Annotated in this window: 52 protein-coding genes (2 of these 52 only partly in view); 14 read left to right on the top strand and 38 right to left on the bottom strand. The window is 69.1% G+C overall.

The genetic code is table 11. The features are described from left to right. The 3 genes in view from AC1Q6V_RS18880 to AC1Q6V_RS18870 are tightly spaced (at most 42 nt apart) and all read left to right on the top strand, a layout consistent with a single transcriptional unit that may run on beyond the window. A protein-coding gene (locus AC1Q6V_RS18880) for an MmgE/PrpD family protein (protein ID WP_454750730.1) crosses the window boundary here: on the top strand, nt 1-1,010 show its 3' portion. Its footprint begins 373 nt before the window's first position; only the last 1,010 of its 1,383 coding nucleotides appear in the window; its start codon lies off the left edge, out of view; its stop codon occupies nt 1,008-1,010. Between the two features lie 10 nt (nt 1,011-1,020). Continuing rightward, nucleotides 1,021-1,845 (top strand): HpcH/HpaI aldolase/citrate lyase family protein, encoded by an 825-nt coding sequence (locus tag AC1Q6V_RS18875; RefSeq protein WP_058697838.1) that lies wholly within the window; start codon nt 1,021-1,023, stop codon nt 1,843-1,845. A gap of 42 nt (nt 1,846-1,887) precedes the next feature. After that, a complete protein-coding gene (locus tag AC1Q6V_RS18870; protein ID WP_010813956.1) occupies nt 1,888-2,754 on the top strand; it encodes an HTD2 family dehydratase in 867 nt (288 codons plus the stop codon). 908 nt (nt 2,755-3,662) lie between these two features. Here the strand turns inward: AC1Q6V_RS18870 and AC1Q6V_RS18865 are convergent. Further along, nucleotides 3,663-4,634: a Bug family tripartite tricarboxylate transporter substrate binding protein gene (locus AC1Q6V_RS18865; RefSeq protein ID WP_454750731.1), complete on the bottom strand. Its 972-nt coding sequence runs from the start codon at nt 4,632-4,634 to the stop codon at nt 3,663-3,665. A 57-nt stretch (nt 4,635-4,691) separates the two neighbouring features. Then, nucleotides 4,692-6,212 (bottom strand): class I adenylate-forming enzyme family protein, encoded by a 1,521-nt coding sequence (locus AC1Q6V_RS18860; RefSeq protein ID WP_454750732.1) that lies wholly within the window; start codon nt 6,210-6,212, stop codon nt 4,692-4,694. A 344-nt stretch (nt 6,213-6,556) separates the two neighbouring features. Between AC1Q6V_RS18860 and AC1Q6V_RS18855 the strand changes: the two genes are divergently transcribed. From AC1Q6V_RS18855 to AC1Q6V_RS18840, 4 genes are all read left to right on the top strand, one after another. Further along, nucleotides 6,557-7,750: an acyl-CoA dehydrogenase family protein gene (locus AC1Q6V_RS18855; RefSeq protein WP_010813959.1), complete on the top strand. Its 1,194-nt coding sequence runs from the start codon at nt 6,557-6,559 to the stop codon at nt 7,748-7,750. Nucleotides 7,751-7,763: 13 nt separating this feature from the next. Then, nucleotides 7,764-8,891, top strand: a complete 1,128-nt coding sequence (locus AC1Q6V_RS18850) for an acyl-CoA dehydrogenase family protein (RefSeq protein WP_010813960.1) — start codon at nt 7,764-7,766, stop codon at nt 8,889-8,891. A 301-nt stretch (nt 8,892-9,192) separates the two neighbouring features. Beyond that, nucleotides 9,193-10,572 (top strand): DUF1329 domain-containing protein, encoded by a 1,380-nt coding sequence (locus tag AC1Q6V_RS18845; protein WP_010813961.1) that lies wholly within the window; start codon nt 9,193-9,195, stop codon nt 10,570-10,572. A 106-nt stretch (nt 10,573-10,678) separates the two neighbouring features. Next, a complete protein-coding gene (locus AC1Q6V_RS18840) occupies nt 10,679-10,801 on the top strand; it encodes a hypothetical protein (protein WP_439672495.1) in 123 nt (40 codons plus the stop codon). A 71-nt stretch (nt 10,802-10,872) separates the two neighbouring features. On the opposite strand, the gene AC1Q6V_RS18835 is transcribed toward AC1Q6V_RS18840, so the two are convergent. From AC1Q6V_RS18835 to AC1Q6V_RS18730, 22 genes are all read right to left on the bottom strand, one after another. After that, nucleotides 10,873-11,664, bottom strand: a complete 792-nt coding sequence (locus AC1Q6V_RS18835; RefSeq protein ID WP_454750733.1) for an SDR family oxidoreductase — start codon at nt 11,662-11,664, stop codon at nt 10,873-10,875. Nucleotides 11,665-11,690: 26 nt separating this feature from the next. Continuing rightward, nucleotides 11,691-12,791, bottom strand: a complete 1,101-nt coding sequence (locus AC1Q6V_RS18830) for a 3-ketosteroid-9-alpha-monooxygenase, oxygenase component (RefSeq protein ID WP_010813964.1) — start codon at nt 12,789-12,791, stop codon at nt 11,691-11,693. 75 nt (nt 12,792-12,866) lie between these two features. Beyond that, nucleotides 12,867-14,045 (bottom strand): NADH:flavin oxidoreductase, encoded by a 1,179-nt coding sequence (locus AC1Q6V_RS18825; RefSeq protein ID WP_412459411.1) that lies wholly within the window; start codon nt 14,043-14,045, stop codon nt 12,867-12,869. Between the two features lie 86 nt (nt 14,046-14,131). Beyond that, nucleotides 14,132-16,573 carry an efflux RND transporter permease subunit gene (locus AC1Q6V_RS18820; RefSeq protein WP_058697833.1) on the bottom strand — a complete coding sequence of 814 codons (2,442 nt, stop codon included), beginning with the start codon at nt 16,571-16,573 and terminating at the stop codon, nt 14,132-14,134. 28 nt (nt 16,574-16,601) lie between these two features. After that, nucleotides 16,602-17,567, bottom strand: a complete 966-nt coding sequence (locus AC1Q6V_RS18815) for a WD40/YVTN/BNR-like repeat-containing protein (RefSeq protein ID WP_454750734.1) — start codon at nt 17,565-17,567, stop codon at nt 16,602-16,604. 70 nt (nt 17,568-17,637) lie between these two features. Next, on the bottom strand, nt 17,638-18,840 hold the full coding sequence (locus AC1Q6V_RS18810) for an acetyl-CoA C-acyltransferase (protein WP_454750735.1): 1,203 nt from the start codon (nt 18,838-18,840) through the stop codon (nt 17,638-17,640). Nucleotides 18,841-18,853: 13 nt separating this feature from the next. After that, on the bottom strand, nt 18,854-19,309 hold the full coding sequence (locus AC1Q6V_RS18805) for a MaoC family dehydratase (RefSeq protein WP_454750736.1): 456 nt from the start codon (nt 19,307-19,309) through the stop codon (nt 18,854-18,856). Nucleotides 19,310-19,349: 40 nt separating this feature from the next. Then, a complete protein-coding gene (locus tag AC1Q6V_RS18800) occupies nt 19,350-20,153 on the bottom strand; it encodes an SDR family oxidoreductase (RefSeq protein WP_010813970.1) in 804 nt (267 codons plus the stop codon). Then, the gene (locus AC1Q6V_RS18795; RefSeq protein ID WP_454750737.1) at nt 20,150-21,352 is read right to left on the bottom strand and encodes an acyl-CoA dehydrogenase family protein; all 1,203 of its coding nucleotides are present in this window, start codon (nt 21,350-21,352) and stop codon (nt 20,150-20,152) included. Before AC1Q6V_RS18795 ends, AC1Q6V_RS18800 begins: the two co-directional genes overlap by 4 nt. Next, nucleotides 21,349-22,512, bottom strand: a complete 1,164-nt coding sequence (locus AC1Q6V_RS18790) for an acyl-CoA dehydrogenase family protein (protein ID WP_454750738.1) — start codon at nt 22,510-22,512, stop codon at nt 21,349-21,351. Before AC1Q6V_RS18790 ends, AC1Q6V_RS18795 begins: the two co-directional genes overlap by 4 nt. Before the next feature lie 11 nt (nt 22,513-22,523). Next, nucleotides 22,524-23,408: an SDR family oxidoreductase gene (locus AC1Q6V_RS18785; RefSeq protein ID WP_058697827.1), complete on the bottom strand. Its 885-nt coding sequence runs from the start codon at nt 23,406-23,408 to the stop codon at nt 22,524-22,526. Between the two features lie 10 nt (nt 23,409-23,418). Continuing rightward, nucleotides 23,419-24,570, bottom strand: coding sequence for an acetyl-CoA C-acetyltransferase (locus AC1Q6V_RS18780; RefSeq protein ID WP_454750739.1), 1,152 nt, complete (start codon nt 24,568-24,570; stop codon nt 23,419-23,421). Between the two features lie 20 nt (nt 24,571-24,590). After that, nucleotides 24,591-25,658 carry an acyl-CoA dehydrogenase family protein gene (locus AC1Q6V_RS18775; protein ID WP_010813975.1) on the bottom strand — a complete coding sequence of 356 codons (1,068 nt, stop codon included), beginning with the start codon at nt 25,656-25,658 and terminating at the stop codon, nt 24,591-24,593. Nucleotides 25,659-25,678: 20 nt separating this feature from the next. Next, a complete protein-coding gene (locus AC1Q6V_RS18770; protein WP_439672492.1) occupies nt 25,679-26,845 on the bottom strand; it encodes an acyl-CoA dehydrogenase family protein in 1,167 nt (388 codons plus the stop codon). After that, entirely contained in the window at nt 26,835-27,626 is a 792-nt protein-coding gene (locus tag AC1Q6V_RS18765; protein ID WP_010813977.1) for an enoyl-CoA hydratase family protein, read from the bottom strand. The genes AC1Q6V_RS18770 and AC1Q6V_RS18765 overlap by 11 nt, the downstream gene beginning before the upstream one ends. 19 nt (nt 27,627-27,645) lie before the next feature. Further along, complete coding sequence (locus AC1Q6V_RS18760) at nt 27,646-28,728, bottom strand: NAD(P)H-dependent flavin oxidoreductase (RefSeq protein WP_011616733.1); 1,083 nt, start codon at nt 28,726-28,728, stop codon at nt 27,646-27,648. Beyond that, nucleotides 28,725-29,612 carry an enoyl-CoA hydratase gene (locus AC1Q6V_RS18755; RefSeq protein WP_010813979.1) on the bottom strand — a complete coding sequence of 296 codons (888 nt, stop codon included), beginning with the start codon at nt 29,610-29,612 and terminating at the stop codon, nt 28,725-28,727. The genes AC1Q6V_RS18760 and AC1Q6V_RS18755 overlap by 4 nt, the downstream gene beginning before the upstream one ends. 7 nt (nt 29,613-29,619) lie before the next feature. Continuing rightward, on the bottom strand, nt 29,620-30,420 hold the full coding sequence (locus AC1Q6V_RS18750) for a CoA-transferase subunit beta (RefSeq protein WP_454750740.1): 801 nt from the start codon (nt 30,418-30,420) through the stop codon (nt 29,620-29,622). A 23-nt stretch (nt 30,421-30,443) separates the two neighbouring features. Then, complete coding sequence (locus AC1Q6V_RS18745; RefSeq protein WP_439672489.1) at nt 30,444-31,334, bottom strand: CoA transferase subunit A; 891 nt, start codon at nt 31,332-31,334, stop codon at nt 30,444-30,446. 7 nt (nt 31,335-31,341) lie between these two features. Next, a complete protein-coding gene (locus AC1Q6V_RS18740; RefSeq protein ID WP_439672488.1) occupies nt 31,342-32,238 on the bottom strand; it encodes a VOC family protein in 897 nt (298 codons plus the stop codon). A gap of 105 nt (nt 32,239-32,343) precedes the next feature. After that, nucleotides 32,344-33,060, bottom strand: coding sequence for an EthD domain-containing protein (locus AC1Q6V_RS18735; RefSeq protein WP_010813983.1), 717 nt, complete (start codon nt 33,058-33,060; stop codon nt 32,344-32,346). Nucleotides 33,061-33,316: 256 nt separating this feature from the next. Beyond that, a complete protein-coding gene (locus tag AC1Q6V_RS18730) occupies nt 33,317-34,504 on the bottom strand; it encodes a helix-turn-helix transcriptional regulator (protein ID WP_010813984.1) in 1,188 nt (395 codons plus the stop codon). Between the two features lie 232 nt (nt 34,505-34,736). On the opposite strand from AC1Q6V_RS18730, the gene AC1Q6V_RS18725 reads away from it, so the two are divergent. Both AC1Q6V_RS18725 and AC1Q6V_RS18720 read left to right on the top strand, forming a co-directional pair. Further along, nucleotides 34,737-35,567 (top strand): SDR family NAD(P)-dependent oxidoreductase, encoded by an 831-nt coding sequence (locus AC1Q6V_RS18725; RefSeq protein WP_454750741.1) that lies wholly within the window; start codon nt 34,737-34,739, stop codon nt 35,565-35,567. 43 nt (nt 35,568-35,610) lie between these two features. Then, nucleotides 35,611-36,510 carry an NAD-dependent epimerase/dehydratase family protein gene (locus AC1Q6V_RS18720; protein WP_439669749.1) on the top strand — a complete coding sequence of 300 codons (900 nt, stop codon included), beginning with the start codon at nt 35,611-35,613 and terminating at the stop codon, nt 36,508-36,510. A 54-nt stretch (nt 36,511-36,564) separates the two neighbouring features. Here AC1Q6V_RS18720 and AC1Q6V_RS18715 read toward each other — a convergent pair whose 3' ends face one another. The 3 genes from AC1Q6V_RS18715 to AC1Q6V_RS18705 are packed head-to-tail and all read right to left on the bottom strand — an operon-like array spanning nt 36,565 to nt 38,622. After that, nucleotides 36,565-37,323 (bottom strand): glucose 1-dehydrogenase, encoded by a 759-nt coding sequence (locus AC1Q6V_RS18715; RefSeq protein WP_010813987.1) that lies wholly within the window; start codon nt 37,321-37,323, stop codon nt 36,565-36,567. A gap of 25 nt (nt 37,324-37,348) precedes the next feature. Further along, on the bottom strand, nt 37,349-38,206 hold the full coding sequence (locus tag AC1Q6V_RS18710) for an SDR family NAD(P)-dependent oxidoreductase (RefSeq protein WP_454750742.1): 858 nt from the start codon (nt 38,204-38,206) through the stop codon (nt 37,349-37,351). Continuing rightward, a complete protein-coding gene (locus AC1Q6V_RS18705) occupies nt 38,203-38,622 on the bottom strand; it encodes a nuclear transport factor 2 family protein (protein ID WP_454750743.1) in 420 nt (139 codons plus the stop codon). The genes AC1Q6V_RS18710 and AC1Q6V_RS18705 overlap by 4 nt, the downstream gene beginning before the upstream one ends. 205 nt (nt 38,623-38,827) lie before the next feature. Here AC1Q6V_RS18705 and AC1Q6V_RS18700 point away from each other — a divergent pair, with 205 nt between their 5' ends. Further along, complete coding sequence (locus tag AC1Q6V_RS18700; protein ID WP_454750744.1) at nt 38,828-39,694, top strand: SDR family NAD(P)-dependent oxidoreductase; 867 nt, start codon at nt 38,828-38,830, stop codon at nt 39,692-39,694. A 96-nt stretch (nt 39,695-39,790) separates the two neighbouring features. Here the strand turns inward: AC1Q6V_RS18700 and AC1Q6V_RS18695 are convergent, their stop codons facing one another. The 9 genes from AC1Q6V_RS18695 to AC1Q6V_RS18655 all read right to left on the bottom strand — a co-directional run bounded on the left by AC1Q6V_RS18695 (nt 39,791) and on the right by AC1Q6V_RS18655 (nt 50,306). Further along, entirely contained in the window at nt 39,791-40,255 is a 465-nt protein-coding gene (locus AC1Q6V_RS18695) for a nuclear transport factor 2 family protein (RefSeq protein WP_010813991.1), read from the bottom strand. After that, nucleotides 40,255-41,895 carry a FadD3 family acyl-CoA ligase gene (locus tag AC1Q6V_RS18690; RefSeq protein ID WP_454750745.1) on the bottom strand — a complete coding sequence of 547 codons (1,641 nt, stop codon included), beginning with the start codon at nt 41,893-41,895 and terminating at the stop codon, nt 40,255-40,257. Before AC1Q6V_RS18690 ends, AC1Q6V_RS18695 begins: the two co-directional genes overlap by 1 nt. A 1-nt stretch (nt 41,896) precedes the next feature. Beyond that, entirely contained in the window at nt 41,897-42,964 is a 1,068-nt protein-coding gene (locus tag AC1Q6V_RS18685) for a 2Fe-2S iron-sulfur cluster-binding protein (protein WP_454750746.1), read from the bottom strand. Nucleotides 42,965-42,992: 28 nt separating this feature from the next. Further along, nucleotides 42,993-43,757, bottom strand: a complete 765-nt coding sequence (locus tag AC1Q6V_RS18680) for an SDR family oxidoreductase (protein WP_010813994.1) — start codon at nt 43,755-43,757, stop codon at nt 42,993-42,995. After that, nucleotides 43,741-45,447 carry an FAD-binding protein gene (locus AC1Q6V_RS18675; RefSeq protein WP_454750747.1) on the bottom strand — a complete coding sequence of 569 codons (1,707 nt, stop codon included), beginning with the start codon at nt 45,445-45,447 and terminating at the stop codon, nt 43,741-43,743. Before AC1Q6V_RS18675 ends, AC1Q6V_RS18680 begins: the two co-directional genes overlap by 17 nt. Nucleotides 45,448-45,466: 19 nt before the next feature. Beyond that, nucleotides 45,467-45,991 carry a flavin reductase family protein gene (locus tag AC1Q6V_RS18670; protein ID WP_010813996.1) on the bottom strand — a complete coding sequence of 175 codons (525 nt, stop codon included), beginning with the start codon at nt 45,989-45,991 and terminating at the stop codon, nt 45,467-45,469. Beyond that, nucleotides 45,988-47,742 carry an FAD-dependent oxidoreductase gene (locus AC1Q6V_RS18665; RefSeq protein WP_011616719.1) on the bottom strand — a complete coding sequence of 585 codons (1,755 nt, stop codon included), beginning with the start codon at nt 47,740-47,742 and terminating at the stop codon, nt 45,988-45,990. The genes AC1Q6V_RS18670 and AC1Q6V_RS18665 overlap by 4 nt, the downstream gene beginning before the upstream one ends. A gap of 25 nt (nt 47,743-47,767) precedes the next feature. Next, nucleotides 47,768-48,961, bottom strand: a complete 1,194-nt coding sequence (locus tag AC1Q6V_RS18660) for an acyl-CoA dehydrogenase family protein (RefSeq protein ID WP_010813998.1) — start codon at nt 48,959-48,961, stop codon at nt 47,768-47,770. A 193-nt stretch (nt 48,962-49,154) separates the two neighbouring features. Beyond that, nucleotides 49,155-50,306 (bottom strand): LLM class flavin-dependent oxidoreductase, encoded by a 1,152-nt coding sequence (locus AC1Q6V_RS18655; protein WP_010813999.1) that lies wholly within the window; start codon nt 50,304-50,306, stop codon nt 49,155-49,157. A gap of 211 nt (nt 50,307-50,517) precedes the next feature. Between AC1Q6V_RS18655 and AC1Q6V_RS18650 the strand changes: the two genes are divergently transcribed. Then, nucleotides 50,518-50,862, top strand: coding sequence for a VOC family protein (locus tag AC1Q6V_RS18650; protein WP_010814000.1), 345 nt, complete (start codon nt 50,518-50,520; stop codon nt 50,860-50,862). Nucleotides 50,863-50,877: 15 nt separating this feature from the next. On the opposite strand, the gene AC1Q6V_RS18645 is transcribed toward AC1Q6V_RS18650, so the two are convergent. Continuing rightward, nucleotides 50,878-52,062 carry a helix-turn-helix transcriptional regulator gene (locus AC1Q6V_RS18645; RefSeq protein ID WP_010814001.1) on the bottom strand — a complete coding sequence of 395 codons (1,185 nt, stop codon included), beginning with the start codon at nt 52,060-52,062 and terminating at the stop codon, nt 50,878-50,880. A gap of 402 nt (nt 52,063-52,464) precedes the next feature. Between AC1Q6V_RS18645 and AC1Q6V_RS18640 the strand changes: the two genes are divergently transcribed. From AC1Q6V_RS18640 to AC1Q6V_RS18630, 3 genes are read left to right on the top strand one after another with little or no spacing between them, the layout of a single operon-like run. Beyond that, nucleotides 52,465-53,274 (top strand): SDR family NAD(P)-dependent oxidoreductase, encoded by an 810-nt coding sequence (locus AC1Q6V_RS18640; protein WP_454750678.1) that lies wholly within the window; start codon nt 52,465-52,467, stop codon nt 53,272-53,274. A 33-nt stretch (nt 53,275-53,307) separates the two neighbouring features. Next, nucleotides 53,308-54,264: a LipP1 family hormone-sensitive lipase gene (gene lipP1 / locus AC1Q6V_RS18635; protein WP_454750672.1), complete on the top strand. Its 957-nt coding sequence runs from the start codon at nt 53,308-53,310 to the stop codon at nt 54,262-54,264. Next, entirely contained in the window at nt 54,261-55,358 is a 1,098-nt protein-coding gene (locus AC1Q6V_RS18630; protein WP_058697818.1) for a 3,4-dihydroxy-2-butanone-4-phosphate synthase, read from the top strand. Before lipP1 ends, AC1Q6V_RS18630 begins: the two co-directional genes overlap by 4 nt. A gap of 4 nt (nt 55,359-55,362) precedes the next feature. On the opposite strand, the gene AC1Q6V_RS18625 is transcribed toward AC1Q6V_RS18630, so the two are convergent. Further along, nucleotides 55,363-55,650: the 3' end of a hypothetical protein gene (locus tag AC1Q6V_RS18625; RefSeq protein ID WP_010814005.1), read on the bottom strand. The gene runs 678 nt beyond the window's last position; only the last 288 of its 966 coding nucleotides appear in the window; its start codon lies off the right edge, out of view; the stop codon is at nt 55,363-55,365.

Below are 55,650 nucleotides of genomic sequence, written 5' to 3'. Positions count from 1 at the left end.
GCAAGACCGGCGCCGAAGTGCTGCTGGCCTCGATCGCCGGCTATGAGGCCGGCATCCGCATCGGCGAATTCATGGGCCGTTCGCACTACCGCGTGTTCCACACCACCGGCACGGTGGGCACGCTGGCCGCCGCCGCGGCCGTGGCCAAGCTCTACGGCCTCGATGCCGAAGGCATCAACCAGGCACTGGGCTCGGCCGGCACGCAGGCCGCGGGCCTGTGGGAATTCCTGCGCGACGCCGCCGACTCCAAGCAGCTGCATACCGCCAAGGCCGCAGCCGATGGCCTGCAGTCAGCCTGGCTCGCGCGCGCCGGCTTCACCGGCGCGAAGCAGATCCTGGAAGGCGCGCAGGGCATGGCCGCCGGCATGTCCAGCGATGCCAACCCCGCCTGCCTGACCGACGGCCTGGGCACGCGCTGGGCCACCGCCGAGACCTCGTTCAAGTTCTTCGCCTCATGCCGCCACACGCACCCGGCCGCCGATGCGCTCAAGGCTCTGATGCAGCGCGAAGGCATCGGCGCCGACCAGGTCGCCAGCGTCACCACGCACGTGCACCAGGGCGCCATCGACGTGCTCGGCCCGGTGGTCAACCCCACCACCATCCACCAGGCCAAGTTCTCGATGGGCACGGTGCTGGGGCTGGTGGCCGTGCACGGCCATGCGGGTCTGGGCGAGTTCGAGCAGCATGCGCTGCAGGACCCGAAGGTGACCGCCTTCCGCGGCAAGGTCGGCATGGAACTGGATGCCGAGATCAACGCCGCCTACCCTCGCCAGTGGATCGGCCGCGTTACCGTCACGACCACCGACGGCCGCACACTGGCGGCGCGGGTCGACGTGCCCAAGGGCGATCCCGACAACACCCTGTCGCGCCCGGAACTGGAAGCGAAGGCGCTGCAGCTGGGCGCGTTCCGCCACGGCGCGAGCGAGGCCGAGATGCGCGCCATCATCCAGCGCGTGTGGGCGCTGGAGCAGGCCCCGAACGTCAACGACTGGCTGCCCGCCGCAGGCTGAGGACCAAGACATGTCCACTGCAGTCACCTACCTGTTCGTGCCGGGCGACCGGCCGGAACGCTTCGACAAGGCCGCTGCCGCCGGCCCCGATGTGATGATCCTGGACCTCGAGGACGCGGTCCATCCGGACGCCAAGCCCGCCGCGCGCGCAGCCATCGCCGCGTGGCTGGCCGGACTGCCCGCGGCCAATGCCTTTGTCCGCATCAACGACAGCGCCTCGCCGTCCTTTGCCGCCGACCTGGCCTGGCTGCGCGCGCTGCCCCCGGGTACCGCGCTGGCAGGCCTGCTGGTGCCCAAGGCAGAAGATGCCGCCGCGCTGGCCACCATCGCGCAGGCCCTGCACGCGATCAACCCGCAGGGCGAACTGGTCGCGATCATCGAAACCGCGCTGGGCCTGCATCAGATCGACGCCGTGGCCACCGCCACCGGCGTGGCACGTCTTGCCTTCGGCTCGCTCGACTATGCGGTCGACCTGGGCTGCAGCCATACGCGCGACGCGCTCGCCTTTGCACGCGCGCGCATCGTGCTGGCCTCACGCGTGGCCGGGCTGCCGCCGCCGGTCGACGGCGTGACCACCGCACTGAAAGACGAAGCCGTGCTGGCCAGCGACGTTGCCTATGCGCGCGAACTCGGCTTTGCCGGCAAGCTCTGCATCCACCCGGCCCAGCTGGGCGCGGCGCGCGCAGGCTTCCTGCCCAGCCCCGAGCAGCTCGACTGGGCCCGCCGCGTGCTGGAAGCTACCGCCAGCGGCAGCCATGCGGTGCAGGTCGATGGCAAGATGGTGGACCGGCCCGTGATCGAGCAGGCCCGCCGGCTGCTGGCACTGGCGCAATAACCCGCCTTCCGGCCACTTTCACGCATTACAAGGCTTACTGTCATGACTGACGCCACTCCTGAACTCGAACGCCTGCGCGGCTGGATCGGCCGCAGCGAATCGCGCACCGAAACGCTGTCGCCGGAACCGGTGATCGGCCTCGCCGCCACCTTCGACCTCGACCCCGAGGCCGTCGCCGCCGGCCCGCTGCCGCCGCTGTGGCACTGGCTCTACTTCCTGCCGCGCGCGCCGCAGCGTGAACTGGGACGCGACGGCCATCCCACCCTCGGCGGCTTCATGCCGCCGGTGCCGCTGCCGCGCCGCATGTGGGCCGGCAGCGAACTGAGCTTCAGCCATCCGCTGCATATCGGCGATACCGTCACGCGCACCTCCACCATCAAGGACGTGCAGTACAAGACCGGGCGCACCGGTGAACTGTGGTTTGTCGCCGTCGATCACGAGCTGACCGTCAACGGCAAGACCGCGGTCAACGAGCGCCACGATATCGTCTACCGCGCCATGCCCGACCCGTCCAGGCCGCAGCCGCCGCGCCCGCGCCTGGAGCAGGCCGCGCAGTGGCAGCGCACGCTGCAGGCAGATCCGGTGATGCTGTTCCGCTACTCGGCACTGACCTTCAACGGCCACCGCATCCACTATGACCGCCAGTACACGCGCGAGGTCGAGGGCTACCCCGGCCTGGTGGTGCACGGGCCGATGCAGGCCATGCTGATGCTGGACCTGGTGGCGCGCGAGCAACCGCAGGCGCGCGTGCGCCGCTTTGGCTTCCGCGGCCTGGCGCCGCTGTTCGACCAGGACACCATCATCGTTGGCGGCGCGGCTGATCCGGCGCAGGCTGGGCGGCTGGTGCTGTGGACGGGGGACGATGCCGGCGGGCAGGCGATGCAGGGGTGGGCGGAAGTGGAAAGTTAAGAGCCTGAAGCCTTATCTGCTCCGCTGGTTTGCTCCCCTCTCCCGCTTGCGGGAGAGGGGGCACACAAACGGTCGGTCAAGTCCTGCGGTGCCCACAATTGACACCAGCGGGACCTGCCATCTCAGTGAATCAGCGACCGACCGCGATTGGTTACCCGACCATCGCCTCCTCAATTCCCTCCGCGACTTCTTCTACCCTGTCGGCCAGCAATCCAAGGGAGGCCCGGCAGAGCGCTCGCAAGGCTCCAACGTAGCCGGCTGCAAGGCTACGCTCCCCTCTTCCTGTGCGTCACATTCGCTGTGCGTAACCAACGTCAGTACGCAGGCCGTGCCTCGCGCAACCGCATCGGCTTGATCCAAGAGATTCAATAGCAAGAGTTGCCGAGGAACAGGCAGCGCGTCCTCACGCGCTGCGCGGCGGGTTTCGGGACTGAACCGCGAAAGGGAATCATCGAGTCGGGGCGGGGTGAAGGCGTCGGGTTCAATGCCGGATTGGGACATTGCTGACCTCCATAGCGTAGAAGAGGAGGTAACGTTGATCGGGTTCTCACTCCCGGCTCCTGCTGTATTAGCAGCCCATCCAGTCTAGAGAACCCTGCCGTTCACAATCAAGGCGCAGATTGTGAAGGATCGATACGCTAAGTTGAGCGTCAGTTGCCGACGTCCACAGAGCGGAGAACTCCACGCCTTGGCGAAGGCACGCATCACGGTTTACAGGCGATGCCTTGATGGCATTCAAGAAGGTACTTCGGCAGATTTGTGGTGGTGGCTCTTGGAGAGGCCCCGGTTTCGCCCATAAAGGGGCGAGTCACTTTCTGTCGCTCGGACAGAAAGTGACCCGCCCAGCAGGGCGGAACAGGGCCGTCGACCTACGACAACATCGAACCAGCCCCCAAGCCCCTCCCCCCTCAATCCGCCTGAATCTTCGCCGCCTTCACCACCCCACCCCAAAGCGCCAGCTCCCGCTGAATCCGATCTCCCAGCGCCTTCGGCGTGCTGATATTCACGTCATACCCCCCAGCCGTCATCCGTTGCCGGAAAGCAGCATCCTCCCCAACCGCCTTCTGCGCCTTGACCAGCTTGTCCACCACATCGGCCGGCAGCTTCTGCGGCCCCACCAGCGCATACCAGCCGGTCAGGTCATAGTCCTTCTGCCCCGACTCGATCATGGTCGGCACGTTCGGCAGCGCCGGGTTGCGGGTCCTCGACGTGACCGCCAGCGCCCGCACCTTGCCGCCATTGATATGCCCGATGGCCGTGCCGGTAATATCGAACATGAAGGTGACCTTGCCGCTCATCACGTCAGCCATGGCCGGCGCATTGCCCTTGTACGGCACATGCAGCATCTTCACGCTGTTCATCTGAGCCAGCAATTCCGCCGACAGGTGGTTCGATGCCCCAATGCCGGCCGAGCCGAACGAGACCCCCTCAGGATGCTTGCGCGCATAGTCGACCAGCTCGCCCACGTTCTTCGCCGGGAAGTCCTTGTTCACCAGCAGCACGTTGGTGTAATCGGTGATCAGGCCGATATAGGTAAAGTCCTTGACCGGATTGAAATTGACCGAGTGCTGGATCAGCGGCGTCATGGTCATGGTCGGGCTGGCGACGAAATACAGCGTGTAGCCGTCCGGCGCCGCCTTGGCGGTCATGTCGGCGGCGATCGCGCCGCTGGCGCCCGCGCGGTTATCCACCACCACCGGCTGCTTGAGCACGCGCCCGAGTTGCTCGGCATAGATGCGCGCGGCTGTGTCGACCGGGCCGCCGGGCGCGTAACCCACCAGCAGCTTGATCGGCCGCGACGGGTAGGCGTCGGCGGCCCACGCCGCGCCCTGCAGCAGCAGCGTGGCGGTCAGGGCTGCCAGTGTCGTCCATGTCTTCATTATTGTCTCCTCCAGGTATGGCTGATATTGCCCGGGGCCGGCGGGCCCGGCGGGCGCTTAATCGAGCATGGCGCGCAGCGGCTGCTTGAGCAGCTTGCCGCTCGCCGTGGTCGGAATCACGTCGACGGTGCGGAGCTCGGCCGGGCGCTTGTACGGGGCCAGGCTCTCGCGCAGGTAGGTGTCCAGCGCCTTGCGGTCAAGCTCGGCGCCGTCCTGCATTTCAATGAAGGCCACCACTTCCTCGTTGCCGTCGCCGGTGGTGCGTCCGACCACGGCCGACTGGCGCACGCCCGGGAAGGCATTGATCACAGACTCGACCTCGATCGGGTAGACGTTGAAGCCGGAGCGGATGATCAGGTCCTTGGAGCGGCCGGAGATAAACAGCGCGCCGTCGGCATCCAGGTAGCCCAGGTCGCCGGTATTGAGCCAGCCGCCGGGCAGCAGCGCCTCGGCGGTCTGCTCGGGGTTGCGGTAGTAGCCCAGCATCACGCCCGGGCCGCGCACGCGGATCTGGCCGCGCTCGCCGGCGGGAAGCAGCTTGCCTTCGGCATCGGTGATCTCGATCTCGACGCCTTCGACGATATAGCCGGCCGAGCAGTCGGCGCGCGGGGCTTCCATGCGCGTGATGAAGAGCGAGCCGGCGTATTCGGTGATGCCGTAGCCATGGTGCAGCGCCTGGCCGAACAGGGTTTCGACCTCGCGCTTGAGCGTGGGGTCCAGCGGCGCGCCGCCGGTATAGAGGTAGCGCAGGCGCGGATAGGCGCCGGGCTTCGCGCCGACGGTGGGCGCCACCGCCATGATGCGCGTGAACATGGTCGGCACGCCCTGCAGGATGGTGACGCCGGGCGATGCCAGCGACTCGAACACTTCATTGGCGTCGAAGCGCGGGCGCAGGAACAGGCTGGCGCCCGCATACAGCGTGGCCATCAGCACCGTGGCAATGCCGAAGATATGCGACATCGGCAAGGCGCCGTAGGCCACGTCGGCCGGGCCCATGTCGCGCGAGGTGGCAGAGATGCGCGCAAACTGGGTCAGGCCCGCATGCGGCACCATCACGCCCTTGGGCGCGCCAGTGGTGCCGGAGGTATAGATCAGCGTGGCGACGCTGCGGGCCAGCCCGGCCGGCTCGCGCTGCGGCGCGGTGGCCGCGCGCACCACCCGCATGCCAGCGTCGAACACCGGGCAGCCGGTGGCCTGTGCGCCCAGCCGCTCGCCGTGCGCCGCGGCCACGTCGGAGACATGGCCGGTGAACAGCACCAGCGCCGGCTGCGCATGATCGCGGATATTGTCGATCTCGCGCGCGGACAGGCGCGCATTGACCTGGATCGGCCAGGCATGCAGCAGGCTGCTGGCGAACAGCGTGACCACCATCTCGTTGCAGTTCTCGCCGACCACCATCACGCGGTCGCCCTCGCCCACGCCCCGCGCCGCCAGCCAGTCGCGGGCGGCCTCGATGCGCCGCCACAGCTCGCCGTAGCTGATGACGGCGCCGTTCTCGTGCAGGCACGGCGCGTCGGGCGTCTGCGCGGCCCAGTAGCGGGGGATGTCGTGGATGTATTCGGGGCGGAAGGAAGACATGGTGCTGGTGGGTCTCTCGATGCAGGCTGACTCGGATATGCGGCGGAATACACCCGGCCACATGAAACTGGCTGCATCAGTTTGCTGCAAGCCCCGTGCCGCAGCCATTTGGAATTCACTAAGGCCGTGTTCGTCAACGCCACTGGCCAGCCGCAGTTCGCCCCGCCACCACCCGGCGCAGGTGGTTCCGCCTCCACGAAGGACGGCTTTATCATTGATGAAGCAAAGAATCGCGCCCGGCCCCTACAATCGGCCGGCACAGTGAGGGCCGCCGCTTTGACGCACTGCACAACCAGACAGGGCAAGAAGCGCCGCGCGGCCCGCGTACCACAGGGGACATTCAGATGGATTTGCGTTTCACCGCCGAGGAACAGGCCTTCCGCGAGGAGGTCCGCGCATTCGCGCAGGCCAGCCTGCCGGAAGACATCCGCAACAAGGTTCTCAACCACCAGCGCGTGGAAAAGGACGACTACATCCGCTGGCACCGCATCCTGCAGGCGCGCGGCTGGGGTGCGCCGACCTGGCCCAGGCAATGGGGCGGCACCGGCTGGACCGCGCTGCAGCGCCTGATCTTCGAGATCGAGACCTTCCGCGCCGGCGCGCCGCGCCTGCTGCCGTTCGGCCTGACCATGATCGGGCCGGTGCTGATGAAGTACGCCAGCCCCGAGATGCAGCAGCGCTTCCTGCCGCGCATCCCCAATATCGACGACTTCTGGTGCCAGGGCTACTCCGAGCCGGGCTCGGGTTCCGACCTGGCCTCGCTGAAGACGCGCGCGGTGCGCAAGGGCGACAAGTACATCGTCAACGGCCAGAAGACCTGGACCACCATGGCCCACTTTGCCGACTGGATCTTCTGCCTGGTGCGCACCGACCCGGAGGCCAAGGCCCAGGAAGGCATCTCGATGCTGCTGATCGACATGAAGTCGCCCGGCGTGACGGTGCGCCCGATCAAGACGCTCGACGGCGGCCATGACGTCAACGAGACCTGGTTCGAAGACGTGGAAGTGCCGGTCGGGAACCTGGTCGGCGAAGAGAACCGCGCCTGGACCTATGCCAAGTACCTGCTCGGCCATGAGCGCACCGGCATTGCCGGCATCGGCCACTGCCACCGCGAGCTGCGCCTGCTCAAGCACTACGCCAGCCAGGCCACCGACGGCGCCGGCCGCCCGCTGATCGAAGACGTGCGCATGCGCGACAAGATCGCCCGCGTCGAGATGGACATCATGGCGCTGGAAATGCTGCTGCTTCGCGTCGCCACGCAGGCCGCCGGCACCCCCGGCCCCGAGGCCTCGATCGTCAAGATCCGCGGCTCCGAGGTGCAGCAGGACCTGGGCATGCTGATGATGGAAGTGGCCGGCCCCAACGCCTGGCCGTATTCGCCGGACTGGCTTGAGCCGGGCGCGACGCAGCCGGTGGCGGGCCCCGACTGGGCCGCCCCTGCCGCCTCCACCTACTACGACATGCGCAAGACCTCGATCTACGGCGGCGCGACCGAAGTGCAGAAGAACATCATCTCCAAGATGATCCTGGGTTTCTGAAGGGATAGCTGACATGGACTTCACCTACAGCGAAGAGCAACAGATGCTGGCGGACAGCCTGCGTCGCTTCATCGATACCGAATACACCTTCGAGGCCCGCCGCAAGAGCGCGCGCGCAGGCGAGAGCCTGGATCGCGGCGTGTGGAACAAGCTCGCTGAAATGGGCGTGCTGGGCCTGACCGTGCCGGCCGACTTCGGCGGCTTCGGCGAAGGCCCAGCCAGCCAGCTGGTGGTGCAGCGCGAACTGGGCCGCGGCCTGGTGCTGGAGCCGGTCACGCCCAGCGGCGTGATGGCCGCGGCCATCCTGGCCGCCCACGGCAGCGCCGCGCAGAAGGAACAATGGCTGCCCGCGATCGCCTCGGGCGAGCGCATCGTCACGCTGGCCTACCTGGAGCCGACCACCCGCTACCGCCCGGAATCGGCCCGCGCCAGCGCCGAGCGCAGCGGCGACGGCTACGTGCTCAACGGCATCAAGAGCGTGGTCTGGCACGGCGCCGCCGCCGACGCCTACCTGCTGACCGCGCGCGTGGCCGGCAGCAATGAGATTGCGTTGTTCCTGGTGCCGCGCGACAGCAAGGGCCTGGGCGTCACCGCCTACCCGACCGTCGACGGCCTGCGCGCCGCCGACCTGTCGCTGCAGGACGTGACGGTGCCGGCCGACGCGCTGGTGGGCCAGCCCGCCGACGGCCTGGCCGCGCTGGGCGTGGGCCTTGAGCACGGCGTTGCCGCGCTGTGCGCCGAGGGCGCCGGCGCCATGGAAAAGCTGATCGAGATCACCGCCGAGTACCTGGGCACGCGCCAGCAGTTCGGCAAGCCGCTGGCCAGCTTCCAGGCACTGCAGCACCGCATGGCCGACATGCTGGTGCAGAAGGAGCTGGCACTGTCGATGGCCTACGTCGCAGTCCAGGCGCTGGACGAGGCCGATCCCGCCGCGCGCCGCCGCATGCTGTCCGCGGCCAAGGTGACGCTGGCCCGCGCCGGGCGCTTCGTCGGCCAGCAGGCCGTGCAGCTGCATGGCGGCATGGGCATGACCGATGAGCTGTCCGTGGGCGACTACTTCAAGCGCCTGACCATGCTGGACCAGTTGCTGGGCGACAGCGACTACCACCTGCAGCGCTTCGGCGAAGTGATGGAAGCCTGACCCTGGCTGCGGCCGCTGGCCGCATGCTGGCGCGCGAGGCCGGGCACTTGCCCGGCCTCGCGCCGTTTAAGTCCCCCTACCCCCGCCCCCCTTCCCGTACCACCCCGGTACGCTCCCGCAATCCTCGCGGGATGCTGGCACGCCACCCGGATTGTCCCCGCCCCCTCCGCCACGCCGGGCGCTAGGGAAATCCACTAGTCCGTTCCAACGATTCCCCGCCGCCGCGCCATCACTACGCTGTCACCACAGGCACAGGCACAGCCGGCGCCGGCAATTCCTCTTTACAAGGAGCGAGACTTCAATGAAATCCAGCACAAGACAACTGATACGCGGTGGCCTGCTGCTCACCAGCATGGCCCTGGCGGCGGCATCGTGGGCGAAGGCCACCCCGGAGGAGCTCAAGCAACTGGATGGCCCCCTCACGCCGATGGGCGCCGAGCGTGCCGCCAGCAAGGACGGCGAGGTCCCGGCATGGTCCGGCAAGTGGCTGGGCACGCCGGCGCATGTCAAATACCAGCGCGGCGAACGCTACCCGGACCCGTATGCCGATGAGAAGCCGCTGTTCGTCATCACGGCGCAGAACATGGCGCAGTATGCCGAGCGGCTTAGCGACGGGCAGAAGGCGCTGTTCAAGAAGTATCCCGACACCTTCAAGATGCCGGTGTACCCAAGCCATCGCGATTTCCGCTACGAGGACGCGGTCTACAAGGACATCCGCACCTACGCCACCACCGTCAGCATGACGAGCGATGCCAACGGCCTGAAGGAAGCGGGTCCGCAGGTTCCCTACCCGATTCCGAAAACCGCGATGGAGCTGTTGTGGAACCAGCGTTTCTCGTCGGCCATCGGCACCGAGAAGGCTCAGTTCGACCAGGCCGTGGTGTATCCGAACGGCTCGATCGCGTGGGGGCGCGTCTCGTACAGCATCCTGTCGCCGCGCAACAATGGCAAGTTCGACCCGCGCAGCGCCCTCAACGAGCGCTCCTTCTTCCGCACCGCCACCGACCTGCCGTTGCGTGACCGCGGCCAGGTGATCGTTGGCTACGCGGTCTGGGACCAGGAGGGTTCCGACACCAACCGCACGTGGATCTACAACCCGGGCACGCGGCGGGTGCGCCAGGCGCCGGAATTCGGCTTTGACCAGCCCCAGGGTCCCGGCGGCTTCCGCACCGTGGACGACGACCGCCTCTTCAACGGCTCGGGCGAACGCTACAACTGGAAGATCGTCGGCAAGAAAGAGATCTTCGTCCCGTACCACAATTACAAGCTGCAGAGCACTTCCGTCAAGTACAAGGAGCTGCTCACGAATGGCCATGCCAATCCGGACGCGATGCGCTATGAACCGCATCGGGTATGGGTACTGGAAGCCACGCTCAAGTCCGGTTTCCGGCACCAGTATGCGAAACGCGTGCTGTATCTCGACGAAGACAGCTGGCTGGCCCTGGCGGCCGACAACTACGATGGCCGGGGCCAGTTGTGGCGCACCAATCTCCAGGCCTCGGTGTACGCCTATGATGCACGCCGCTACTATCCGACCACGGTGTTCTACCATGACCTGATTTCGGGTGCCTACATGGCCGACCGCCTGACCAACGAAGGCCCGATGGCAACGCTGAACAACAGCCCGGAATTCAACGAGGCGTTCTTCTCCCCGGACGCCGCGCGCGGGTCGGGTACCTGATCCCATCGTGATATCCGGCCGGGCGCAGCCTTTGGCGCCCGGTCGCGCTCCCCTCCCCGCCCTGAACTGCCCCCAGAAGTCGGAGACGACTTTTGGGGGTTTTTACATGGCAAAGCCCAGCCGCTCCGATTGCAACCCGGGCTGCGCCGAGTGCTTCTACCTCGAAAAGAAGGCCCTGTATCCCGGCGAACGCGAGCGCCGGATGCAGGACGATGTCATGGTCACGTAAGTCCGGAGCGCCATCGAACAAAAATGGGGCATCCGCCGCGGCTCGCGGCGGATGCCCCATTGGCCAGGAGATCAGAAGTTCAGCGGTCGCTGCGCGGCACCCAGGCCGCCGTCGATGAACACCACGTTGCCATGGATGTAGGCAGCGTGCGGCCCGCACAGGAACGCGATCAGCGCGGCCACCTCTTCAGGCTGGGCGCGGCGCCCAAGCGGCGGCAGGAAATCGCGAATGGCATCGCCATAGCGCGGATCCTTCAGCCCGGCCTGCAGCAGCGGCGTTTCCACCGCCCCCGGCGCGACCACGTTGAGGCGCACGCCGGCCTGTCCCCACGCGGCCGCACGTTGCCGCGCGGCCGCCGCCACCGCATGCTTGGAACTGGCATAGGCGATATAGCCAGCCTGGTCCCGGGTGGCTTCCGCCGCCGCGGCGGCCGCCACCATCGTGCACACGCCTGGCTCATCGCCGGCAAGGTAGGCATCACGCAGCGGGCTGCCCTCCCAGGACTGGAGCGTGGCCGAGTTGGACGACACCACCACGGCGCACGGATCCGAGCCCTGGCGCAGCGCCTCGAACAGGCCGTCCAGCAGTGCTACCAAGCCGAAGTAGTTGACCGATGCCACCAGCGTTGCGGGTTCGACATGCGGGCCCAGGCCGGCGCAGCAGACCAGCCGGTCGATGCGGCCGCCTGACCGCGACAGTACGGCGTCGATCGCGGCAGCGCGGCCCTGCGGGCTGGACAGGTCGGCAACGATGTCGGCATCGCGCAGGTCGATGCCGATGACCCGGCAGCCGTCGGCGAGCATGCGCTGGCGCACGGCCGCGCCCATACCGGACGCGGCTCCGGTAATGACGACGGTTTTCATGGTGCGAGGTTCCGTGGAGGTTGCCATCAGGCCTCGAACACATGCCGCAGCGCCGGCGGTTCGATATTGCCCGGGTTCAGCTCAAAGATGCGCCGTGCCACGCTGGACGGCCGCACCTGCTCCACGTCGGTGTAGAACTGCTGGTACCAGTCACGCATCTGGTAGAGGGGCCCGTCGCCTTCGCACAGCAACGGGTTGTCGATGCGGATCTTGCTGTCCCAGATCGCCACGTCCTCGTAGAAGGCCTGTTTGGCCTGCTCCACATAGGCTTGCGCCATGGCACGGTTCTGTTCCTCGGACAGCCCCGGGATCTTCTTCACCAACACGCCGTAGCGCAGCGCGAAGCTGTTGAGGTCGATCGGCACATGGCAGTTGAGCAGGATCGAGTGGATCTGCTGGTCGCCCATCTGTCCGATCATCTCGGTGATGTGGTATGCGGGCCCGAAGTACGTGGACAGCGCCGTCAGCTGCGCATCGCCCGAGAGCCGGGCACTGCGCCCGATCATCAGCTGCGTGGCCTTGTGGTCTTCGAACAGGTTGGCAAAATAGTCCACCGGCGCGCCATGGACCGTGCCGAAATGCGCCATGTCGGAGATATTGTCGACCAGCTCGCGGCAATTGGTGCGGATCAGCATCTCGTCGATGGCCCAGTCCGACCAATCCGAAGAGAAGCAGGCATCGATGCGCGGAATCGCCACCTCGGGGGGTGCCGGGCGGCCTTCGGGATCGTGCCAGATGAAGAGCAGGTGGTTCTGCTCGCAGGTCTCCCAGGCGCCGACGCGGGCCTTGGGCGGCACCCGCTTGCAGTAGGGAATGGACTTGCAGCCGCCGTCGCCGCCCCACTGCCAGCCGTGGAACGGGCAGACCAGGTTGTCGCCCTGCACGGTGCCGGTGCTCAGGTCTGCGCCCATGTGCGGACAGTAGCCGTCGATCACGCGAATCGCGCCGGTCGAGTCGGCAAACGCCGCCAGGCGCCGGCCGAAGATATTCAGCGTGTGCGGCACGCCGTCGCGGTAGCCATCGGCCAGGCCGAGGCAATGCCAGCCGCGCGCGTAGCGGGCCTCGAGCGGGCGTGATTCGATCTTGTAGCCGGTCTTGTAGCCAGTCTGGTTGCCGTCAGCGGTCATGGCGTCTGTCTCCTTGAATTCCCGTGGGACCTTCAAGATAAGAGCGTCTGGCCGGCGGCTCATCGTCCCATCGGACTACTGCAGCGCGGCAATCTTCGTCAGCGCCGGGTCATTGCCCGGGCCATGCACGCAACTGACACCGGCCGGATCGTAGATCCGCGCCACGCAGCCATTGCAGCTGTCACAGGCCGAATGCGCCACCGCGCCGCTGCGCCAGTTGGCGACCAGTGCGGGATCGTGGATCAGCGCGCGCGCCAGCGCGATGCAGTCGAAGCCCTCTTCCATCAGCTGCGCGACATTGCCGATCGACTTGACGCCGCCGATATAGGCCAGCGGCATGCGCACCGCCCGCCGCACCACGCGCGACGCCTCCAGGAAGTACAGCTCGCGAAAGGCCAGCGCGCGCGGCGTGCGCTTCTCCAGCATGGTGATGCCGAAGCGCGCCACCGCGGTCGGTGCGGCGGCCTTCATCTGCGCCGTGGGCATGGGGCTGCCGAACAGCGCCCACGGGCTCTCGACGTTGCGCCCGCCGCTGAGGGTCAGCAGGTCGGCGCCTTCCGCCTCCAGCAGGCGCGCGGTCACGGCGGAATCCGCGGGTTCGTTGCCGCCCGGCACGCCGTCGCTGACGCTCAGCTTGCAGCAGACCGCCAGCTCGGCGCCGACCGCGTCCTTCACCTGGCGCAGTACCGCGGCCGGAAAGCGGGTGCGGTTCTCCACGCTGCCGCCGAACGCATCGCGCCGACGGTTGCTCAGCGGCGACAGGAACTGGTTGAGCAGGTAGCCGTGCCCCATGTGGATTTCCACCGCGTCGAAGCCGGCTTCGCGCGCCAGCCGCGCCGCGGCGGCAAACTGGCCGGCAACGCGCGCCATGTCCGCCTCGCGCATGGCACGCTGGAAATACACGCCATGCAGCATGCCAAAGGCATTGAGTCCGGATGAAGCACTGCCCGGCGCGCGGCTGCCGCCATGGCGCATGGTGGTGAACGAGCCCGCATGGGTGATCTGCAGGCAGGCCGCCGCGCCTTCGCGATGCACGGCATCGGTCAGCACGCGCAGGTGCGCAACCTGCTCCGGGCGCATGCTGAGCTGGTGCGAAAAAGTCAGGCCGTCGTCGGCCACCGCCGCATACGCCACCGTGGTCATGCCCACGCCGCCCGCGGCAAGCTCGCGGTGGTGCCTGACCAGCGCCTCGGTCGGCAGGCCCTGCGGCGTCATGCCCTCGTTGGCGCCGGCCTTGATAATGCGATTGCGCAGCGTGAGCGGGCCGATGCGGACCGGCGTGAATGCCGCCGCCGCGTAAGCCTGGTGATCGTGCATGCTGTCTCTCCGGGTCATCGGCCTTACACCGCGTCGGATTTCAGGGCGTGCGCCGGCGGCACCGTCTCGCCGCGCGCGGCGCCACCGGCACCACCGGCGGCCACGCGCGCACGCTCTTCTTCCTCCACCCCCAGCCAAGCAGCCAGCGCCGGCAGCAGCGACACTGCGCCGAACAGGTTCACCAGGAACATGAAGGCCAGCAGGATACCCATGTCGGCCTGGAACTTGAGCGCGGCAAAGGCCCAGGTGCCCACCCCGATGCACATCGTCAGCGCCGTGAACAGCGCCGCCGAACCGCGCTGGCGCATGGCCTCGGCAAAGGCCTGCGGCAGGGCCTGCCCTTCCTCGCGGATCTGGTGCTGGATGCGCTCATACAGGTAGATGCCGTAGTCCACGCCGACGCCCACGCCCAGCGTGATGACCGGCAGCGTCGACACCTTCAGCCCGATGCCAAGCCGCGCCATCAGCGCATTGCACAGCACCGACACCAGCGTCAGCGGCACGATGATGCACAGCACCGCGCGCCACGAGCGGAACGTCAGCAGGCATAGCAGCGTGATCGCACCGAAGATCGACAGCAGCATGGTCACTTCGGCTTCTTCCACGGCCTCATTGGTGGCCGCCATCACGCCGATATTGCCCCCGCCCAGGCGGAACGCCACGTTGGGGGTCTTGTCGGCGGCGGTGAAGCGGCGGATCTCGCGGATGATGTGGGCGATGGTGGCGCCCTCATGGTTGGCGGTGTAGATCAGCACCTGGATGGCCTGGCAGTTCGAGGTATTCATGCCGTTGTCCGGGTCGAAGGCCTTGGCGCCCTGGCTCAGGCCCTCGCTGCTGCGCGGCAGCGCCTCCCAGCGCGGGTTGCCCTCGTTGTAGGCGCCGATCACCACCTTGGCCAGCGACGACACGCTCACCACCGACTGCACGCCGGACACGCCGCGCATATGCATCTCGAAGCGTTCCACCGCACTCATCACCGGGTAGTGCAGGCAGCCGTCGTCGAAGCCGGTGGGTTCCACCACCACGGTCAGCGCATCCGAGCCGATGTTGTACTGGCTCACGATGCTGGCGCTGTCGCGGTTGTAGCGCGAATCCGCGCGCAGTTCCGGTGCGCCGCTGCCGACATCGCCAATCTTGAGGCCGCGCGAATCGATGGCGCCGGCCGCCAGCAACGCGAGCGCGGCAACGAACACGCCCAGCGCCGGGCCCGGACGCGCCAGCGCGCCGAACTTCTGCCACAGCCCGCCGGTTCCGTGCGCGCGCCGGGCCTGCGCCGATGCCAGCGCCGACGGCTCCAGCCGCGTGTACGACAGCAGGATCGGCAGGAACACCTTGTTGGTCACGATCATCAGCAGCACGCCCAGGCAGGCGGTGATGCCAAGCTCGCGCACGATGTCGATCTCGATGCGCATGATGACCATGAACCCGAGCGCGTTGGTCAGCAGCGCGACCGTGCCGGGGATGAACAGCTTGCGGAAGGCCGCGCTGGCGCTGTCCAGCGCACCATGTCCCTGCACCACCTCTTGCTTCCAGGCATTGGTCATCTGCACCGCGTGCGAGACCCCGATCGAAAAGATCAGGAACGGCACCAGGATCGACATCGGATCGATGCCGTAGCCCAGCAGCGGCAGCAGGCCCAGCAGCCAGGCCACGGGCAGCAGCGCCACCACCAGCGACAGCAGCGTGATACGCAGCGAGCGCGTGTACAGCCACAGCAGCAGCGCGGTCACGGCGAAGGCCAGCGCGAAGAAGCCCATCACGCCGGCGATGCCCTCTTCCACATCGCCCACCAGCTTGGCAAAGCCGACGATATTGACCTCGACGTCGGTGCCGCTGAAGTCCCCGCGGATCTTCTCCAGCTGGCGCGCGACCGAACCGTAGTCGATGGTCTTGCCGGTGGCCGGATCGGTCTCGCGCAATTCCGCGCGGATCAGCGCGGACCTCAGGTCGTTGCTGACCAGGCGGCCGATCTGGCCGGAGCGCGCCACGTTGCGGCGCACCTTGTCGAGCTCGGCCGGCGTGCCGGAGAAGCGCCCCGGCACCACCACGTCGCCGCGAAAGCCCGCCTCCGTCACCTCGGTGTAGCGCACATTGGGCGTGAACAGCGAGAACACGCGCGAGCGGTCCACGCCGGGGATGAAGAACACGTCATCGGTGGCGCGGCGCAGCTTGTCCATGAAGGCCGCGTTGTAGATATCGCCGTCGCCCTTCCAGCGCAGGCTCAGCAGCACCGTATTGGCACCGGAAAAGGTGCTCGCGTACTTGGTGAACACCTGCATGAACGGGTGCTGCAGCGGGATCATCTTGTTGAAGCCGGGATCGAGCCGCAGCCGCGTGGCCGAGGCGCCCAGCGCCACGGTCACGGCCAGGCACAGCACCAGCAGCAGGCGGCGCCGGTGCATCAGCAGGCTGGCGCAGGCATCGACAAGGCGGCCCAGGCGGCCGGAGGAATGGGGGCGGGTCATGATCGTTCTCGCATTCGGTAAGCCAGGGTCAGCGGGGGTTGGCGGCGAGCGTGGCGCCGGCAAGGCCGCCATTGCCGCCCAGCGCCAGCTTGTCCTTGCCGGCAGGGGCCAGCGCGGCCAGGGTCTGCGGGCTGCCGGCGGGCAGGGCGGTGAAGTGGCGCCCGCCGTCGGCGGACATCACCATCGTGCCACCCTGCCCGGCCAGCACGATGCGCCCATCGGGCAGCTCGACGCCGCCGAAGAACGAGGTCTTGAGGCCAGTGTCCGCGGCCTGCCAGGTGGCGCCGAAGTCCTCGCTGCGCAAGGCGTTGCCGCGCATGCCGAAGGCCAGCCAGGCGCCATCGCGCAGCGGCTGCACGCCGTACAGCGATCCCTCGTAGGGGGACTTCACCACCTCCCAGCGGCTGCCGCCGTCGGGCGAGCGCAGCACCAGGCCGGTTTCGCCGACCAGCATCAGGCGCCCCTGCCCGTCGCCGGCAATGCCGTTGAGGTGGCGGTCCTGCATGGCCTTGTCTGCGGCCGGCTCCCAGTGCCTGCCCTGGTCGCGCGAGACCAGGAAGCGGCCAAAGCTGCCGACCGCGAACCACGGGCCGCCCGCCTGGGCCCAGGCGCCGAGCAGCGGATCGGATGAGCTCGCGTCGAACGCCACCTGCTGCCAGTGCGCACCGCCGTCTTCCGTGCGCAAGATCCAGCCGCTGTGCCCGACCGCCATGCCATGGCGGCTGTCGGCAAAGGCCACCTGGGTCAACGCGGCGCCTTGCGGTTGATCCACGGCGGCCGAGCGCCAGTTGCGGCCCTGGTCATCGCTGAACAGGATCTGGCCACGCTCGCCCACTGCCACCAGGCGCTCGCCGGCGCGCGCGATGCCGTTGACCTGCAGGCCGTCCGGGCGCAGCGTCGTGGCCGCGAACGGCGGCAGCGGGCGCGGCGCGAAGGCCCATACCGCGGTGGCCAGCACGGCCAGTGACATGGCGACGCCGATCAGTCGTTTCATGATGTCTCCTCCGGTTGGAGTGATGGCAGGCGGCCTCGTTGCGGGCCGTCCCTGCAGGGGCTGCTTGTGATTACAGAACGTCGAACAGCGCGGCGGCACCCATGCCGCCACCGATGCACATGGTCACCACTGCCTGCTGCACGCCGCGGCGCCGGCCTTCAATCATTGCATGCGCGGTCATGCGCGCACCCGACATGCCGAACGGATGGCCGATCGAGATCGCGCCGCCGTTGACATTCAGGCGCGCATCCGGGATGCCCAGCTTCTGCTGGCAGTACAGCACCTGGCAGGCAAAGGCCTCGTTCAGCTCCCACAGGCCCACGTCGGCCACCGTCATGCCATGGCGCGCGAGCAGCCTGGGTACGGCGAATACCGGGCCGATCCCCATCTCGTCCGGCGCGCAGCCCGCCACCGCCATGCCGCGGTAGCGGCCCAGCGGGCGCAGGCCGCGCCGGCGGGCCTCGTCGGCGCTCATCATCAGCACCGCGGCGGCGCCGTCCGACAACTGCGAGGCATTGCCGGCAGTGATGTGCTCGCCGGCGGCCACCGCCTGGCCGCCGCTCCAGACCGGCTTCAGCGCCTCCAGGCTGCTGGCCGTGGTATCGGGCCGGTTGCACTCGTCGTGCGCAAGCCGAACGGTCTCGTGGCCGGTCAGCGTGCCGGCCTTGTCGAACAGCGCGCGGCGCGTTTCCAGCGGCACGATCTCGTCATCGAAGGCACCGCGCCGCTGCGCCTCGGCGGTGCGCTGCTGGCTGCGCCAGGCGTAGGCGTCCTGCTCGGCGCGGCTGATGCCATAGCGGCGCGCCACCACCTCGGCGGTCTCGATCATTGCCATATAGGCTGCCGGCTGCCGCGCCAGCACCGCTTCGGACTGGGCGCGGTAGCTGTTCTTGTGCCTGGTCTGCGTCAGCGAGATAGATTCCGCGCCGCCGGCGACGATGATGTCGGCCTCGCCGCACTGGATCGCGCGGGCGCCCGCAGCGATCGTCATCAGGCCCGAGCCGCACATACGGTCCATGGTCATGCCGGGCACGCTGTCCGGCAGGCCGGCCGCCACCGCGCACAGGCGGCCCAGGTTGTAGCCCTGGGTGCCCTGCTGCGCGGCCGCGCCGATCAGCACATCTTCCACCTCGGACGGATCCACGCCGGCGCGCTCCACCACCGCGCGCACCACGTGGCCGCCCAGCACCGGGGCCTCGGTGTCGTTGAAGGCACCGCGGAAGGCCTTGCCGATCGGTGTGCGCGCGACGGCGACAATGACTGCTTCTTTCATTCTGGATTCCTGTTCAGAAGTAATAGCGGCTGATGGTCTCGGCCACGCAGGCCGGCTTGTCTCCGCCTTCGATTTCCACGGTCATGCGCACCACCGACTGCACGCCGCCCTGCAAGGTCTCGGCCCGCACCAGTTCCCCCGCCCCGCGCACGCGCGCGCCCACGCGCACCGGCGCCGGGAAGCGCACCTTGTCGCAGCCGTAGTTGACGCCCCACTTCATGCCTTCGACCGTGACCAGCTCCGGCAGGAACTGGTTGACCAGCGCCAGCGTCAGGTAGCCGTGCGCGATGCAGGCGCCGTATGGGCCCTGCGCGGCGCGCTCCGGGTCCACGTGCAGCCACTGGTGGTCGCCGGTGGCATTGGCGAACTGGTTGACCTGTTCCTGGGTGATCTGGGTCCAGGCGCTCTCGCCGAGGCGCTGGCCGACGGCGGCGTGGATGTCTTCGGCAGAACGGAAGATTCTTGGCATGTCTGGTTCCTGCGTTGTTCCCGGTCCCAACTGTTTCCCTTCAAGCCCGCTGGCTGCTCACCGGCAGCACCTCGCCCGTCATGTACGAGGCATAGTCGCTGGCCAGGAATACCATCACATTGGCCACCTCCCACACCTCGGCCGCGCGCCCGAACGCTTCGCGCTCGCTGAGCTGGCGCAGCAGGTCGGCCGGCGCCGACTTCTTCAGGAAGTCATGCAGCGCGATGCTGGGCGCCACCGCATTGATGCGCACGCCAAATTCGGCGGCTTCCATCGCGCTGCAGCGCGTCAGCGCCATCACCCCGGCCTTGGCCGCGGCGTAGTGCGACTGCTCCTTCTGCGCACGCCAGCCCAGCACCGAGGCGTTGTTGACGATGGCGCCGCGCCGGCGCGCCTGCATGTGCGGCAACATCGCTCGCGTCATGCGGAAGGTGCCCGTGAGGGAAATATCGATCACGCGCGACCACTCGGCATCGTCCATATCAACTAGGCGGCGCGAGCCGCCCAGGCCGGCGTTGTTGATCAGCACGTCGGTTCCGCCCAAGGCTTCTTCGGCGGCGGCCACAAGTGCGCGCACCTGCGCTTCATCCGATACATCGCAAAGCTGGCCATGGATCGCCTGCAGGCCGGTTTCCGCGCGCAAGCGCTCGACCGCGTCTGCCAGCCGCTTCTCATGGACGTCGGAGATCATCAGCGCGCGGCAGCCCTCCTCGGCGCAGCGGCGCGCGGCGGCAAAGCCGATGCCGGCGCCCGCCGCGGCGGTGATGAGCACACTCTTGCCGGCGAGCAACTGATGGCCAGGCACATAGGCCGGGGCGCTGGGGATTTCGGTGTTCAGGGTCATGACTGTCCTCGTGCTTCGCGCGGCAAGCCGAGGCCGCGTTCGGCGATGATGTTGAGCTGGATTTCGTTGGTGCCGGCGTAGATGGTGTCGGCGCGCGAGAACAGCGCCATCTGCTGCAGCCGCGTGCGGCGCGTGTCGCCGGCGTCCAGCACATTGGCCAGCGGACCCAGCACGTCCAGCGCCAGCTGGCCCAGGTCTCGGTGCCAGTTGGACCAGTAGTACTTGTAGATCAGCGCGTCGCGCTGCAGCGCGGTGCCGCCGTCCTGGCCCGCCTGCGCCGCGCCCGCCAGCATGCGCAGCGCATTGGCGCGCATCACGCGCAGGCCGGCCCAGGCGCGCGCGATGCGCTGGCGCACCAGCGCGTCGCGGCTGCTGCCGTTGTCGCGCGCGGCCTGCGCCACCCATTCCAGTTCATGCGTGAACTGCATCTGCTGGCCCAGCGTGGAGATGCCGCGCTCGAAGCCCAGCAGCGCCATGGCGATGCGCCAGCCATCGCCGGGCGCGCCCAGCACATCGGCGGCGGCGGCACGTGCGCCGTCGAAGAACACCTCGTTGAATTCGGCGCCGCCGCCCATCTGGCGAATCGGCCGGATCTCGATGCCGGGCTGGTCCAGCGGCAGCATCAGGAAGACCAGGCCCTTGCTGCCGCGCGAGCCGGGCTCGCAGCGCGCCAGCACGAAGATCCAGTCCGAATCGTGCGCGAGCGAGGTCCACACCTTCTGGCCGCTCACCAGCCAGTCGCCGGTGGCCGCATCGCGCTCCGCCCGCGTGCGCACATTGGCCAGGTCCGAGCCCGCGCCAGGCTCCGAATACCCCTGGCACCAGAACGTGGTGCCGTTCAGGATGCCGGGCAGCAAGCGCGCCTTCTGGTCGTCGGTGCCGAAGGCGACCAGGGTCGGGCCGATCAGCCCCTCGCCGATATGGCCCATGCGGCCCGGCCCCCCTGCCCGCGCGTATTCCTCATGGAAGATCACCTGCTGCATGACCGGCAGCTCGCGCCCGCCATGCGCGCGCGGCCAGCCCAGGCCGGTCCAGCCGCCTTCGGCCAGCCGGCGCTCCCACGCCTTGCGCAGTTCGGGATAGGCCTCTTCGTCGCCGGGGCCGCCGCGGTGCTTCAGGCAGGCGAACTCGCCGGCCAGGTTGGCGGCCATCCACTGCGCGACTTCGGCGCGGAATGCCGCCTCTTGATTCGCTGTCATGCTGTCCTCCACGCGTGCGGGCCATTTGCTGCGAGATACGCCAGCGCCGCGCCGGCACCGCCCAGCCAGTGGCTGGCGGCCTGCGCGCGCTTGAAATAGAGCTGGGGGTCGTATTCCCAGGTGAAGCCGACACCGCCATGCAACTGGATGGCCTCCTGCGCGCAGAAGCGCAGGGCATCGTCGGCTGCCACGGATGCGGCGGCGATGTCGAGGCGGATGCCGGTACCATCGGCCACCTCGCCCGTTTCCCACGCCTGCGCCGCGCCATACACCGCCGAGCGCGCCGCCTCGACCAGCACCATCATCTGCGCGCAGCGGTGCTTGACCGCCTGGAACGAGGCAATGGCGCGCCCGAACTGGATCCGTTCCGAGGCATAGGCTACGGTCAGGTCCAGGCATTGCTGGGCCGCGCCAAGCTGCTCCGCCGCCAGCATCAGCTTGCCGTGCCACCAGGCCTGGGCCAGGCCAAACGCCGCCGCGTCCGCGCGCGCCAGGCAGGCGCTGGCGGGCACGGGCAGCCCGTCCAGCCGCAGCGCGGCCTGCGGCCGCGTGCGGTCCAGCGTATCGAGCGGCGCCAGCATGAATCGCGCATCCTGTGCCAGTGCTGCTGGCCCCAGCAGGAACAGCGCAGGCACGCCGTCTTCGAGCCGGGCCGGCACCAGCAGCCAGTCGGCGCCGGCGGCATCGGCCACCTGGGCGGCGCAGCCGCGCAGCACGAAGCCATCCGCGCCCGCCTGCGCGCCAATGGCGACGCCGTCGTACTGCCAGCCGCCATCGTCCGGCAACACCGCGGCGGCACGCAGCTCGCCACACGCCAGCCGTTCCAGCCAATGCGCGCTGCCGCGCGGGCCCAGGCTGGCCTGCAGCCAGGGCGCGGCCACGCACACGGCGGACCAGAACGGCACGCAGGCCAGGCGCTGGCCCAGTTGTTCCTGCAGCAGCACCAGCCCGGGCGCCCCCAGGCCGGCGCCGCCCACGGCTTCGGGCAGTGCGATGCCGCACCAGCCGAGTTCGCCCGCGACCGCGTGCCACAGCGCTTCGTCGTGCGCGGCGCCCGCCTCGGTCACGCGCCGCACCGCCGCCGAATCGCTGTGCGCGGCGAGGTAGTCGCGCGCGCTGTCGCGTACCATCTGCTGTTCGAGGCTAAGGGAGAAGTCCATGGCCGTCGCGCTCAGCTGCCGTAGACCGGCTGGGGCGGCTGCGCCTGCGCCAGCAGTTCCGCCACGGCTGCGCCCAGTTCGGCCGGCTGCCAGCGCGATCCCTTGTCGGTCCTGGGTCCGGTGCGCCAGCCGTCGGCCACGGAAACCATGCCGCCGGCCGCCTCGAACATGCGCCCGTTGACCTGCGCGGAGGCGGCGCTGCCCAGCCACACCACCAGCGGCGCGACGTTGGCCGGGTCGTAGTAGTCGAAGCCGTCGGCCGGCGCCCGCATCATGTCGGCGAACACGTCTTCGGTCATGCCGGTGCGCGCCGCCGGCGCCAGCGCATTGGCGGTGATGCCATAGCGGCCCAGCTCGGCGGCCTGCACCAGCGTGAGCGCGGCAATGCCGGCCTTGGCGGCGGCGTAGTTGGACTGCCCGACAGAACCCTGCAGGCCCGCGCCGGAGCTGGTGTTGATAATGCGCGCGTCGACGGCGCGGCCGGCCTTGGCGGCATCGCGCCACCGTTTGGCGAGCAGGTTGGCCAGGCAGAAGTGGCCGCGCAGGTGCACGCGCATGACGTCGTCCCAGTCCGCTTCGGTCAGGCTGACAAACATGCGGTCGCGGCAGATGCCGGCGTTGTTGACCAGCACGTGGACCTCGCCGAAGGCCTCGACCGCGGCATCGACGATGCGCTGCGCGGTGGCCAGCTGCGTGATGTCGTCAGCGCTGGCCAGCGCCGCGTTTGCCTTCGCGCCGGCCGCACGGATCTCCGCGCAGACGGCCTCGGCCGCCTCGCGCCGGATGTCGTTGACGACCACGTTGGCGCCCTCGGCGGCGAAGGCCAGCGCATAGGCACGGCCCAGCCCGCCGCCGGCGCCGGTGATGATGACGGTGCGTGCGTCGCAGATTCCCATGGCGGTCTCCTTACAAGCGTTCGATGATGGTGACGTTGGCCAGGCCACCGCCTTCGCACATGGTCTGCAGGCCGTAGCGCCCGCGGGTGCGTTCCAGCTCATGCAGCAGCGTGGTCATCAGGCGCGCGCCGGTGGCGCCCAGCGGGTGGCCCAGTGCGATGGCGCCGCCGTTGGGGTTGGTGCGCTCGGCCGCGTAGCCGGTTTCGGCCAGCCATGCCATCGCCACCGAGGCGAACGCTTCATTGATCTCGACCACGTCGATGTCAGCCAGGCGCAGGCCGCTGCGCTCCAGTGCGCGTCTGGTTGCAGGGATCGGCGCGGTCAGCATCCACAGCGGGTCGTCGCCCAGCACGCTCATATGCGCGATGCGCGCACGCGGCTTGAGCTGGTAGCGCTTGAGCGCGTCTTCCGAGACGATCAGCAGCGCGGCGGCGGCATCGGCGGTCTGGCTGGACACAGCCGCAGTCAGCGAACTGCCGGGCATCAGCGGTTCCAGCGCAGCCATCTTCGCCAGCGTGGTATCGGGGCGCGGGGTCTCGTCATGCTTCACGCCTGCGCACGGCACGATCTCGCGCGCAAAGCGGCCGCCTTCGATGGCCGCGGCGGCGCGCTGATGGCTTGCCAGCGCGTAGGCTTCCATGGCCTCGCGCGACAGCTTCCAGTGATCGGCAATGCGCTGCGCGGCATGGAACTGCGACACCGGCGCATCGCCAAAGTGCGTCTGCCAGCCCTTGCTGCCCGAGAACGGGTCGGCAAAGCCCAGTGCCTGCCCGGCCAGCATGGCCGACGAGATCGGGATCTGGGTCATGGTCTGCACGCCGCCGGCGATCACCACGTCCTGCGTGCCGCTCATCACTGCCTGCGCGGCAAAGTGCACGGCCTGCTGCGACGAGCCGCACTGGCGGTCCACGGTCACGCCCGGCACCGTCAGCGGCAGGCCGGCTGCCAGCCACGCGCTGCGGGCGATATTGCCGGCCAGCGGGCCGATGGTGTCGACGCAGCCGAACACCACGTCGTCATAGTCCTCCGCGGGAATGCCGTTGCGGCGCACCAGCTCGGCCAGCACGAAGCCGCCCAGGTCGGCGCCGTGCATGTGCGACAGTCCGCCCTTGCGGCGCCCGGTGGGCGTGCGCAGGGCATCAACGATATAGGCGTCTTTCATGGTCTTGGTTCTCTTTGGATTCAGGCGAAGGTGGCGCCGGCGCCGATCTCATGCGCGCCGTCAAGGATGTGCGCGCCCATGCGCGCCTTGTGGAAGGCACGGTCGCCCCAGCTTCCCGCCAGGGCCCAGGCGCGCTTGGTGAAGATCTGCAGGTCCAGCTCCCAGGTGTAGCCCATTGCGCCATGCACCTGGATCGCCTGGCGCGCCGCGCTCCACGCGCAGCGCGCGGCGGCCACGCGGGCGTGCGAGACATGCAGGCCCGCATCGGGCAGGCCGTGCGCCAGCGCGGCGGCGGCGCGCAGCAGCACCGGCCGGGCGAACTCGAGCTGGATCGCCACGTCGGCCAGCAGGTGCTTGACCGCCTGGTAGGCGCCGATGGCCTTGCCGAACTGCTTGCGCTGCGCGCTGTAGTCGATCGCCAGGTCCAGCATGCGCTGGGTCAGACCCAGCTGCTGCGCGGCCACGCCAAGCGCGCCGCGGTTCAGCGCGCTGCTCCACAGGCCACTACCGGACGGGATCAGTTCGGACTCCGCGGCCGGCGTCCACGCCAGCTCGAACAGGCGGCGCGAAGGATCGAGCCCGGTGCGCGCCGTCAGCACGGCCTGGTCGGGCCGCAGCAGGTGCACGGCACCTTCGTGCGCGCACAGGATCGCGTCGGCGACATGGGCGTCGGCCACCAGCCGCTCTTGCGGATGCGCCACCGCGACGCGGGCATCGCCGGCGGCGATGCGCTCCAGCAGCGTGGCGCAGCGTTCGTGCGCCGAGGCGTTCGGCGCCGCCGCGAGCGCATCGCGCAGCAGCCCGGCCGCGACCAGCGCAGTGTCCAGCAAAGGCTCGGGCAGCGCAAAGTAGCCGCAGGCCTGCGCCAGCGGCGCCCATTCGACCTCGCCCAGCCCCAGTCCGCCCTGCTCCTGCGGCACCATCACCGCGGTCAGGCCCTGGTTGGCAAGCTGGCGCCACAGCGCGTCGGAGCGGCCAGACTCGGTGGCCCACAGCTCGCGCGTCAGTTCGGGCGTCATCTCGGTCATCAGGAAGCGCCGGATCGCCTCGGCAAACTGCTCCTGCTCTTCGGTCAATGCGAAATCCATGGTGTTTTCCCCGGGTGCCGTCATGCGCGCGGCATGCCGAGCAGGCGCTCGGCGACGATATTGCGCTGGATCTCGTTGGTGCCGGCATAGATCGGCCCGGCCTGCGAGAACAGGAAGCCATCCAGCCAGTGGCCGAGCGAACCCGGCGGCTGGCCGTCGGGCGCGACCTCCGCCGCCTGCCCCAGGATGGCCAGCGCGGTATCGTGCATATGGATGTCCAGCTCGGACCAGAACACCTTGTTCGTGCTCGACTCCGCGCCGATATGGCCGCCGCGTACCAGGCGGCTCGCGGTGGCGTAGGTGGAGAGCGTGTAGGCCTCGGCGTCCATCCAGGCGCGCAGCACCGCCTCGCGCAGCGACGGGTCGCGGTCCGCCGCCTCGCGGTTGGCCTGGTACAGCCTGACCAGCGCGCGCGCGGTTTCCTGGAAGCGCGCCGGCGAGCGCAGCATCAGGCCGCGTTCGAAGCCGGCGGTGGCCATGGCCACCTGCCAGCCGGCGCCTTCTGCGGCCAGGCGGTTTTCCACCGGCACGCGCACGTCGTCGAAGAAGATCTCGGCAAAGCCGGTCTGGCCGTTGAGCTGGCGGATCGGGCGCACGGTGATGCCGGGCGTGTCCAGCGGCATCAGGATGAAGGTCAGGCCATGGTGTCGGGTCGAGGCCGGGTCGGTGCGGAACAGGCCGAACAGCCAGTCCGCCCACACCGCCCGCGTCGACCAGATCTTCTGGCCGTTGATCACATAGTCATCGCCCTGCCGGATCGCGCTGCAGCGGATCGCGGCCATGTCCGAGCCTGCGCTCGGCTCGGACCAGCCCTGCGCCCAGACATGCTCGCCCGAGGCCATGCGCGGCAGGAAGCGCGCCTTCTGCGCCTCGGTGCCGAATTCCATCAGCGTGGGCCCGAGCAGGAAGATGCCGTTCTGGTTGACGCGCATCGGCGCGCCGGCACGCCAGTACTCCTCCTCGAAGATCAGCCACTCGATCAGGTCGCAGCCGCGCCCGCCCAGCTCGGCCGGCCACGTGACCATGCTCCAGCGGCCCTGGTTGAGCGTGGCCTCCCACGCGCGGTGCTGGGCGAAGCCCGCTTCGGTATCGAAGCTCGCCAGCGGCGTGCGCGGCACGTGCGCGGCCATCCAGTCGCGCACCTCGGCGCGGAAGGCGCGCTGGGCGTCGGTGTATTCAAGCTGCATCGCGCTCTCCCTGCGCAAAGCGGGCTTCGCGGCCTTCGACAAAGGCGGCGCGCGCCTCGCCGGAATCGGCGCTCATGTAGGCCTGCAGCGTGAAGCCCTGTTCCCAGCGGTATTTGTCCTCCAAGTTGCCGTCTTCCACGCCGTTGAGCGCCTCCTTGGCCAGCTGCAGCATGGCCGGGCTCTTGGCGGCGATCTGGCGGGCCAGCGTCATGGCGGCCTCGCGCAACTCTGCGCGCGGCACCACGCGCTCGACCGCGCCCAGCCGGTACGCCTCGGCGGCATCGATCATCTCGCCGGTGAAGTACATCGCCCTGACCTTCTGCACGCCGAACATGCGCTGCAGGTGGGCGCCGCCGCCCATGGCGCCGCGGTCGATCTCCGGCACGCCAAAGCGCGCACAATCTGCGGCCACGATGATGTCGGCCGCGCCGCAGATGCCGATGCCGCCGCCCAGCACGAAGCCGTGCACGGCCACGATGACCGGCTTGGGATTGCGGTGCACGGCGCGGAAGGTGGCGTAGTTACCGGCGTTGACATCGACGATGCGCTGCGGGTGCGCGGCCAGCTCCTTGATGTCGACGCCGGCGCAGAAGCCGCGGCCTTCGCCGCGCAGCACGATCACGCGCACGGCGGGATCGGTGCCCAGCTGGTCGATCGCGGCGGCCAGCGCATGCCAGCCGGCGCAGTCGAGCGCATTGACTGGCGCATGGTCGATCACCAGTTCGGCGATGCCATCGGCGGTGTCGATGCGGAACGGCCCGGTCTTTTTGTTCGTTTGCATGGTTTCCTCTGTCTGTGGGTCAGGCCGCTGCAGCCAGTCCGGCGCCAGCCAGCGCCGCCAGGCGCGCCTGTGCCTGCGCGGCCATGCCGGCCACGATCTGCTCGCAGGATTCGATGGCCCGGATCGCCGCGGCGGCCTGGCCGCTGGGCAGCACGCCTTCATCGGGGCATCCCTCGACCATCGCGCGCTGGATCAGCACCGGCGCGTTGGCGGCCATCAGGGTCTGGGCGGCGCTGTAGTCCTGCTCGCGCATCGCGCGCCAGGCGGTGGCCAGCATCTGCGCGCTGCGCATGCCGGTACGCGCCTGCCACTTGCGCGCGGCCGCCAGCGCCAGCCAGGTGCGCCGCAGCGGACCGGCCTTCTCCAGCGCCAGCAGCAGGTCGTTGTCGATCATTCGCTGCGGCAGGCCGTCAATGGCCAGCGACACGCGGATGCTGGCCGGGTCGCGCACCTTGACGTAGCGCTCCAGCGTTGGCGCCGGCACCGGCGATTCGGCCGACATCAGGAAGCGCGTGCCCATGGCCACGCCGGCCGCGCCGTAGGCCAGTGCCGCGGCCAGTCCGCGGCCGTCGAAGAAGCCGCCGGCGGCCACCACCGGCACGCTCACGCTGTCCAGCACCTGCGGCAGCAGCAGCGTGGTCGGCGTGCCGCCGGTATGGCCGCCGCCCTCGCCGCCCTGCACGGTGACCACGTCCGCACCCAGTTCCACGGCCTTGGCCGCATGCTTGGCCGCGCCCACGGTCGGCATGCAGACCACGCCGGCCGCCTTGAGCTTGCCGATCATCTTCGCGTCCGGGCCACGCCCGTAGCTGACGGCGCGCAGCCGGTGGCGGATCGCCATCTCGATCACTTCATCCGCGTTGGGCTGGAACATGTGGAAGTTGATGCCGAAGGGCCGGTCGCTGAGCGCCTTCACGCGCAGGATCTCGCGCTCGACCTCGCCGGGCGCAATGGTGGCGCCGGCCAGGAAGCCGAAGGCCCCGGCATTGCCGCTGGCCGCGACCAGCTTCGCATCCGCCACCCAGCCCATCGCCGTCTGCACGATGGGGTAGCGGCAGCCCAGCAGGTCGCACAGCACGGTGTGCAGGCTCGCGGGGCTCATGCCTTGTCCTCGCCGGTGCGTTGCGAAGCGGCCATGGCGCGCGCGTCATAGCCGCCGAGCTTGTCGCCGCTGACCAGCTCGTTGTGCGCATGGGCGAAGTGGTGCCAGGCAAACACCGCATCCATCGCGGTGCGCTTGCCCTGCAGGTCTTCCACATGGTTGACCGCCTGCTTGGTCAGCGTCAGGCCCAGCCGCGGCATCTGCGCGACCTTGGCGGCCATGCCGTAGACGGTGTCTTCCAGCGCGTCGCGCGGCACCACGCGGTTGACCATGCCCATGCGCTCGGCGCGTTCGGCGCCCATGCGCTCGCCCAGGAACAGGAACTCCTTGGCGATGCGCGGATGCAGCTCGTAGGGATGCGCGAAGTACTCGACGCCGGGAATGCCCATGCGCACCACCGGATCGGCAAAGAAGGCATCGTCCGACGCCACGATCAGGTCGCATACCCATGCCAGCATCAACCCGCCGGCGATGCAGGCGCCATGCACCATGGCGATGGTCGGCTTGGGCAGCTCGCGCCAGCGCCGGCACATGCCCAGGTAGACCTCCTGCTCGCGGGCATAGAGAAACTCGCCGCCCGGCTTGTTGACATGGTCATACCAGAGCGAGGCACGCTCGAACGACTCGTTGATGTCGCGCCCCGGCGTGCCGATGTCGTGCCCGGCCGAGAAATGCTTGCCAGCGCCGCGCAGCACGATCACCTTGACCGCGTCGTCCGCGGCGGCGCGCCGGTAGGCCTCGTCCAGCGCGTAGGTCATCTTTGAGTTCTGCGCGTTGTGGAACTGCGGCCGGTTCATGGTCACGGTGGCAATGCCGTCCGCGACCTGGTAGAGCACCTCGGCATTGGGGCCAAGGCTGATGGCTTCGGTAGCTGGCGTTGTCATGTCGGCCTCACACGCGTCCGGAAGGATTGCCGCGCACGATTGCCGCGCGCAGGTTGTGCGGATCAAGGTGGGCGATCAGCCGCAGCTCTTCCGGTGTCGGCGGCGCCGTCTCCGGCAGGGCCTCGCCGGGTGTATTCGCCAGCGCAAAGCCCGTGGCCGCCTGCACCTGGTCGAAGCTCGCCCCCGGGTGCAGCGAGCGCACGCGGATGGCATGGTCAGCCCCCCCGAAATCCATCACGCACAGGTCGGTGACAATCACGCGCAGGTCAACGAAGCTGCGCATGCCCTCCAGCTGGCGGGCCGGGTTGTAGCCGGCGCTGCAGACCATGTCGACTTCACCGGCGACAAACGCGCGCGTGCTGTGGGCCGGCACGAAGAAGGAATTGGCGTGGTGGATGCTGTTGCCGGGAAAGCCGCGCGCGCCCAGCAGCTGGGTCCTGGGCTGCGCATGGGTGCCGCCCAGGCAGGAAATATTGGCCTGGCCGAAGCGGTCGATCTGTGTCGGCATCACCAGCGCATGGCGCCGCCCGCCCCACAGGCAGTCGAACACGCGCGAGTAGCCCATCCAGCCGCTGGCGCGCACCTTGTAGCCGGGCTCGCGCGGGCCCAGCGGCACCGGCGCTTCCACCAGGTAGGCCTCGCCGTCGGTCAGCAGCAGGCCCGGGTTGTGCGCAAGCCGCGCCAGGCCGGCGGCGATGCGCGGGCCGGTGCCGATGCCGGTGGCCAGCACCTCGCCGTCGTCGCGCCATTCGCGGGCGGCGGCGGCAATCATCAGCTCGGCGCGGGTGAATTCATAAGTGGCGCTCACGGTCGCTCCTTGGGTTGGCGGGTTCAAAGTACCGGCAGCGGCAGGTCGTGCACGTGGCCAAGGCCGCCGATGCGCTCCAGGTAGGCCGCTTCGCTCGCGCCCACCACCTCGTCGCGGTAGGCACGGAAGCCGTCCTCGGCCTCGGCGCCGGCGCAGTACGCCTTCAGCGCGGGCAGGTCCCAGCCGTAGGCCGGCGCGCAGGAAGTGGGATGGGCGCCGCCGGGTGCGTGCACCACGCCGCTTACCAGCGAGCGCTCGAAGGCGTTGTTGCGCGCGCGCGCCAGGTCTTCATCCTCCAGGCGCAGGTGCAACGTTTCGCAGCTCACATAGCAGCGGTGCGCGGCACGTGCGAACCATTCATCGAAGAACGGATCGGGCCCGTCGATGCGGGTGTTGCCGAGCACATCGCTGTCGTTCACGTGCAGCAGCGCGGCATCGAGCTCGATCGCCGGCATCGCCACCAGCACTTCGCCATCGGCATAGGGCGAACGCACCGTCCTCAGCTGGGGGTTCATGTCCAGCACGTCGGTGCCCAGCGCGGCGCGCGTCGGCAGGAACGGCAGGCGCGCGGCCGCGGCGCGCAGGCCCAGCTGCAGCATGCCTTCGTCAAGCTCCGTCACTTCCAGCACGCCGCGCTCGCGCGCCTGGCGGAAGTAGGGCTCGAGCGGAATCACGTCGAGCGAGACGAAGCCGAACACCAGCCGGCGCACCTTGCCGGCCGCGCACAGCATGCCCACCTCGGGGCCGCCGTAGGCGACCACGGTCAGGTCCTTCAGCGGCGAGCGCAGGATCTCGCGCACCAGCGCCATCGGCTTGCGGCGCGGGCCCCACCCGCCGATGCCGATGGTCATGCCGTCGGCGAGCTGGCCGACCACGTCGGCCGCGCTCATGGTCTTGTCGATTGTCTTGGTCATGATGTGTTTAGCGGTATCCGATGCTGAAGTCGTGTCCCCACAGGCTGACGCGCGTGGCCTCGTAGGCGGCGTGGTGGCTCCAGTCCACCTCCAGGCCGCCGTGGCCGAACTCGAGGTCGAAGCCGCCGGGGGTCTTCATGTAGAAGGAAGTCATGCGGTCATTGCAGTGCTGGCCCAGCGTGGCCGAGAGCTTCACGCCGTGCTGCTGCGCGCGGTCCAGCGCGCGGCCCACCTCGGCCATGTCCGGAACCTCGGCCATCACGTGGATGCAGCCCGCTTCCGACGGCATCTCGAAGATCGCCAGGCTGTGGTGGCGGGCGTTGCCGCAATGCAGGAAGTGGATGCGCTTTTCCGGTTCGGCCGGGTCATTGGTAAAGCGCACGCGGAAGATGTCGGACAAACCGAAACCCATCACCTCGCACAGGAAGGCATAGGTCTCGTCGAAGGCCGGCGCGGGCAGGACCGCATGGCCCGCCCCCATCGGGTCAGTGACGAAGCGCGGCACGCCCACCGGCGAGATAAAGCGCAGGAAGTCCGAGCGCATGCCCCAGGAGATCTCATGGCGGTTGCCCGAGGGATCGGCAAACCAGGCCATGGCCTGCACGCGGCGCTGTGCCAGTTCCGCGGCGCTGGCGTGCACGACCTCCACCTTGGCCTGGCGCAGCGTGTCGAGCGCATGGCGGTAGGCCGGCTCGTCGGCCAGCTCCCAGCCCGATGCCAGGTAGCGGTCGCGCGCGCCCGGCACCGCCAGGTAGCGGTAGTCGCGCTCATCCATCTTTACGTACAGCGCACCGCCCGGGGCGCCGGAACAGGCCATGCCCAGCACCTGTTCGGCATAGTGCCGCCATTGCCCCAGGTCGGTGGACTCGACCACGATGTAGCCAAGCGCACGGATATCCAACATGCCGGTCTCCTCAGGTTCGTTGCCACTGCTGGCTGATGGGACCATTCTTCCGTGCGCTGCGGCCCGGCACATCGTCCAGTGGGACTAGCCGGTCCGGCGCGGGCGTCACGCCGCTGCCGGGCGCACGAGGTACTGGCTGGTGGGAATCACGTCGATCTTGTCGAAGTCGATGAAGCGCTGGCAGCTTTCCATCATGGCCTGCAGGTTGCGCTGGAACTTGTCTTCGTCGCCGGCCGCGTCGAAGAACGCCTGCGGGTCGGTCATCGCCGCATCGGGGAAGCCCTCTTCGACAATGGCGTCGTAGTGCGGCGCGGCGTAGGTGAGCGGCCGCACCACCACGTTCTGCACGTAGAGGAAGTTGTCCTGGGTCTCGACCGCCACCGGCGTGTGGTGGTTGTGCCAGATGTCCAGCCAGGCCTGCGGCGTAAGCCGGGGCGGCCGGGTAAGGAAGGCAAGCTGCGCGAAGCCGGGCGTGCGTTCGCCGGGCGCGGCCGGGAAACGTGTATTGCGAATGGGCTGGGACTCGGTCACGAGGTAGCCGGCCATGCGGCCCACGGCGGCCGCGATCGCCTGGTCGAACGGCTGCCGCAGGCGGTCGATGGCGCTGTCCATCCAGACCGAGACCAGCCCGTCCATCTGCGGGCGGGTATTCGCCTGGCGCAGGCCCGCGGCCGGCAACACCGCGTCATCGGCCACGTTCACCTGCAGTCCGCGCGCGCCCAGCGCCAATAGCTTGTCCGCAAGCGTCGTGCGCAGCCGGCGCGCGAACTCCCCCGGCTCGGTCTGAGAATCGCGCCAGACGATATAGATGACTTTTTCCATGCTCCACGCTCCCTGGTACAGGTGCCGGCCGGGGCCGGACAGGTTGATGCGTGCGCGGAACAGGACCAAGCGCGGACAGCACGCGTCGCTGCGTCCGTCTGAGGTGCCATCCGTGTGCCGCGCCCGCTTGTCGGATGCATGCTAGGGGCGCGCATGGCGGGACTCATCCTCCATTCGGACTAGGAGAACCGATCGTCGGGCCACGAGGGAGTTACGCGTGCCCTGGAACACGCGTGCGTGGATGACGCCCTGGCGCTCAGCCGAGCGTCACCACACTGCTCAGCAGCATGCGCACCAGCGTGGCCTGCCGCGTGACCCCGGTCTTGGAGAAGATCGCGCGCAGGTGGGCGCGCGCCGTGTTCTTGCTGGTGCCCAGCGCCTCGGCGGCTTCGTCGAGCGTCATGCCGTCGGCAAGCACCAGCGCCAGCGCGGTCTCGGCGGGCGTGAGGTCGAACAGCTTGCGCACCACCTCGTGCGAGGCGCGCGACTTGCGCTCGGGATCGCGGATAAAGACCGCGCAGGCCGGGCGATGGCGGTGGTCTTCGGACCATTCGCTGAGCGGAATGGTGCGGATCAGCACGCCCAGCTTGCCGCGCCCCGAGGGGCGGGTGATCGACATGGCTTCGGCCAGCGCCGGCGCGCTGCCGTGATGCCCCATCTGGGCGCGGCGCAGCAGGTACTGGAACTTGCGGCTTTCCTGTGCGTAGGCGATCTCGAAGTTGGCGCCGTTGAGGCGGATGCCGTCGTTCTCCGCCAGGATCTCGTCGGCTTCCGCATTCTTCTTCAGGATTGCACCGGCTGCGTCGAGGATGACCATGCCCACCAGCATGCGGTCGATCGCGCCCGCATAGAGGCTGCGCTCCGATTCGACCACATCCAGCCTGGAATGCAGCCGGACCGCGCGCCTCAGGTGCGGCAGGATGGTGGCGCACGCCGCCTTGTCCACCTCGGAGAAGTCCTGCGCGTCGTGCTGGCGGCAGACGCGCAGCCGGCACTCGACCCCGTCTTCGGTGCGGATGTCGGCGCCCAGCAGGTAGCGCACGCCAAGCGGCTGCAGGAACTGCCGGTAGATCTCGCTGCGGCACCAGTTGCCGGCGCCCATCGCTTCGTCGACCGTCACGGCCCGGTCCGTGGGCAGGTTGATAAAGGGATCGATGGCGTAGTAGTAGGTGTTGTACGACGCCTCGGCCTCCAGCGAAGTGCCGTCCTGCGACGCGTGCACCGCGATGCCACTGCGGTCGCTCGCGGGCGAGCGCAGGATGAAGCTCACATAGCTGGCACCAAGTTGCTTGCGCAGCATTTCCAGCGCGCGGCCCCAGGGCACGGGTTCCATCGGCCCTTCGTAGACCGCCGCCAGCAGCGCGCTGAATTGCGGCAGGCTCAGTCCGGACTGCGCAAACCAGGGCGACGCCACCCCTTGCGCCTCAACGGTCGCCATCAACATTGTCTGTCTCCTGTTTCCTCGCCCCATGCATGGACTGGCCGGTGCTCTGCGGCACCTGGGCAGCGCAGATTATAGGGAGGCTGCCTGCCGATGTCCGGCGCGCGGCGCCCTTGTTCGCCCTGGTTTGCACCATCTAAGTGTTTTCCCTGACCTGCAATCGGACGATGCCGGTCCCGCCTGCCGCCGATCAAATGGCCGCACACCACAGGGCAACCGAAGGAGAACGACTCAGATGGATTTCACCGACAAGACCGTGCTGGTCACCGGCGGCGGCGCCGGCATCGGGCTCGCCACCGCGCAAGCCTTCCTGGAACAGGGTGCGCGCGTGGCGCTGATCGAGATCGAAGCACAGCGCGCCGGGCAAGCCCGGGAGTTGTTGAGCAAGCCCGGCACGGAAGTGCTGGTAGTACAGGGCGATGCCACCGATGCCGGCACCGTGCGCGAACTGGCTGCGCAGGTCGAACAGCGTTTCGGTGTGCTGGACGTGCTGGTCAACAACGTCGGCGATTTCCTGCGCATCGCCAAGCCGTTCGAGCACTATGCCGACGACGAGATCGCCAGCCTCTACGCCGCCAACCTGGGCCACGTCTTCACCGTCACGCGCGCCATGCTGCCGCTGCTGCGGCGCAGTGGCGCCGGCAGCATCGTCACGGTGTCGTCGATCGAGGCCTTCCGCGGCATTCCCTACTGCAGCGTCTACGGCGCCTTCAAGGCCGCCATCACCGGCTTCACGCAGAGCCTGGCGCTGGAGCTGGCGCCGGCGGGCATCCGCGTCAACCTGATCGCCCCCGAGACCACCGAAACGCCGCAGGTTCCGGTGTCGCAGATGGTCGCTGCGGAACACCAGCACCATATCCCGCGCTGGATTCCGCTGGGCCGCTTCGGCACGCCGCGCGACATTGCCGACGGCATCCTGTTCCTGGCCAGCGAGCGCGCGGCCTGGATCACCGGCACGGCGCTGCATGTCAATGGCGGCGCGCTGGCCGCGGCCGGCTGGTATCGCGACCCCAAGGGCGCGTGGACCAACATGCCGGTCATCGGCGGCAACGGCATGAACCTCTGATGGCCGCGCACCGCGGCCACACCACCCCACCAAGGAGACAAGCATGAAGATACTGATCGTCGGCGGCACCGGCATGATCGGGGGCCACGCGGCCCTGCACCTGCGCAGCCGCGGGCACGACGTCACCATCGCGGGGCGCAACCGCCCCGCGCCCGGCACGGCGCTGGGCGGGCTGGACTTCCTGCGCTGCGACTACATCGCCAACGACGTGCCGGCCGCGCAGCTCGGCGCCTTCGACGCGCTGGTCTTTGCCGCCGGCAACGATGTGCGTCACGTGCCGCCTGGCGGCGACGAGGCCGCACACTGGGAACGCGCCAACATCGAGGGCGTGCCGCGTTTCCTGCGCGCGGCGCGCGCTGCCGGGATCCGGGTCGCCGTCTACGTCGGCAGCTTCTACCCGCAGGCACAGCCGCAGCTGGCCGAGGACAACGCCTATATCCGCTCGCGCAAGCTGGCCGACGAAGGCGTTCGCGCGCTGGCCACCGATGCCTTCCGCGTGAGCAGCGTGAACGCGCCGTTCGTCGTGGGCACGGTGCCGGGCCTGATGGTGCCGATGTTCAAGGCCTATACCGACTACGCCCGCGGCAACTTTGCGCCGATGCCGGATTTCGCGCCGCCCGGCGGCGTCAACTTCATCTCGGCCACTTCGCTCTCGGAAGCGATCGAAGGCGCGCTGTTGCGCGGTGAAAACGGCAAGGCTTACCTGGTAGGGGACGAGAACCTGTCGTTCCAGGACTATTTCGGTGCCTTCTTCCGCGACGCGGGCCGCCCGGTGCCGCCTGTCATCGACCAGGAGCATCCGTTGCTGCCGGACTCGGCCATCTGCTTCGGCCGGGGCAACACGCTCTACTACGAGCCGGATGCGGCCGAAGCCGCCCTGCTCGGCTATCGCCGCCGCGACATCCTGCGCACGGTCGGCGAGATCGTGACGCAGTACAGCTAGCCGTACGCTGCGGCGGCCCGCGCAAGCAGAACGCCGCAGCCGGCCTTACAGGCTTTATAGCCCCGAGATCAACTGCGCGTTATCGATGCGCAATTCGGCGCCATTGATAAAGCGCGACGCGTCCGAAGCCAGGAACAGGACCAGGTTGGCCACATCCTCCGGCTGGCACATGCGTGCCATCGGGTCCGTACCGATACCAAGCGTGGCCGGATCCAGGTCCGGCACCAGCGCCTGCGTCATCGGCGTCCAGACGCCATCGGGATGGATCGAGTTGCAGCGGATCCGGTAGCCGTTCTGCTTGCAGTGCACGGCCACGCTGCGCGTCAGCGCGGTAACGGCGCCCTTGGCGCCGCTGTATGCGCACATCATGGGCAGCCCGCCCAGCGCCGCCACCGACGACATCACCACGATGGAGCCCCCGGCGGGGTTGCCCTTCATTGCCTGCACACCGAACCTGCAGCCCAGGAAATAGCCGTCGGCATTGACGCGCATGACCTGCCGCCAGCTGTCGAGCGAGGTTTCCTCGATTGACCCGAGCGGACAGATGGCCGCATTGTTGACCAGCACGTCGAGCCGGCCGAAGCGGTCCTGCGTGGCGGCCATGGCTTTGCGCCAGTCCTCCTCGCTGGCAATGTCGTGGCGCACGAACATGGCCGCATCCCCGATCTCGCGGGCCAGTGCCTGCCCGGCCTCCTGGTTGACATCGCTGATGACCACGCGCGCGCCTTCGGCCGCCAGCATCAGCGCGTCGGCGCGCCCTACCCCGCTGGCCGCGCCGGTGACCAGCGCAACCTTGTCCCTGACTTGATGCATCGTTTCTCTCCTTGAGTTGCCGGCTTCAGCCGGCTTCGGGAATCCTGCCGGCCAGCACGGCCTGCAGCGCGGCTTCGCCATACACCGCAGCCACGGTTTCATCGAGGATGGGATTGCCGCGCAGCTCGCTGCCACCGTCCACGGCGATGCTCTGGCCGGTCACCCAGCCCGATTCCGGCCCCGCCAGGTAGCGCACCGCACTGGCAATGTCGTCCGGTTCGCCGGCGCGGCCCAGCGGCATCTGCGCGACGAACTTGTCGAGGATGGCCGGGTTGTCGAACATCGGCCCGGTCGCGCCGGAGCGGGTTAGCCCCGGCCGCACCGCATTGACGCGGATGCCGCATCCCGCCAGCTCCTCGGCCGCGGCGCGCACGAACGCTTCCAGCCCCGCCTTGGCGGCGCAGTACGCCGACAGCCAGCGGCAGGTCATGCGCGCCGCGTTCGACGAGATACAGACGATGGTGCCGCCATGCGGTGCCATCAGCGGCGACGCGTGGCGCACCGCCAGGAATGCGCTGGCGATGTTCAGCTCCAGCTCCGCCATCAGCGAGGCCGCGTCATGCATCAGCAGCGGACGGAAGCCGCCCCCACCAACGGTCGCGACCACGATATCGAGGCGCCGCTGCAGCTCCCAGGCTTGCTGCAGCGCGGCCTGCACGTCATCCTCGCGGCAAGCGTCGCCGGCGCTGATTGCCACGGTGGCGCCGGCCACCTGCGCGCACAGGCTGCGCCGTGCCGCTTCCAGCGCTTCGCCCCGCCGCCCCATGAGGACCACCGTCGCGCCGTCGCGCAGCAGCGCCAGCGCGCTGGCCGCACCGATGCCGCCGGCGCCGCCGGTGACGAGGGCTGTCTTGCCTTCCAGTACACGGGTCGTCGTCATCATGCCCCTCGCAGCGGCAGGTCCTGCGTCCAGTCCACCACCAGCTCGCGCGCGGCAATGCGCCACTGGCCGTCGCGCCGCACGAAGCGGTCGTGGTAGCGGATGCCCCAGTCCAGCTTGCGCGGCACGCCGTCCTGTTCGTACAGGTGGTTGGCCACGCAATAGGTCTCGCCGGTCGCGGTATCGCCATCGACTTCGACCAGTTGCTGGTGCACGTGATGCTGCGTGGCGCTGTACTGGCCGAGCGATGCCATGCCGTCAGCAATCGCCTGCGCTCCGTCCATGCGGAAGCCCGGCCCGCTCAGCCATGCGTCCGCCGTGAACAGCGCTGCCAGTTTCGGGAAATCGCGCCGGTCCACCGCCTGCGCATAGCGGCAGGTCAGGGCATGGATGGCTTCCTTGCACTCCAGGTCAGACATGGCCAGTCTCACTCCTTGTTGTGACCGCCAGCGCCGCGATACGCCGCGCGGGCAGTCGTTGGGATGGGGACTATCGTCGGCCTTGCCGCGCCGGGGGCCATCGTCCGCGTGGAGTATCCGGACCGGGTATCGCTTAGTCCGAACGAAGGATGTCGCGATGCCGTGCCCGTTCCAAGCTTCGATGACATCAATGAAGGAGACACACATGAAGCAGGCGGAACAGGCCATCGTCGCCGTCGTCACGGGCGGCTCGCGCGGTGCCGGCAAGGGCATCGCACTGGCGCTCGGTGCGGCAGGCGCCACGGTGTACGTGACCGGACGCACCGAGCAGGAAGGCAGCGCGCCGCTGCCCGGCACCATCCACGCCACCGCACGCGAGATCGATGCGCTGGGCGGGCGCGGCATCGCGCTCGCGTGCGATCATCGCGACGATGCGCAGGTGGCGCGTCTGTTCGCGCGGGTGCGAGAGGAATCCGGTCGGATCGACATCCTGGTCAACAATGCGACCTTCCTGCACGACGAGCTCATCATGCCGGGGCCGTTCTGGCAGAAGCCACTGGAGATGGCCGGCATCCTCGACGTGGGCCTGCGCTCAGGCTACGTCGCCAGCTGGCATGCCGCGCCCATGATGGCCGCGCAGGGCCGCGGGCTGATCGTGTTCACCTCGTCATTCGGTGCCAACTGCTATATGCACGGTCCGGCCTACGGCGCGCAGAAGGCGGGCATCGACAAGTTCGCGCACGACATGGCGGTCGACCTGCGGCCCTACGGCGTCGCGGCGGTGTCGCTGTGGATGGGGCCGCTGCGCACTGCGCGCACACTGCGGGTATGGGAAAAGCATCCGGACAAGTACGCGGGCTTCGCGCCGGTGGCGGAGACGCCGGAGTTCACGGGGAGGATTATCGATGCGCTGTACCGCGACCCTGCGCTGATGGAAAAGTCCGGCCGGGTGTTGATTAGCGCCGAAGCGGCGCTGGCCTATGGCATCGTCGATTCGGAGGGGGTGCAGCCGCCGTCGTACCGGCAGGCACTGGGCGGGCCCCCGCCGGTGCATCCGGCGATTGTGGAATAGGAATTGGGCGCGCGCGAGCGTTGGAAATTGCCACCACCTCTCGCATGCGCACCCCTCTCCCGCAAGCGGGAAAGGGGTGCAAACAAGCGCGGCCTCCTACCCTCCCTGCGACACCAACCCCGTCGTGAACATCGTCGAGCGAATCAGCCACGCACCATCGATCCGCACATACTCATCCGCATAACGTCCCGTTAGAAAGGTACGCGAACCACTGGCATCATCCAGCGCCAGGTAGGCCAGATCCCAGCTGCCCTGCGCCAGATTGTCATCCAGCACACGGATATCCCCCTGCCCCGCAAAATGCATCTCCCGCAGCGTCGGCCGGCACGCCAGTTCCGCAAAGCACTGCACCAGTGCCTCGCGCCCGGCAAAGCTGCCGATCCGGTCATAGTGGATATGCGCGTTGTCCGGCACGAAACAGGCGCGCATCGCGTCAGGGTCCTTGTCATCGCAAGCGCGCAGGTAGCGCAGCTTGAGCGCGCGGATCGCCTCCGCGGCTTCCAGCCGCGCGACGCGGTCGGCAATGGCGGCAATGTCGGTCATGATCGGTTCCTTGTTCATCAGGCTTCACGCAACTGGTACTTCAACACCTTGCCTGCCGCGCTGACCGGCAGCGACGTCACGAACAGCACCTCGCGCGGCACCTTGTAGTTGGCCATGTGCCGGCGCGCCCAGGCGATCAGGGTTTCGGCCTCCACGCGCGCGCCGTGGCGCAGCACCACGTAGGCACGCCCCACTTCACCGAGCCGCTCGTGCGGGATGCCCACTACCGCCACCTGGGCCACGGCCGGATGCGCCACCAGCAGCTTCTCCACCTCCGCCGGATAGCAGTTGAAGCCGCCCACGATAAACATGTCCTTGATGCGGTCGGTGATGCGCAGGTAGCCGCGCGCATCGAGCGTGCCGACATCGCCGGTATGCAGCCAGCCTTCGCTGTCGATGGCTTCGGCGGTGGCTTCGGGCAGGCCGAAGTAGCCCTGCATCACGTTGTAGCCGCGCACCAGCACCTCGCCCGCCTCGCCGGTGGCGGCCGGCTGCCCCTGCCCATCGATGCAGCGGATCTCGATGCCCGGCATGGCGCGGCCGGAGGTGGCGGCGACGGTTTCGGCGTCGTCGCCGGCGCGGGTCAGCGTGGCAAAGCCGCACGACTCGGTCAGGCCGTAGCCGGTGATGATGGTGTCGAAGCCCAGTTCGTCGCGCATGCGCTGGATCAGCGCGGGCGCGATCGCCGAGGCACCGGTCACCGCGACACGCAGCGACGACAGGTCGAACTCACGCAGGCGCGGCGCGTTAAGCAGGGTCTGGTAGAGCGTCGGCGGCCCGGGCAGCACCGTGATGCGCTCGTTCTCCACGCGCGTCATCACGGCCTCGGCGTCGAACACCAGGTGGGGCAGCACCGTGGCCCCGCGCGACAGCGCGGCGAGCCATCCGGCCTTGTAGCCAAAGGTATGGAAGAACGGATTGACGATCAGGTAGCGGTCGCCCGGCCGCACCCCGGTGATGGCGGCCCAGCCGTCGACGGCACGCAGGTTCTGCGCGTGGGCGGTCATCACGCCCTTGGGACGCCCGGTGGTGCCCGAGGTGAACATGATGTCCATCAGCGTGTCGCCGCGCACCCCGTCCTCGCGCTTGGCGAACGCCGCCATGTCCGCCTGTGGCGCCAGCGCGAGGAAGGCTTCCCAGGCCAGCTCGTCGGGGCCGGGCGTCCGGCCCTGCCCGGGGCGCAGGATCACCAGCCGCTCCAGCGTGGCGGGGCGGTGTGGCGCCAGCATCTGCGGATAGCTTTCGCCGAGGAAAGCGTCGACGCAGAGCAGCAGGCGCGCGCCGCTGTCGGCCAGCACGGCGCCGGCCTCGGCCCCCTTCATGCGCGTGTTGAGCGGCACCAGCGCCGCGCCTATGCTGTGCGTGGCCAGCGCCGCGATGATCCATTCGGAGAAGTTCGGCGCCCAGACGGCAACCCGGTCGCCGGGCTGCACACCCAGCGCCATCAGCGCCCGGGCCGCCTGTATCCGGCTGGCGTCGAGCGCGGCGTAGGTGAGGCGCAGCCCGTCTTCCTGGATGGCGATGCGCTCGCCGTGGCGCCTGGCCGCGCGCCGCACCAGCTCGGGAATGGTCGCGGCAATGTCGTCGTTGGCGGCGGCGAGGTCGAGGTCGAGGCCGGCCGGTGCCGCAATGGCGTCGATGATGTCAGATGGGGTCATGTCAATCCGGGAACTTCAGGTGGATTTCGGCGCTGGACGGGCGGGCCTGGCAAGCCAGGGTCCAGCCCGCCTCCAGGTCGGCGCGGTCGAGCACATGGTTCTCGCCGAGCGTCACGTCGCCCTGCGTCACCTGGCACATGCAGGCGCCGCACAGCCCGGCGCGGCAGGAATTGGGCGCGGCCACGCCGGCGCGCTGCAACGCGTCGAGCACGGTTTCGTCCGGCGCCACGCCGACGTGGTGGATCTCGCCGTCGAGCTGCACGGTCAGTGCGGCGCCGCGCATCGCGGGCGCGGGCGATGCCGTGGCGGTGTCCCCCGCGCTGGCGGCCCCGCTTGCCGGTGCCTTGGCCGCCGGCACATCGGGCAAGGACACGAAGCGCTCGACGTGCAGTTGCCCGCGCGGCACCCCCAGGGCCTGAAGCACGGCCTGGGCGCCGTCCATGAACGGGCCGGGCCCGCAGACAAAGCATTGCGCCATGCTCCACGGCCGCACCAGTTCCTCGATCTGGCGCTGCGTGGGCGGCCCCTGCACGCTGTCCAACCAGTGGATCACGCGCAGCCGGCCGGGGTGGTTGCGCGCCAGTTCCGCAAGCGCCTCGCGGAAGATGATGGAGCGCTCGTCGCGGTTGGCATAGACCAGCGTGACCGCGCCGCGCCCGTGGCGCAGCGCCGCCTTGGCGATCGACAGCACCGGGGTGATGCCGCTGCCGCCGGCCAGCAGCAGGAAATCGCCATGCAGCGCGGGCGGGGTGAACACCCCGGCGGGCGGCATTACCTCGACCGTATCGCCCGCGCCCAGGTGGTCGCAGATCCAGTTGGACACGCGCCCGCTCTGCACGCGCTTGATCGTCACGCGCAGGGCGTTGTCCACCTCAGGCGTGCTCGACAGCGAATAGCAGCGCTGCAGCGGCACGCCGTCCACGGGCACGCGCAGGGTCAGGAACTGCCCGGGACGGTAGGCAAACGCATCGCGCAGGCCGTCCGGCAGCGCGAATACCAGCGAATGCGCCTGGTCCGTTTCCGTGACGACTTCGGCGATCTGCAGCCGGTGGAATTGCACTGGCGCCATGATGTCCTTCTATTGCTTGAGGGCGGGGTCAGGCCACGCCCATGATGGTCTGCGCGTTGTCGATACGCAGTTCCGCACCGTTGATAAAGCGCGATTCGTCGGAGGCCAGGAACAGCACCAGGTTGGCCACGTCGCGCGGATGGCACATGCGCTGCATCGGCTCGGCGCCACCCACCTCCTCCGGCAGGGCCGTGGCACCGCCCGGCAGGAAGGCCGCGGTCATCGGCGTAAGGATGCCGTCCGGGTGGATCGAGTTGCAGCGGATCCGGTAGCCGCTCTGCTTGCAGTGCCCCGCCACCGCGCGCGTGAGCGCAGCCACCGCGCCCTTGCTCGCGCTGTAGGCGCAGAACGCGCCCATGCCGCCCAGCGCCGCCACCGACGACATATTGACGATGCTGCCGCCGCCCGCCTTCATCGCGGCCACGCCGTACTTGCAGCCGAGGAAGTAGCCGTCGGCATTGATGCGCATCACGCGCTGCCATTGCTCCAGCGTGGCGTCCTCGACCGAACCCAGCAACAGGATGGCGGCATTGTTGACCAGCACGCTGGGGGCGCCGAATTGCTTTTCGGTGCGCGCCATTACCTGCTGCCAGCCGGCTTCGCTGGCGATGTCATGCGGCACGAACAGCGCGGTCTCGCCGATCTCGCGCGCCAACGCATGGCCCGCCTCCTCGTTGAGGTCGGTCAGCACCACGCGCGCGCCCTCGCGCGCCAGCAGCAGCGCGTCTTCCTTGCCGACGCCGCTGGCGGCCCCGGTGACGATGGCGATCTTTCCTTCAGTACGTTGGCTCATGGGTGGTCTCCTCGTTGGTGTGTGCCTGCCGGTCGCCGGCAGGCTGTCGTGTCAGATGGCGGCCCGCGTTGCGCCCCGACCAGATGCAGTCGGCAAGCGACAGGCCGCTTACGTAATGGTTGGATGCGATGCCAACGGCAGTGCGGCCCACGGCGTAGAGCCCTGGAATGGGCGCCCCGCCAGCGGCGGCCAGTACACGGCCGCTGGACTCTTCCACCGACAATCCGCCCAGCGTGATGGCAGGGCACGGAAAGACGCGGCTGTTGGCCGAGATGTCGATGGCAAGCCACGGCCCGGTTTCGAGCGACGCGCACATCGGCGCCGATTTGCCGGCCGGATCGGGGATCTCGCCGCGGGCCGCGGCGTTATAGGCATCGACGGTGGCCCGCAGCGCCGCGCCGGGCATGCCCAGCTTGCCGGCAAGCGCTTCGAGGCTGGAGGCACGCCGCGCCCCCGCCAGCATCAGCAGCGCCGCGGGCAAGGCCTGGAAGGCCCACAGCCGGCCGCCCAAGCATTCACGCAGCGCGGCGCGCGCCAGTTCGCGGTTCAGGACCAGCCAGGCCCGCCCGCCGTGCTGTTCGCAGATGGCGTGGCCAAGGGTGGCGCCGTAGGTTTCCTCGTTGCCGATGCGCGCACCCTGCGCATCGACCACGCAGCCGCGCGCCCAGTCGAACGGCGGATTGATGAAGCGCCATGCCGAGACCCGCTCCAGGTGCCGCGTGGCCGCGCCCGCCGACTCACCAAGGCGGATGCCGCTGCCGTCGCAGCCGGTCGCGCCAAGGCGCCAGTTCTGCAGGTATTTGCCGGCGTGGCGCGCCACCATGGCGCGGTTGAAGATAAAGCCGCCGGTGGCCAGCACCACCGCGCCGGTGCGCACCGCGACCGGGCGCGCATGGCGCAGTTCCAGTTGCAGCACGCGCTCGCGCAGCAGGTCGGCCAGCGCAGGCGCTACGTTGTGCAGGCGCTCGGCCAGGCGCGCCAGGCGGGCGTGGCGTTTCTGGTGGCGGCCCGGCGGCAGCTGCCACAGCTCGATGCCGACGACCGCGCCGTCCTGGTCGAGAATCAGCCGCCTTGCCGCGGTCTGGCGCATCACCGTCACCTCCGGCCGGGCCTGCACGGCGGCGCGCAGGACGGCGTACAGCGTGCGGCCGGACATGCCGGGGCCTTTCACGCGGTGACCGCGCGGCGCGGGCGCGGCATGCTGCGCGTAGGCGGCGACCGCTTCGTTGCCGGAGTAGTAGAGGTAGTAGGGCTGCGCCGGATACGAGGTCTTGCGCGGCGGCACGGTGGCGGCAAAGCCCACGCCCAGGCCTTCAAGCCAGCCGATCATCTCGCGGCTGCGCTGACAGAACGCCTGCAGCGTGGCATCGCTGACGACCCCGCCCGTCTCCTGGCGCAGGTAGTCCGCCATCGCCTGCGGTGTATCGGCATAGCCCGCGGCAGACTGGTAGGGCGTGCCGCCGCCGGCGTAGACCACCCCGCCGCTCTTGGCGCTGGCGCCCCCGCCTTCGAAGCGTTCCGCAACGATCACGCGCGCGCCGCCATGCGCGGCCTCCAGCGCGGCGCAGGCCCCGGCGGCGCCGAAGCCCACCACCACGGCATCGCAGGCGGCCTGCCACGGGTGTGCGTCCGGATCGTCGAGGCGCAGCGGCGCGTGGACCGGCGTGGCGGAATCGGTCGGAGGGTACATGCTGGCTTGCGCTCCCGGCTTAGGCCGAACACAGTGCGCCAAGCGGCGCGGACGTGGTGTAGGCACCATCGACATAGACCAGCGGCGACACCTCGCCAGCCAGCTTTACCTCGCGCAGGCGTCCGATGAAGACCGCGTGCGTGCCGTAGTCGAAGCGGCCATCCTGCTGGCACACCAGGTTCGCCTGGGCATCGCGCAGGCACGGCACGCCGAGCAGATCGTCCTCCCACTCGCCACTGGTGAAGCGTTCCTCGCCCTTGAGCCGGCCGCTGCAATCCACTGCGATATCGCGGTGGTCGGCTGCCAGCAGGTTGATGCAGAAGTCCGCGCCGGCATCCAGCGGCGGGTAGATCGAAGAATTGCGGTTGATGCAGATCAGCAGCGAAGGCGGGTCCGCGGACAGCGAATCGACCGCGGTCACGGACATCGAATAGCGGCGCTCGCCATGGCGGCAGCTGATCACCGCCACCGAGCGCGCCATGCGGCGCATCGCCATCAGCATGTCTTCGCGCAGCGCGGTGCTGGGTTCGGGGTTGGCGCTCATAGGGCCTCCTGTACGGTTTGAGCATGGGGCGCGGCGGCAGGCTGGCGCGCGTTCTGAGAGAGCACGTCGGCAGCGATAAAGCCGAAGGTCATGGCCGGGCCCAGTGTCGAGCCCGCGCCGGGATAGCTGGTGCCCATCATCGAGGCACTGGTATTGCCGATGGCGAACAGCCCGGCAATGGCGCTGCCGTCGTCGCGCAGCACGCGCGCGCTGGCGTCCGTCACCAGGCCGCCCTTGGTGCCGATGTCGCCGGCATCGATGCGCACGGCGTAGAACGGCGCCTTGCCGATCGGCGCCAGGCACGGGTTGGGCCGCACTGCCGGGTCGCTGTAGTAGGTATCGAACAGGTTGTCGCCCTTGCCGAACTCCTCGTCCACGCCGGTGGCAGCATAGTGGTTCATGCGCGCCACGCTGTCGGCCAGGCCGCCGGCATCGACACCGATCCGCTGCGCCAGCTGCGCCAGCGAGTCGGCGCGCACCAGGATGCCGGACAGGCTTGCCGGAATGCTGCGGTCCGGCATGACCGAGCCGGGCAGGATCGGCCCGCACGGATATTTGTGGCGGAAGGCGGCGTCGAACACCATCCACGCCGGCACGCTGCTGCCGGTTTTCTCGTGGTCGCGGTACATGGCGGGAACGAACTCGGAATACGGCGCGGCCTCGTTGACGAAGCGCCGGCCCTGCCCGTTCACCACCAGGCAGCCGGGCATGGCGCGCTCGATAAAGAGCGCGCGCTGCTTTTCCTCGCCCTGCACATGCACGGTGGGTGCGCCCCAGACGTGGGACATCAGCGCCACGCCGGCGCCGGCGGCCTGGGCGGCGCGGATGCCGTCACCGGTGTTGTTGGGCGGGGTCGCGCTCCAGGCGGCCTGGGTCGGCTGCGGCAGGTACTGTTCGCGCATGGCCTGGTTGCGCTCGAAGCCGCCGGCGGCCAGGATCACGCCGCGCAGCGCGCGGATCTCCACCACGCGCCCGTCCTGCACCGCGCGCACGCCGCGCACGGTGCCATCCTCGACGATCAGGTCCTGCAGCGCGGTGTCGAGCCACAGCGGAATCGCGCGGTCCATCATGGCCCGCCGCAGGCCGCCGACCAGGCTGTTGCCGAGCGTGAGCCGGCGGTCGCGCCGGGTCTTGCGGCGCCAGCCCAGGTCCAGCCAGTAGCGGGCAAACTGGCGCACCGCCAGGCCCAGCCAGCCGGGCGCGCGGCACAGCAGCGCATGCGCCTCGGCCGAGGTCACGGCCACGCGCCCGCCCACCAGCGTGCCCGGCGACGGCGGCCGCAGCCGTGCGAATTCCTCGCGCAGCTGCGCGCCGTCGAACGGCATCGGGTCGAGCGCGCGGTAGCCCGGCATCGCGCCCGGAACCTTCTGGAAGTAGTCCGCGTAGCGCGGCAGCGTGTAGTAACGCACGCCGGCCTGCTGCTCCAGGTACTGGAGCATGCGGGGCGCCTGCTCAAGATAGGCGCGCACGCGCTGTGGATCGCCGTGCTCGCCGGCGCACGCCAGGATGTATTCCAGCGCCGTGGCGTAGTCGTCGCGCCCGCCCGCCGGCGCGATATGGTGGTTGAGCGGAATCCAGATGCCGCCGCCGGACACCGCCGAGGTGCCGCCGTACTGGCTGCTCTTTTCCAGCACCACCACCGACAGTCCGCGGTCCGCGGCGCGGCAGGCGGCCAGCATGCCGCCGGCGCCCGAGCCGACCACCACCACGTCGAACTCGCTGGGCTGCATGCGCGCTCTGCTCTGGCTCATATTGGATCTCCGTGCGGCGCGCGGCTCAGATGAAGAAGTCAGTGTTGGCGCGGCCCATCATCACGCCGCCCAGGTTCTGGCCGAAGCGGTCCAGGTTGTTGGCGTAGTGGGCGCGGGCCGCATGCAGGTCGAGGAAGCGGCGCACCATCGGGTTGCTGCGGTAGATGCCGTTGCCGCCGGCATAGCGCAGCAGGCCGTTGGCCAGCTGCGCGCAGCGCTCGGCCACTTGCGCGGACTGGTAGCGGAAATGCAGGCGGCGCGGGGTCTGCACCTGGCCGCCTTCACGCGCAACGGCCAGCAGCTCGTCGAAATTGCGCTCAAGGATGGTCCGCATCTCGTCGATGGCGACCTGCGCGTTGGCGCAAGCCATCTGCGCGCCGCCGTCTTCCGCGGTCTTTCCGCCACCGTTGCTGCTGACGCGGCCGTCGGCATAGGCGACAAAGTCATCGAGCGTGCCTTCCAGCGCGCCGATGCAGGCGGTGCACACCGCGCGCACGAAGATCTGCGCGAACGGCAGCCGGTACAGCGGAACGTCATTGACCGCCAGCCCCGGGCTGGTGCCCATGGCGCCATCGACGGCGCGGTGGGTGCGGTACTCGGGCACGAACACGTCCTCGACCACGATATCGTGGCTGCCGGTCGCGCGCAGGCCCAGCACATCCCAGTTGCGCACGATCTTGTAGTCGGAGCGCGGCAGCAGGAAGGTGCGGTAGTCATAGGCGCCGCCCGGCTCGGCCGGCGGCACCAGCCCGCCCAGGAAGATCCAGTCGCACAGTTCGCTGCCGCTGGAGAACTTCCAGTGGCCGGAGAAGCGATAGCCGCCTTCGACCGGCGTGACCTTGCCCACCGGCATATAGGTCGAGGCGATCAGCGTGGCAGGGTTGCTGCCCCACACTTCCTGCTGCGCGCGCTCGTCGAACAGTGCCAGCTGCCAGTTGTGCACGCCGACCACCCCATAGACCCAGGCGGTGGACATGCAGCCCTTGGCCAGCGCCATCTGGATGCGGAAGAAGGTCTGCGGATCGAGTTCGTAGCCGCCGTGGCGGCGGGGCTGCAGCACCTTGAAGAAGCCCGCGGCCTGCATGTCGGCAATGGTCTCGGCGGGAATGCGCGCTTCGGCCTCGGCCTGCGCGGCGCGCTCGGCCAGCACCGGAATCATCTGCTCGGCACGCGCGATCAGCCGTGCCGCCAGTTCCTTGGGATTGTTGTCGTGATGCACCGCGGTCTCCTTGTTGCTTGGTCTTGTAGCTGGCCTTGATGTTTGCACCGGTGGGGCCGGGTGCCATCGTCTGTTGGGACTAGCTATGTCGCGATTTGGTGAGTGGGACTTCGTGGATGCTCTGGCCCTCTCCCCCGGCCCCTCTCCCGCAAGCGGGAGAGGGGAGCAAACCCGCAGGCTTGCATAGCGCCGATCAAGCCAGCGCGCGCAGCTTCCGTCCCTGCTTGCGGAAGTGCGGGATCACGTGCTCGCCGATATTGCGGATGGTTTCCAGCTGCGCCCACTGCGGCACCGTGCCCATCTGGCAGATGAACAGGATCTCGTCGGCGCCGGAATCGATCAGGCGCTGCACGTAGCCGATGCAGTCCTCGACGGTACCGTAGGCATGGTTGGGGTTGAGCATCATCATCGACGGGTCGCTGAAATCCACCGAGACCTTCTCTGAGGCGAACTTGGTGTTGATGACGGCCTTGCCCTGCGCGTCCGTGGCGGTGACATGCTCGTCGTCCCAGGTGGACGGGTCGGGCCGCTCTCCGCCGGCATACCAGTACGACAGCGACTCCATGAAATAACGCTGGCCCTTGATGCCGATCTTGCGCGCGGCCAGGCCGTCTTCCAGCACGATGGTCGGGCACAGCGCGGCCAGGTGCTGGTGCGGGCGGAAGCCCACCTGGTCCTCCGGCTTGCGGGTCTCCCACGCGGCGCGGTAGATCTCGTTCTTCCTGGCGACATCCTCGGGGCCGCCAAAGCCAAGCACCAGCGCGCCCATGCCGCGCGCGCCGGCGCGCTGCAGCGTGTCGGCATTGGTGCAGGCCAGGTACATCAGCGGGTGCGGGTCCTGGCGCGGCTTGGGGTGGATCGGGCGGCGCGGGATCTTGATGAACTCGCCGTCGTGCTCGATCTCGTCCTGCGTCATGATCTTCGGGATCAGGTACATCGATTCGTCGATCATCGGGTGCAGGCTGTTCAGGTCGTAGCCGAAGGTGCCGGCCTCCTGCTGGGTGCCGCCCTTGCCCACGCCGAAGTGCACGCGGCCTCCGGACAGGATGTCCAGCGTGGCGATGCGCTCGGCCACCTTGACCGGATGGTTCATCGCCGGCGGCAGGCACACCACGCCGTGGCCGATGCCGATGCGCTGCGTGCGCCCGGCGACGAAGGCCAGGAAGGTTTCCGGCGCGCTCATGTGCGCATAGTTGGTCAGTGCGGTGTGCTCGACCGCCCAGACCACGTCAAAGCCCATGTCCTCGGCCAGCACCACCTGTTCCATGATTTCATCGAACACCTTGTGGTCGCCGGCACGCGAGGCATCGACGGTCTGGGCTTCATAGATCAGTGAAAAACGCATTGCAGTCCCCTTGTCTGGCATTGATGGTTCAGGACCGCCGCCGGGGCGCCGCCCGTTGCCGCGCCACCGGCCCGAAACGGCCTGTGTGATCGCAGTGTGGTCGGCGCAAGGCGTTGCAACATCGTCTGATTGGATTATGAACAGGACATGGAGCATCCCTATCATTGGCCGCGGGCATCACGCCCGCTTTCACCAGGAGGATCAGGACATCATGCAAGCCAGGCTGCTGCTTTACCCCGTCGCGGACATCGACACCGCGCTGCCGTTCTTCACGGAAGGACTCGGACTACCGGTGAAGTTTCGCGACGGAAACCGCTATTGCGCGCTCGACGCGGGCGCGCTGACGCTGGCGCTGGTGGCCGGCGAGGAACGCCTGGTGGACCAGCCCGCGCTGGCCTTCAAGGTGGATGAGGGTGACGATATCGCCGCGGCAATGGCGCGGCTGGTGGGTGCCGGTGCCGGCGTGACGCTGCCCGCGGCGCAGGGGCCGCATGAGACGCGCGCGGTGCTGGAAACGCCGGAAGGCTTTGCGCTGGTGCTCAGCGCAAAGCCCTGACGTGCGTTACGTGGTTTAGCCGAGAGAAATCACGCTGCTCAGCAGCATGCGCACCAGCGTGGCCTGCCGGGTCACGCCGGTCTTGGAGAAGATCGCGCGCAGGTGCGCGCGCGCCGTGTTCTTGCTGATGCCGAGCTCGTCCGCGGCCTCATCGAGCGTGAGCCCGTTGGCCAGCTGCAGCGCCAGCTGCGTCTCCGCCGGGGTGAAGTCGAACAGCTGGCGCACGACCTCGTGCGAGGCCTGCGAGCGCCGCTCGGGGTCGCGGATGAACACCACGCAGGCGGGGCGCTTGCGGTTGTCCTCGGACCACTCGCTGAGCGGGATGGTGCGGATCAGCACGCCCAGCCTGGCGCTGCCGGACGGGCGCGTGATCGACATCGCTTCCATCAGCGCCGGCGTGGTGCCGAGGTGGCCCATCATGGCCTGGCGCAGCAGGCGCTGGAACTTGCGGTTCTCCTGGCCGTATTCCACGTCCAGGCTGCCTTTGGCGACACGGATGCCATCCTTGGCGCCCAGGATTTCATCGGCGGCGGCATTGGTCTTGATGATGGTGCCGGACTCGTCCAGGATCACCATCCCGACCAGCATGCGGTCAATGGCGCTGGCATAGACGGTGCGCTCGGATTCAACCACGTCGATGCGCGAGTGCAGGTCCACCGCGCGCTTCAGGTGCGGCAGCAGCGCGGTGCACAGCGCCTTGTCCGCGGCGGAGAAGTCGCGTCCGTCATGCTCGCGGCACACGCGGAAGCGGCATTCGACGCCGTCATCGGTACGCAGGTCCGCGCCAAGGATGTAGCGGATGCCGATGTCCTTGAGGAACTGCTGGTAGAGCTCGCTCTGGCACCAGGCGCCGGGCCCGAGATGCTCATCGATGGTCACCACCCGGTCCGACGGCAGGCCGATGAACGGGTCGAGCGCGTAGTAGTAGTTGTTGTAGGAGGTCTCGCCCGGCAAGGTCGAGCCATGCTCGGACGCATTGATCATCAGCCCGGGCCGGTCCGTGGCCGGCGAGCGCAGGATCAGGGTGCAATAGTTGGCATTGAGCTGGCGGCGGATCTGTTCCAGTGCCTTGCCCCAGGGCACCTGCTCCATCGGGCCCTGGTAGATATTGCCCAGCAATGTGCTGAACTCCGACAGCGACACCGTCGCCTGCGCGAACAGGTGTGCGGCCGCCTGGTTCTGGCTAACCTCCATCAGCATTTTCCTCTGTCTCCATTGTGGCGTGCGCAGCGCTTCGGGCATGCCGGGTCGGCGCTGGCCTGCTACGGGCTCTGTGGCCCTTTTTTGTGCCCTGATTATAGGGACGGCAAAGGGGTCGCGGCTTGCCCCCGCCTTCGTGGTTTGCCCTAGGCAAGACCGGCTGCACACGCTGGCCGGACTAGTCCTGCGGGACAGGCCAATCCTCACGCGCCGGCGGGCCGAACACATACTCCAAACAGACTAAGGACAGACCCATCCCGGCCGTTCAAGGGCAAACCCCTACACGCCGTGTGATGCCCCCCTGTCCTACCCAAACAGACGATGCCGTGCCGCCGCGCTGCCGCTACAAGTCAGCCATGCGCGGCGATCCCCGCCGCCTTCTTTTCACGGAGAACCATGACCATGGCGGCAAACCCGCGGCAGCAGGCCGCAGTGATCACCGGAGCGGCAAGCGGCATCGGCCGCGCGCTCGCGCAGGCGCTGGCAGCGCAAGGCTACGCGCTGGCGCTGGCCGATATCGACGCCGGCGCGCTTGAAGCGGTGCGCGAGGCGCTTGCCGGCCAGGGGGCGAACGTCATCGCCGTCCCCACCGATGTCTGCGACGCGCGGCAGATCGAGCACCTATGTGAAGAGAGCTTCCTGCGCCTGGGCCGTGTGGACCTGCTGGTCAACAACGCCGGCGTGCTCGTCACCGGCCGCTGCTGGGAGCTGCCGCCGGAAGTGTTCGACCACGTGATGCGCGTCAACCTGTGGAGCGTGCTGCACGCGCTGCGCTGCTTCGTGCCGCGCATGGCGGCGCAAGGCGCCGGCCATATCGTCAACGTGGCCTCGATGGCCGGCCTGGCCGTGGGGCCGTGGCTGGCCCCCTACACGCTGTCCAAGCAAGCGGTGGTGGCGCTCAGCGAAGGGCTCGCGCTGGAGTTGCAGGCCGCGGGCCTGCCGCTGGGCGTGTCCGTGGTCTGCCCCGGTCCGGTGGCCACCGGCATCGCTGCCGGCCTCGACGGCGGCGGCGCGCAGGAGGTGGACCAGATGAACGGCGCGCTGCGCAGCGGCATTGCCGCCGGCATCACGCCGGACGCGGTCGCGCGCTTCATCCTGGACGGGGTCTCGGCCGGCCAGTTCTGGATCCTGCCGCACGAGCAGGCCGTGCATGCGGCGCTTGCGCGCGCGCAAGGCATTGCCGCCGGCACCGCGCCGGCGTTCGCGCTCTGACACTGATTTCCCCACCGCAATCCAGGAGACCCCATGCCGCTCGATCCCCAGGCCCGCGCCGTGCTTGAAGCCATGGCCGCCATGCCCAGCCCCGACTTTTCCACGCTGCGCGCGGCCGACTACCGTGCCGCGCTGGCTGCCATGCCCGCGTTCGCGCCCGGCGACACCGTCGCCGCGCAGCAAGACCTCACCATCGATGGCGCCGCAGGCCCGCTGAAGGCCCGCCTGTACCGGCCCGACGACGGCACCGCACTGCCGCTCGTGGTCTATTTCCATGGCGGCGGCTTTGTCCTCTGCGGCCTCGATTCGCACGACAACATCTGCCGCGGCCTGGCGCGCCGCAGCGGCGCGCTGGTGCTGTCGGTCGACTACCGGCTCGCTCCGGAGGCACGCTTCCCGGCCGCGGCCGACGACGCCGTCGCGGCCGTGCGCTGGGCCGCCGCGCATGCGGCGCAACTGGGCGCCGACCCGGCCCGCCTTGCCGTGGCCGGCGACAGCGCCGGCGGCAACCTTGCCGCCGTTGCCTGCCAGCAGCTGCGCGGCGGCGCCATCGCGCTGCGGCACCAGCTGCTGCTCTACCCCTACCTGGACTGCAGCGACGCCGCGGCCACCAGCGCCAGCTACCGCGAATGCGCGCAGGGCTACTTCCTCAGTGCCGCGGAACTGGACTGGTATCGCGCCCAGTACCTGGCCAACCCGGCGGACGCCACCGATGTGCGCGCCAGCCCGCTGCACCAGCGCGAGCTGCACGGCCTGCCGCCAGCCACCATCATCACCGCCGAATACGACCCGCTGCGCGACCAGGGCGAGGCCTATGGCGAGGCCCTGCAGCGCGCGGGCGGCAGCGCCACCGTGCGCCGCTGGCCCGGCCAGTTTCACGGCTTTATCAGCATGCAGGGGATGATCGATGCCGCCAGCGATGCACTGGATGCGGCCGCGGCATCGCTGCGCCAGGCCTTCGGCAGTACCAGCCGGCAGGAGGCAGCATGAGCGCCACCACACTGCCGCCGATGGCCGACGTGCTCGCGGCACTGGCCGCGGGCCAGCGTGTGCTGGTGATCGAGGACGAGACCGACGAGGCCACCGGCTGCGTCCTGGTTGCCGCCGAGCGCGCCAGCGAGGCCGATGTCAACTTCATGGCCGCCGAGGCGCGCGGCCTGGTCTGCATGGCAATCACCGAGGCGCGCCGCGCGCTGCTGCAGCTGCCGCCGATGGCCGCGAACCACCGCCAGCGCGAGCGCTACACGGTGTCGATCGAAGCGGCCAGCGGCGTCAGCACCGGCATCTCCGCCGCCGACCGCGCGCTCACGCTGCGCGTGGCGGCGGCAGCGCGCGCGCAGCCGCATGACCTGGTCCAGCCCGGCCACATCTTCCCGGTGGTGGCCCAGCCCGACGGCGTGCTGCGCCGCGCGGGCTTTGCCGAGGCCTGCTCAGACCTGCCGGCGCTGGCCGGTCGCGTAGCCGCCGGCGCCTACGCGATGCTGCTCGATGACGACGGCGACCTGCTGCGCGGCCCCGCCCTGCTGGCCTTCGCGCGGCACCACGGCCTGCCGGCGGTTTCGATCAGCGGGCTGATCCACCACCGGCTGCTGACCGAAAGCGCACTGTGCCGCACGCATTCGACGGAACTGGCCACGCCCTTCGGTTGCTTCACCGTGCACGCCTACCATGACGCGCCGGTCGATGCGCTTCATCTTGCGCTGGTGCTGGGCCAGCCCGATCCTGGGCAGCCAGTGCTGACACGCGTGCAGACCGTGGAAATGCAGCGCGACGTGCTGGGCTTCGGCACGCCGGCCCTGCCCGCCTGGAACCTGGAGCGCTCGCTCGCCCGCATCGGCGCCGAGGGTTGTGGGGTGCTGGTGCTGCTGGATGAGCGCGAATCGCCGCAGCAGCGGCTGGAGCGGCTGGCAGCGCCGGCCGCCGCCATGCCGGCGCCGGCCTTCGCGCAACGCGCGCTGGGGGTCGGGGCGCAGATCCTGCGCGATGTGGGGGCGCACAAGCTGCGCCTGCTCAGCCACCCGGTGCCGTATCGCGCCGTCACCGGCTTCGACCTGGAGGTCACCGAGTTCGTGCCGCCGTGCTGAATTATCAGGAACGGGGACCGAAGCAATCTGCAAAGCAGCGCGTGAAGCGCTCCACTTCGGCGTCTGGCAGGTGGTTGATGCCGCCTGCCAGGCGCCGGCCGCCGCCGGTCTCGAAGCCGCGGCAGAAATCGGCCGCCCCGGTGGCGCTGTGGGCGGGCACCCGCACGCTGACGGCAAAGCCGCCGCCGGACTTCGGCGAGAGCAGGCCGATGGCGTCGCCGGGCCGCCCGCGCACCAGTTCATTGGCCAGCACGCCGATCGCGCGCCGGGCCCACGGCGCGTCAGGCAGCAC

Source organism: Cupriavidus sp. GW823-FHT07B10 (assembly GCF_058794355.1).
The sequence above is the reverse complement of the archived record's forward strand: the minus strand, read 5'-3'. Positions and strand labels throughout refer to the sequence as shown.

Excerpts from the sequence above, each read along its gene's own strand:
- AC1Q6V_RS18675 (WP_454750747.1), bottom strand. The coding sequence starts at position 45,447 with ATGTACCCTCCGACCGATTCCGCCACGCCGGTCCACGCGCCGCTGCGC.
- AC1Q6V_RS18665 (WP_011616719.1), bottom strand. The coding sequence starts at position 47,742 with ATGAGCCAGAGCAGAGCGCGCATGCAGCCCAGCGAGTTCGACGTGGTG.
- AC1Q6V_RS18640 (WP_454750678.1), top strand. The coding sequence starts at position 52,465 with ATGGCGGCAAACCCGCGGCAGCAGGCCGCAGTGATCACCGGAGCGGCA.
- AC1Q6V_RS18790 (WP_454750738.1), bottom strand. The coding sequence starts at position 22,512 with ATGGACTTCTCCCTTAGCCTCGAACAGCAGATGGTACGCGACAGCGCG.
- AC1Q6V_RS18685 (WP_454750746.1), bottom strand. The coding sequence starts at position 42,964 with ATGGCGCCAGTGCAATTCCACCGGCTGCAGATCGCCGAAGTCGTCACG.
- AC1Q6V_RS18715 (WP_010813987.1), bottom strand. The coding sequence starts at position 37,323 with ATGCATCAAGTCAGGGACAAGGTTGCGCTGGTCACCGGCGCGGCCAGC.
- AC1Q6V_RS18780 (WP_454750739.1), bottom strand. The coding sequence starts at position 24,570 with ATGAAAGACGCCTATATCGTTGATGCCCTGCGCACGCCCACCGGGCGC.
- lipP1 (WP_454750672.1), top strand. The coding sequence starts at position 53,308 with ATGCCGCTCGATCCCCAGGCCCGCGCCGTGCTTGAAGCCATGGCCGCC.
- AC1Q6V_RS18830 (WP_010813964.1), bottom strand. The coding sequence starts at position 12,791 with ATGACCGCTGACGGCAACCAGACTGGCTACAAGACCGGCTACAAGATC.
- AC1Q6V_RS18835 (WP_454750733.1), bottom strand. The coding sequence starts at position 11,664 with ATGAAAACCGTCGTCATTACCGGAGCCGCGTCCGGTATGGGCGCGGCC.
- AC1Q6V_RS18760 (WP_011616733.1), bottom strand. The coding sequence starts at position 28,728 with ATGAGCCCCGCGAGCCTGCACACCGTGCTGTGCGACCTGCTGGGCTGC.
- AC1Q6V_RS18755 (WP_010813979.1), bottom strand. The coding sequence starts at position 29,612 with ATGACAACGCCAGCTACCGAAGCCATCAGCCTTGGCCCCAATGCCGAG.
- AC1Q6V_RS18730 (WP_010813984.1), bottom strand. The coding sequence starts at position 34,504 with ATGTTGATGGCGACCGTTGAGGCGCAAGGGGTGGCGTCGCCCTGGTTT.
- AC1Q6V_RS18705 (WP_454750743.1), bottom strand. The coding sequence starts at position 38,622 with ATGTCTGACCTGGAGTGCAAGGAAGCCATCCATGCCCTGACCTGCCGC.
- AC1Q6V_RS18785 (WP_058697827.1), bottom strand. The coding sequence starts at position 23,408 with ATGGGAATCTGCGACGCACGCACCGTCATCATCACCGGCGCCGGCGGC.
- AC1Q6V_RS18765 (WP_010813977.1), bottom strand. The coding sequence starts at position 27,626 with ATGCAAACGAACAAAAAGACCGGGCCGTTCCGCATCGACACCGCCGAT.
- AC1Q6V_RS18725 (WP_454750741.1), top strand. The coding sequence starts at position 34,737 with ATGGATTTCACCGACAAGACCGTGCTGGTCACCGGCGGCGGCGCCGGC.
- AC1Q6V_RS18860 (WP_454750732.1), bottom strand. The coding sequence starts at position 6,212 with ATGTCTTCCTTCCGCCCCGAATACATCCACGACATCCCCCGCTACTGG.
- AC1Q6V_RS18815 (WP_454750734.1), bottom strand. The coding sequence starts at position 17,567 with ATGAAACGACTGATCGGCGTCGCCATGTCACTGGCCGTGCTGGCCACC.
- AC1Q6V_RS18870 (WP_010813956.1), top strand. The coding sequence starts at position 1,888 with ATGACTGACGCCACTCCTGAACTCGAACGCCTGCGCGGCTGGATCGGC.
- AC1Q6V_RS18840 (WP_439672495.1), top strand. The coding sequence starts at position 10,679 with ATGGCAAAGCCCAGCCGCTCCGATTGCAACCCGGGCTGCGCCGAGTGC.
- AC1Q6V_RS18680 (WP_010813994.1), bottom strand. The coding sequence starts at position 43,757 with ATGAGCCAACGTACTGAAGGAAAGATCGCCATCGTCACCGGGGCCGCC.
- AC1Q6V_RS18845 (WP_010813961.1), top strand. The coding sequence starts at position 9,193 with ATGAAATCCAGCACAAGACAACTGATACGCGGTGGCCTGCTGCTCACC.
- AC1Q6V_RS18800 (WP_010813970.1), bottom strand. The coding sequence starts at position 20,153 with ATGACCCTGAACACCGAAATCCCCAGCGCCCCGGCCTATGTGCCTGGC.
- AC1Q6V_RS18795 (WP_454750737.1), bottom strand. The coding sequence starts at position 21,352 with ATGACAGCGAATCAAGAGGCGGCATTCCGCGCCGAAGTCGCGCAGTGG.
- AC1Q6V_RS18770 (WP_439672492.1), bottom strand. The coding sequence starts at position 26,845 with ATGCAGCTTGAATACACCGACGCCCAGCGCGCCTTCCGCGCCGAGGTG.
- AC1Q6V_RS18745 (WP_439672489.1), bottom strand. The coding sequence starts at position 31,334 with ATGACCAAGACAATCGACAAGACCATGAGCGCGGCCGACGTGGTCGGC.
- AC1Q6V_RS18630 (WP_058697818.1), top strand. The coding sequence starts at position 54,261 with ATGAGCGCCACCACACTGCCGCCGATGGCCGACGTGCTCGCGGCACTG.
- AC1Q6V_RS18645 (WP_010814001.1), bottom strand. The coding sequence starts at position 52,062 with ATGCTGATGGAGGTTAGCCAGAACCAGGCGGCCGCACACCTGTTCGCG.
- AC1Q6V_RS18775 (WP_010813975.1), bottom strand. The coding sequence starts at position 25,658 with ATGGATTTCGCATTGACCGAAGAGCAGGAGCAGTTTGCCGAGGCGATC.
- AC1Q6V_RS18720 (WP_439669749.1), top strand. The coding sequence starts at position 35,611 with ATGAAGATACTGATCGTCGGCGGCACCGGCATGATCGGGGGCCACGCG.
- AC1Q6V_RS18710 (WP_454750742.1), bottom strand. The coding sequence starts at position 38,206 with ATGATGACGACGACCCGTGTACTGGAAGGCAAGACAGCCCTCGTCACC.
- AC1Q6V_RS18820 (WP_058697833.1), bottom strand. The coding sequence starts at position 16,573 with ATGACCCGCCCCCATTCCTCCGGCCGCCTGGGCCGCCTTGTCGATGCC.
- AC1Q6V_RS18690 (WP_454750745.1), bottom strand. The coding sequence starts at position 41,895 with ATGACCCCATCTGACATCATCGACGCCATTGCGGCACCGGCCGGCCTC.
- AC1Q6V_RS18805 (WP_454750736.1), bottom strand. The coding sequence starts at position 19,309 with ATGCCAAGAATCTTCCGTTCTGCCGAAGACATCCACGCCGCCGTCGGC.
- AC1Q6V_RS18700 (WP_454750744.1), top strand. The coding sequence starts at position 38,828 with ATGAAGCAGGCGGAACAGGCCATCGTCGCCGTCGTCACGGGCGGCTCG.
- AC1Q6V_RS18875 (WP_058697838.1), top strand. The coding sequence starts at position 1,021 with ATGTCCACTGCAGTCACCTACCTGTTCGTGCCGGGCGACCGGCCGGAA.
- AC1Q6V_RS18655 (WP_010813999.1), bottom strand. The coding sequence starts at position 50,306 with ATGCGTTTTTCACTGATCTATGAAGCCCAGACCGTCGATGCCTCGCGT.
- AC1Q6V_RS18740 (WP_439672488.1), bottom strand. The coding sequence starts at position 32,238 with ATGTTGGATATCCGTGCGCTTGGCTACATCGTGGTCGAGTCCACCGAC.
- AC1Q6V_RS18650 (WP_010814000.1), top strand. The coding sequence starts at position 50,518 with ATGCAAGCCAGGCTGCTGCTTTACCCCGTCGCGGACATCGACACCGCG.
- AC1Q6V_RS18735 (WP_010813983.1), bottom strand. The coding sequence starts at position 33,060 with ATGGAAAAAGTCATCTATATCGTCTGGCGCGATTCTCAGACCGAGCCG.
- AC1Q6V_RS18670 (WP_010813996.1), bottom strand. The coding sequence starts at position 45,991 with ATGAGCGCCAACCCCGAACCCAGCACCGCGCTGCGCGAAGACATGCTG.
- AC1Q6V_RS18810 (WP_454750735.1), bottom strand. The coding sequence starts at position 18,840 with ATGAAAGAAGCAGTCATTGTCGCCGTCGCGCGCACACCGATCGGCAAG.
- AC1Q6V_RS18865 (WP_454750731.1), bottom strand. The coding sequence starts at position 4,634 with ATGAAGACATGGACGACACTGGCAGCCCTGACCGCCACGCTGCTGCTG.
- AC1Q6V_RS18850 (WP_010813960.1), top strand. The coding sequence starts at position 7,764 with ATGGACTTCACCTACAGCGAAGAGCAACAGATGCTGGCGGACAGCCTG.
- AC1Q6V_RS18855 (WP_010813959.1), top strand. The coding sequence starts at position 6,557 with ATGGATTTGCGTTTCACCGCCGAGGAACAGGCCTTCCGCGAGGAGGTC.
- AC1Q6V_RS18695 (WP_010813991.1), bottom strand. The coding sequence starts at position 40,255 with ATGAACAAGGAACCGATCATGACCGACATTGCCGCCATTGCCGACCGC.